Source organism: Mesorhizobium sp. Root157, assembly GCF_001427385.1.
In the GTDB taxonomy this organism is placed as follows: Bacteria; Pseudomonadota; Alphaproteobacteria; order Rhizobiales; family Rhizobiaceae; genus Mesorhizobium.
In genome coordinates, this window is sequence record NZ_LMGJ01000023.1 from 169,413 (window position 1) to 222,893 (window position 53,481).

Sequence of the window (53,481 nt, forward strand, 5' to 3'; positions counted from 1 at the left end):
GTGGGCGGCCGAGCCGCACCTGGAAGACCGCAAGAAGACCGGTTTCCGCGTCGTCGTCTTCCTGTTGCTGTTTGCCGGCTTGATGTACATGACCAAGCGCAAGGTCTGGGCCAACGTCCCTCACTAAGCTCGGCGATACGAGAAAAATGGGAAGGGCGCCGAACGGTGCCCTTTTCTTTTGGGCGGCTTTGCCGTCACTAAAGCATGATCCCGAAAAGTGGATGCCGGTTTTCGGGAAAGATCATGCTCAAACCTAAGGGCATGATCCGAAAAGTGGATGCTGGTTTTCGGAAAAGATCATGCTTTCAAGAAGAAAATGGAACGTGGTGACGGTTCAAAGAAAAGCCATCACGATCCATTGGACGGCAATTGGATAGTCCCGATGAACCCTTCTGTCGAAGAAACCCTGCTCGCCGCGATCCGCACAATTCCCGACTATCCCAAGCCGGGCATCCTGTTTCGCGACATCACCACGCTGCTCGGCAACGCGCGCGCGTTTCGCCGTGCCATCGACGAACTGGTACACCCTTTCGTCGGGGAGAAGATCGACAAGATCGCCGGCATCGAGGCACGCGGCTTCATCCTTGGTGGCGCGGTCGCGCATCAATTGTCCGCCGGCTTCGTGCCGATCCGCAAGAAGGGCAAGCTGCCGCACGAAACGGTTCGCGTCGCCTACAGCCTTGAATATGGGCTGGACGAGATGGAGATGCACAAGGACGGTGTCGCGCCGGGCGAGAAGGTCATCCTGATCGACGACCTCATTGCGACGGGCGGCACGGCGGAAGCGGCGGTCAAGCTGCTGCGGCAGATCGGTGCGGATATCGTCGCCGCCTGCTTCGTCATCGACCTGCCCGACCTTGGCGGCCGCCGCAAACTGGAAGCGCTGGGCGTTCCGGTGCGTACCCTCATCGGCTTCGAGGGGCATTGAGGCGCTACGCCATCCCGGAAGCCGGGGGCATCGCTGCAATTTGGTCAAGCCGGAAGCCGGAGCGTAGCGAAGGCTGTCCGGTAGCTATTCTGTGACAGTGCGGCAGCGTGCCAAGGGTCCAGAAGGGTTCATCTGCGGTCCAGAGTGGGGATCAAACGGCTTCCTTCACTCCGACAACCCATTGATCCCGCTCGCTTCGAGCAGAAGCCGCCGACATTCCTTTTCACACCATTCCAACCTCACCCATAATCCCCCCATCGCCCTTGCGGGAGACCTGGTGCGCACCGGGTATCAGGGAAGGGCGACGGTGCCGGGCTGGTCGTCCACGGTGGGCGGCTGGGTGATGAGCCCCCCGGTTGAGGGAAGCCACCGGACGGGCGGCCGCAAGGTCGCATTACTTACCTAAACGAGCGTCCGAACGGCCGCCCGTCTTCCCGACCTCTCAATCGAGGTCAGTTCTTTGACAATGGCCAGACGGCTTTCGCCGGGCGTGGCAATGATAAAGTGTGACCTTGGTCGGCCGTCCGGCCATTCGTCGGGGTCCCCGCCAGCGACGAGCGTAGCGAGAGAGCTTAAAGGCGGGGCAAAGACTCCCAGACGGCTTTCGCCGGGCGTGGCGATGACGAAGTGCAACCATCCCTTCGTCATCCTAGGGCGGAGCAGGCCGAAGGCCGTGGCGCAGACCCTGGGATCCATGCCGTGACCAAGCGGCAGCGCAATACGGTGCACAAGGCCCCATTCTGCACCGCCTTCTACCTTGCAGCCGCCGTCGCGACATGGATCCTCGGGTCGTGCCTTTCGCTGCGCTCAGGCTTGCCCGAGGATGACGAAGTCGAGAGGCGCGCGCTTCCCTTCTGCCGACAAGGGGAAGGGGCACAGGAAACGTACTCCCGCCAGCGACGAGCGCAACGAGCGAGCTTAAGAGCAATTCCAGGAAAAGTGGAAGCCGGTTTTCCGTTCGGAATTGCGAAACCAGAGAACCGGCAGGGCAAAGACACCAGACAGCAAATGCCGGGCGTGGCGATGATGAAGTTCGGCTTACCGCTCAGCCTGTCTTCACCAGCACCGAGTTCTCGAACTCGATGACCTTTGCGCCGGTGGAATCGAAGGCTTCAGCGAGGATCGTCAACACCTGCCAGCCCGGCCGCGATGCCATCGGCCGATATCCGATGCCGGTGCGCGTGAAGCTTATTGCTTCGCCGGCATAGACCGGCTTCAGCCATTTGAGGTTCTTGAAGCCGGGCGAAGGGCCGAATTCCGGTGCCGGCCCGACACCCGTCCACACGGCTTGCGCAGACGTGATCTGGGCCAGATTGTATTTCATCCACATCGCCGCCGTATGCCATCCGGACGCACACAATGCACCGAAGACACTGTTCTTCGCCGCTTCCTCGTCGAGGTGGAAAGGCTGGGGATCGAATTTGGCAGCAAAAGCCTTGATTTCGCCTGGCTGGAATTCGTGCGTGCCAAGCTGGACGGTGTTGCCGATGCCGAGATATTCGTCGAGCGTCATTGAGCGGCCTCGCGCGTCAGGAACATCACGGAGTTCTTGAGTTCGAACACCGTCTCGCGGCGCTGGTTGAACAGTTCGGTTTTTATCGACACCAGGCCGACAGTGGGCCTGGATTTGGACAAGCGCTTGGAGACGACGGTGCATCTGCCGGTCAGCGTGTCGTTGGCCAGCACCGGGGCCCGCCACCTGACCTCGTCGATACCGGGCGATCCTTGCGATGTCGAATCGATCAGGAAGGCGTCGCAGATCATGCGCATGAAAATGGCGCAGGTGTGCCAGCCGGAGGCGGCGAGCCCGCCCAGAATACTGGCCTTGCCGGCTTCCTCGTCCAGATGCATGGGCTGTGCATCGAATTCCGACGCGAATGCGATGATTTCCTCGGCCGTCACCAGCTTGCTGCCAAGATCCAGCGAGGCGCCTTCGGTGAAATCCTCATATGCCCATTTCTTGGCAGTCATACGTCCGATCCCGTTCAATCTTGTACTATCACCATGGACCCTCCAAGGCCGTCCGCACAAGCATGACAGCTCTCTTGGTACAGTCGTTTATGGGGTTGGCGCGAGCGGCGCAAAGCCACTCCCGCACCCGCAAGGCGCTTGGAATATCGGCCGCAAGCGGTTGGGCCGGTTCACTCGATCAGAATATGCGCTTCGCGGGCGGCCTCGACGAAGATTTCGCGCGCTGCCTTGACGGGCCTCGCGCCGCGCAGGGCGTCGAGACAAGCTCGACGGGCATCGCGATGCTTTGCCGAGCCTTCCACGGGCCAGTGAGTGCTCAGGAGGTCGACGGCCTGGCGCGCATTCGAAATATGCCGCATTTCACCGAAGATACCGACCGATACCGTGACCGGTTGCGAAAACCATCCATCATCCATGGTGCCAACCCCCAAAAGTCTGGATTGAGGAAAACGCACGACAGACCAAGAGGTTGCACCTCGAACGGCCGCGATGCAAGACCTTGTGAAGCCGAGGCTTGGATCAGGTGTTAAACTTGAACAGCATCACGTCGCCATCCTGGACGACGTATTCCTTGCCTTCGTCACGCGCCTTGCCGGCTTCCTTGGCTGCGACTTCACCGCCCAGCGCGACGAAGTCGTCATAGGCGATGGTCTGCGCCCTGATGAAGCCGCGTTCGAAGTCGGTATGGATGACGCCTGCCGCCTGGGGTGCCTTGGTGCCGCGCGAGATCGTCCAGGCGCGGGTCTCCTTGGGACCGGCGGTGAAATAGGTGATCAGGTGCAGCAATTCGTAGCCGGCGCGGATCAGCTTATCGAGGCCTGGCTCCTCCAGGCCCATCGAAGCCAGGAACTCGAGTTCCTCGTCGTCGGGAAGCTGGGCAACCTCGGCTTCGATTGCCGCCGAGATCACCACGGTGCGTGCGCCTTGGGCCTCGGCCATCGTCTCGACAGCGCGGGTGTGCTCGTTGCCGGCCGCTGCGTCAGCCTCCGAGACGTTGCAGACATAGAGGACGGGGTGCGAGGTGAGCAGGTTCAGCCCCTTTAGGATGGACAGGTCTTCGGAGTCGATGCCGGCGAGCAGCACGCGGGTCGGCTTGCCCTCCTGCAGCAGCGCCAGCGCCTTTTCCATCATAGGCAGGGCAGTCGTCGCCTCCTTGTCCTTGCCGGAGGCGCGCTTGCGGATCTGGACGATGCGGCGCTCGATGCTATCGAGGTCGGCCAGCATCAGTTCCGTCTCGACCGTCTCGGCGTCGGCAACTGGGTCAATGCGGCCCTCGACGTGGGTGATGTCGTCATCCTCGAAGCAGCGCAGCACGTGCACGATCGCGTCGACCTCGCGGATATTGGCGAGGAACTGGTTGCCTAAGCCCTCGCCCTTGGAAGCGCCGCGCACCAGGCCGGCGATATCGACGAAGGATATGCGTGTGGGGATGATTTCCTTGGATTTGGAGATGTCAGCAATCTTGCGCAGCCGGGGATCGGGGACAGCCACTTCGCCGGTGTTCGGCTCGATGGTGCAGAACGGATAGTTGGCGGCCTGGGCGGCAGCCGTTCTGGTCAGCGCGTTGAAAAGGGTCGACTTGCCGACATTCGGCAAGCCGACGATACCGCATTTGAAGCCCATGATTTATCAAGTCCTGTCGATATCGGAAGTTGCCCCGGCTATGAGCGAAAGGGCCAAGGCTCGTCAAGCCCCGCCCGTGCCATGCTATTTTTTCGTGCCGAACAACTTTTTGAGCATTGCCGCCATAGGCCCGGTCTCCGGGATTTTCACCGCCGGCGCCTGCTGGCGGGCCTGGCGGACATGGCTTTGGGCTTTCGGTTGCTTGGGTGGCGGCCGGTCGGCATCGCCAGTCGGCTGGAGTTTGTCGCGCAAGGTCAAGGTGATGTGGTTCATGAAGGAACTGTCGTCGCCCTTGGCGATCAGGCCGACTCCGCCCGCGACCGCCTCGATCAGCACGTCGAGCCATTCCTGGTCGGCTTTTGAAAAGTCGCCCAGCACATGACCATGGACCATTTCCCTGGCGCCTGGATGGCCGACGCCGATGCGAACGCGGCGATAGTCCTTGCCGATGTGCTGGTCGAGCGAGCGGATGCCGTTGTGGCCGCCGGAACCGCCGCCGACCTTGACCCGTACCTTGCCGGCGGCAAGGTCGATCTCGTCGTAGAAGACGGTCACCGCGGACGGTTCCAGCTTGTAGAAGCGCAAGGCCTCGCCTACCGACTGGCCAGAGAGGTTCATGAATGTTTGCGGCTTGATCAGCAGGACCTTCTCGCTGCCGAGCTTGCCTTCCGCGATCTCTGCCTGAAACTTGCGCGACCAGGGAGAAAACGAATGGCGGCGGGCTATCGCGTCCGCCGCCATGAAGCCGACATTATGCCGGTTGTTCGCATACTTCGCACCCGGATTGCCGAGGCCTGCAAAGAGCAGCATCGTTATCCTCCGGCCGTGAAGAGATTACTTCTCTTCGGGAGCAGCGGCCGGAGCAGCGGCTTCGGCTGTTTCATCGGCGTCAGACTTTGCTGCTGCGGTACCGGCGATGGTCGCGATGGTGAAGTCGCGATCGGAAATCACAGGCTTGACGCCAGCCGGAAGCTTGACCGCCGAAATGTGGATGGAAACACCGATCTCGGCTCCGTCGAGGTCGACGGTAATGAAGTCCGGGATGGCGTTGGCCGGGCATTGGAATTCAACTTCATGGCGCACCACGTTGAGCACGCCGCCGCGCTTGATGCCGGGCGACTTCTCTTCGTTGATGAAGCGGACGGGGACATTGACGTTGACCTGCGTGTCCTTGCTGACGCGGAGGAAGTCGACGTGCAGAGGGAAGTCCTTGACCGGGTCGAGTTGGTAGTCCTTGGGGAGGACCTGGATCTTCTTGCCGTCGACGTCGATCGTCGCGACAGTGGTCAGGAAGCCGCCGCCGTGAATCTTGTAGAACACTTCCTTGTAGGGCAGCGTGATCGCCAGGGGAGGCTGCTTGTCGCCGTAAATGACGGCCGGTACTTTACCGTTGCGGCGAACTTCACGGGCGGACCCCTTACCGACCTGTTCGCGTGCTTCGGCCTTGAGCTCGTATGTGTTGCTCATGGCATTTCCTTTCGCGTTGTTATGGAGCGTTTGCGTCAGGCAAAAAGCCTGGTCCGTAAACGTTGAAGGTGCCATGGTGTGCATGATGGTCTGAAAACCATCGGCCTTCGGGATCATGCAGGAAGGCAACCTTCCACCGCGTTGCCTCCAAGGGTGTCTACGCGGCTGGCGGCTCTATATCGGAACGGGATGCGCTGCGCAAGACTTGGCGATACAGCCAGGGCCGCGCCCGGACCCGAATTTCGATTGGTTCCGAAGCGTGTCGCATTCAAACGAATTATATGACGCGCTTCGACGTTTTCAGTCTTGCACATGTCGTGCTCCGGAAGCCGGTTTTCACTTTCGGGCGACATGCTTCAAGCGTTGATCTTGTTCGCCAGCTTCATGTTCGGCAGGAAAATGGTGAGCAGGCCGAGCAGCGGCAAATACGAGCATATCCGGTAGACGTAGTCGATACCTTTGACGTCAGCGACCACACCAAGAATCGCGGCAGCGATGCCGGCCATGCCGAAGGCGAAACCGAAAAAGATACCCGCAATCATGCCGACGCGACCTGGAACCAGTTCCTGGGCGAAAACGACGATGTTGGAGAAGGCAGACGACAGGATCAGGCCGATAATGATGGTCAGGCCGATGGTCCATTCCAGATTCGCGTAAGGCAGCGCCAGTGTGAACGGCAGTACGCCGACGATCGAGAACCAGATCATCGCCTTCTGGCCGAAACGATCTCCGAATGGCCCGCCGAGCAGAATCCCGAGCGCTGACGCGCCGAGGAACGCGAAGAGCAGAACCTGCGACATTTGCACTGAAACGTCGAACTTCTCGATGACGTAGAAGGTGTAATAGCTGGAAATGCTGGCGATGTAGGCGTTCTTGGTCAGCACCAGCAAGGTCAAGATCGCCAACGCCCAGACGATGCGGTTGTGCGAGAAGGGGGAGACGAAGGCCATCGCCTTGCGACTTTTCTGCATGGCGCGCAGGCGGCTGTACCAACCGCCGACCCGGTAGAGAACGGTGATGCCGATCAACGAGCCTGCCGTGAACCACGCGATGCTGGATTGTCCAAACGGCACAACGATGAATGCGGCGAGCAGAGGGCCGAGCGCTTGGCCGGTATTGCCGCCGACCTGAAACAGGGACTGCGCAAGGCCATGCCTGCCGCCGGAGGCGAGGCGGGCGATGCGCGAGGATTCGGGATGGAATACAGCCGAACCGACGCCGATCAGCGATGCTCCGATAAGCAGCAGCCAATAGTGGCCGGCATAAGCAAGCACGATCAAGCCAAAAAGCGATAACATCATGCCGAAAGGCAGCGAATATGGCATTGGCCGTTTGTCGGTGACCAGGCCCACGACCGGCTGCAGCAGAGATGCGGTAATCTGGAAGGTGAAGGTCAAAAGGCCGATTTGCCAGAAGTCGAGGCCGTAATTGGCCTTCAGCAACGGATAGATGGCCGACAGCAGCGACTGCATGATGTCGTTGATGCCGTGACAAAAGCTCACCGCAAGGATGACCGTGAATGCGGTCGCTGTTGCCGTCGTGGCTGTGCCTCCAGCAGTCGCTGTCGTGTCGGTCAAGGGAGGGCTCCGTGAAATTGCGGGCCGTCATGCGGCGCCGCGCGAGCTTATAGTATGGTTGCGGGGCAACTGCTTTCGTGCTTTGGTCCAAATCTTACGCGAGTGGGCCATCACATATGGTAATCAAGGTTTCTCATCTGGAAACCCCGGTCACGGATCTCTTTACCTTGCATCGCTCTCGCCTGGACTGGCTGGAGGGGACGAGCGGACCGATCATCGCCTTGCCGTCGGAGTACCCGGACGGTTATCGCGTGCCGGAGCATCACCATAGCCGCAGCCAATTGCTGCACGCCTTGACGGGTGTCGTGCTGGTGAAGACAGATTACGGGCGCTGGATGGTTCCGCCCGATCACGCGATGTGGATTCCCGCCGGCATCGAACATGCGGTAGAGATGCTGGGCGAAGTGAGCATGCGCTCGGTCTATGTCACGCCCGAGGCAATCGAGGGACTGCCCAGCGGTCTTCGCGTCGTGGCTGTCAGCGATCTTATGCGCAGCCTGATCATCGAAGCGGTGACGCTGCCGCCAGAACCGCAACTTAGCGGCCGTTCCGGACTGGTTCTGAATCTTCTGCTTCATGAAATTCCGAATCTTCCGGTGAAGCCTCTTGGTCTGCCATTTCCTGCCGACAGACGGATTTCCGCGCTTTGCCGCCGTTTCCTGGCGGCGCCATCGCCGCATGCGACCATCGACGACTGGGCGGAACTGGTGGGCATGAGCCGCCGGTCGTTCACGCGGACGTTTCATCGACAGACAGGGTTGTCGCTTTCGACCTGGCGCCAACAAGCGCTTTTGTTTGCGGCGTTGCCGCGATTGACAGACGGCGAGACCGTCACGCGGGTGGCGCTCGACCTCGGCTATGACAGCGTGCCGGCCTTCACAACCATGTTCAAGCGCATGCTGGGTATTTCACCGCGCGCCTATCTGCGTGGCTCGCGGGACATCGAACGGCCGGTCCGGCCAAGCGAAAACTAGAGCGCGTGGCTATCTTCCAGATTCGCTGGCGCGCTCTAAGTATTTGTTTTTGTGAATGTCGTTATCCCGAAACCGGTTCCCACTTTCGGGCGACATGCATTAGTCGAAGAGGCTGGAAACGGACTGCTCGGAAGCGGTGCGGGAAATGGCTTCCCCGAGCAGGTCGGCAACGGTGATGACGCGAATGTTGGGCGCGTCGAGCGCTGCCTGTGTCGGCTGGATCGAGTCGGTAATGACGAGTTCCTGCAAGTGCGAGCCGGCGATGCGGGCGGCGGCGCCGCCGGAAAGAACGCCGTGTGTGATATAGGCGGTAACGCTTGTCGCGCCTTTCTCCAGAAGCGCGTCAGCAGCGTTGCACAGCGTGCCGCCGGAATCGACGATGTCATCGATCAACAGGCAATCCTTGCCGTGTACGTCTCCGATAACGTTCATCACTTCCGATTCGCCAGGCCGTTCGCGACGTTTGTCGACGATGGCCAATTGGGCGTCGATGCGTTTTGCCAAGGCCCGCGCGCGTACGACGCCGCCGACGTCAGGCGATACCACCATGACGTTGGCCAATTGCTTGTACTTGGCCTTCACGTCGCGTGCCATTACCGGCACCGAGAACAGGTTGTCGGTGGGCATATCGAAGAAGCCCTGAATCTGGCCGGCGTGCAGGTCGAGCGTCAATACGCGGCTGGCGCCGGCGCGGGTGATCATGTTTGCGACCAACTTGGCCGAAATCGGCGTGCGGCCCGAAGCACGGCGATCCTGTCTGGCGTAGCCGAAATAGGGGATGACGGCGGTAATACGCCGTGCGGACGAACGCATGAAAGCGTCCATCATGATCAGTAGTTCCATCAAGTGGTCGTTCGTGGGGAAAGATGTCGACTGCAGGATGAAAACATCCTCACCGCGCACATTTTCCTGGATTTCGACGAAAATCTCCTGGTCGGCGAAGCGCCGGACGCTGGCCTTGCCAAGCGGGATGTTGAGGTAGCGGGCGACTGCTTCGGCCAGCACCCTGTTGGAATTGCCCGCGAAGAGTTTCATATGTCGTTCCTGGAGAGAATTTTATCGGCTTTTAGCCGCCTTGACCGGTATTGCAAGCGCTGAGAGCCGTAATCCTCCGGCAACCCCCATAAAAACGCGACCGAGACGGCTGAACGTCCAGTTAGCCGGTACGGCCTCCAAGCCACGATGAAAATTGGTCAATGGTCGTATTGGCAATAGCCTGCATCGTTGCCGGAGCTACGCCCGTCCAGCCTTCCGCGCCATTGACCGTCGCTGCCGTTTCCTGGCCATTGATGCGGTGAAGGCGATTGCCGGCGGGATCGTAGATGTCCCAGACATAGATCACGGTGGTGTTCTTGCCTTCCGTGAGCACCGAGAAATAGCCCTTCAGAATGTGCGTGGCAGACTGGTCCATGCTGCCGGCCAGCGTGATGCCGCGCTGCCGCGCCTGGGTTTGAAGTTGTTCTGTCAAAGGTATTGCGGCGTCGACTGAGGTGCCGACAATGGGGGCGATTTGGAGGCGCGTCCTGCCAACCACAGCGGTTTGTTGCGGCGCTACCTGTGTGCCGGGCGAAACTGGCGTGGTTGGTGCTGCGCTGGAGGCTGGCGGACGTGCAGGCGTTGTTTCTGTTCCCATCGTCGAGGGGACCTTCGATGCCAAATCACCCTGGGAAGCAGGCGTAGGGTCCGTTTGCCGGCCAAGGGCGGATGGGTCGAGCACGCCGGAACTGTTGCAAGCTGAAAGGCCGAGCGCAAGGAGCACTGATACGGCGGGAATGGGCGATCGCCTCATGTGCGCTAAACACTCCTTGACGGCCCGGACATGTCCGGCCACCGTGGTTTCACTGCACGATCAAGTCGAGATCATGGCGCGAAAGCGGCTTGGGCTGCGACTCGGTCGTCAGATATGTCCGCCCGAGCGTCATGGCCGTCTCCGTTTCCGAATCCATGATGATCATATGTGCAAACAGCGTCATGTTGGGCGCGATCGGCTCAGGATTGCCCTGGTAGAACATCGGCGTGTCCATCCATGAGGGTGCAAAGCGGGCGCCGACCGAATAGCCGCAGGCGTTGAGCCGGTGCTTGGTCAGGCCATAAGTTTCCAAGGTCCGGGCTTGCGCGTCGAATACGTCTCCGAACGTGTTGCCTGGCGCCAGGACCTTCTCGACGGCAAGAAGTGCGGCGTGTGAGGCGTCGAACAGTTCCTGATGGCGCTTGGAAACCTTGCCGGTCAGGATCGTACGCATCATGGGCGCGTGGTAGTGGTGGAAGACGCCCGCCCATTCCAGCGTCAATTGATCGTTCTTGTTGAGTTTGCGGCGGCCTGCCTTGTAGCGGCATAGCAGGGCGTCCGTTCCGGAGCCGATGATGAATTCGTTGGCCGGGTAGTCACCGCCGCCGGCGAAGATCGCGCCTTGCATGGCGGCCAGAATGGCCCCTTCGTCGCCGCCCTGCTTGATCAGCGGCAGTGCCGCGTCGAGTGCGTCGTCGGCGAGACCCGCTGCCTTTTCGACCTTGGCGACCTCGACGGGGCTCTTGAACAGCCGCAGCCTGCCGACAATCCCGGAGGCGTCAGCGATCTGGCCGAAGGTCTGGAGTTGCTCGTCAAGCCGGCGGCCATTATAGGCGGTGAGGCCATGGGTATCGTACTCGACACCGATGCGGGCACCGAGCAGATCGAGTTCGTTGAGCAGGTTGCGCAGGTCGATGGCCGGATTGGCGCCATCGCGGTCGGTCCACAAGACGATGTTGTCGATGATCGAAGTATGACGAGCCTGGCGCAAGTCGGCCGACCGCGTCAACAACGTCATCGAGCCATCGGCCTTGACGACGAGGCACTGGAAAAAGCAGAAGCCGAAGGTGTCGTAGCCTGTCAGCCAGTACATGCTTTCCTGCGCGAACAGCAGGACGGCATCGAGTTTCTTCTCTGCCAGTTCGATCATCAGCCTGTCGCGGCGGGCGTCAAACTCTGAACGTTCGAAATGCAACGCCATTATTCTCAATTCTCCAAAACGATCGCCGAAATCTGGCGGCCGTAATCCGGTTCCTTGCGGTGCGTCGTGCGACGGTAGGAATAGAACAGATCTTCCTCGGCATAGGTGCAGCGGCCAAGGCCTTCGGCAATGACACCGGCCTTGCGCAAACGCTCGACCGTATAGGCGTTGAGGTCGAACAGTGAATGGCCGGGGTTTGCCGAAGGTACGAAATAGCTGGCGTTCGTCGCGTCCGCCGACGTGAAGCGTTCGACGAATTCCGGTCCGACTTCGTAGTTCGCCGGGCCGATGGAAGGGCCGAGCACCGCGACGATGTTTTCTCGCCTCGCGCCAAGGCTTTCCATCGCCGTAATGGTATTTTCCAGCACCCCGGTGAAGGCACCTTTCCAGCCGGCGTGCGCGGCCCCTACGACGCGCGTTTTGGCATCGGCGAACAACACCGGGCCACAATCCGCGGTCGAGGCTCCTACGGCGATGCCCGGACGGTCGGTAACGATTGCGTCGGCTTTCGGTCTTTCCCCGACGAAGGGCTGCCGGGCCAAAATTACGTGCGGCGAATGGATCTGGTGTGCGGTTAGCAGATGACTTGCAGGCACGCCCATCCATTGGGCGACACGACGGCGATTTTCATGCACCAACTCTTGGTCGTCGGCCGAGCCGGTGCCAATGTTCAGGCCCTGATAGATGCCCTCGGAAATCCCGCCGACACGGGTAAAATAGCCGTGGCGGATGCCTTGCGCCTTTGCCTTTTCAAGCAAGGGTGACCGGAGCGGATCCGGGTTAAGCTGATTCAACATTGGCGCTTTGTTGTCTCCGCGAACCGTTTCGTCAAGCCGGCGTCTCGCAATGTGGACAATCCGGCATGAGACCCACTCACTGGGTCAGAGAGTGGCGCAGCACGTTGTCGAAAGTCAATTCTTTGCCGGAAAGGGCACATCCGCCGCATTTTTGGACAGGATTGCCAGCACTTTGAAAAGGTCTCCCATCTGGCTTGCACCGGCCAGCCTCTCGACTTCGCCGGAGATCTTTCCGCGAACTGCGTCGTCAGCGTTCGCGCCGAGACGGCCGGCCCTTTCGAGCAGGCCCATGGTGAGGAGAAAATCGCCCTGCGTCGCCAAGCGTGCGCTGAGGCCATGAGCGCGGGCGGTTTCGGCAAGTGCTGCAAAATCCACATGCGCGGTAAGATCGGCCTCGCCGGGGCTGGCGAGTACGTCTTGGTAGGCGTGGTCTTTCATCGCCTGCAGAGTGTCTCCTACGCCCGGCTCGAGATGGCCGTAGTCGATGAACAGGCCCGCGCCGCCGTCTGCTGCGACACGTGCCGCAACAAGATCCATAAGCGCGCTGCGGGCAGGAGCGATCTCGACGATTGTGCCTTCGGGCGCATCGTGCGCGTCTTCGGGAAGCAGGGACGGATCGAGCGATGCGACCCCCGAGAAGAATGCCAGATCGTCGTTGTCGCTGAGGCCAACCATGCGTTCGCGCCAGCCGACACCTTTGCGGACAAACTGGCGGATAGGCACCGCGTCGAACAATTCGTTGCCGACGATGAGGAGCGGGTTCGGAGGCAATGTTACAATGGATTCGTGCCACGAGACGTTTGCAGGCATTGAGGCCAGCGTCTGTTTTTGTGTTTCCGCGAGGCGCGGGCTGGCCTCAATCATGGCGAATGCCGCATTTCGGAAAAACGCCGGGTCGAGGCGCTCGAAGGTACGAAGCATGTCCTTCATCAAGGTGCCGCGCCCGGGGCCGATCTCGGCCAGTGTGACAGGCATGGGCCTGCCGATTGCCGACCACGCCTGATAAAGCCAGACTGCGATGAGTTCGCCGAACATCTGACTAACTTCGGGAGCGGTGATGAAATCGCCGGCTGCGCCAAATGGCTCTCGGGTCGTGTAATATCCTTCGCGCGGATCGAACAGGCAAAGCGCCATGTATTCGCTGACCGGGATAGGCCCTAGCGTCCCGATCAGTTCGGCTATGCGCTGTTTTAGTCGCGTCATGCGGCCTGCTGGCGCGCCAACGGTTTCGCCGTCGCCATTGCCCATATGCCAATCAGGACCATCGGCGTCGACAAGATCATGCCCATGGTCAGCCAACCGCCGAAGAGATAGCCGATCTGCTGGTCCGGTTCACGGAAGAACTCGACGAAAATCCGCGACAGGCCGTAACCGGCAACAAAGGCGCCGCAGACAAAGCGAGGCGTCTTCAGCTTCAGGCGCGAATGGGTGAGCAACCGCAGCACCAAGAACAATATGAGTCCTTCCAGCAATCCTTCATAGAGTTGGCTGGGATGGCGTGGGAACGGCCCGCCAGTGGGGAACTCCACTGCCCAAGGAACGTCGCTCACGCGTCCCCATAATTCGGAATTGATGAAATTGGCCAGCCTGCCGAGGCCGAGACCGATCGGTACGCCGGCGGCGACGACATCGAAGAGCGACCAGGGATGGATATTGCGCGAGCGTGCGAACAGCGTCATCGCCAGCAACGTGCCGAGAATGCCGCCATGAAAGGACATGCCGCCTTGCCAGACCGCGAAAATGTCGGTCGGATTGGCGATGTAGCGAGGCAGGTCGTAGAAAAGCACGTAGCCGATGCGCCCTCCGAGCACGACGCCAACCGCCGCCCACACGACGAAATCGTCGATGTCCTGGGGCTTCATCGGCAGGGTTCCGTCAGGCCAAAGCTTTGCGTTGGTCACCAGGCGCTTGGCATACCACCATGCAAAGACGATGCCGACGACATAGGCCAGTCCGTACCAATGGATGGCGAGCGGACCCAACTGGAGGATGACAGGATCGATGTCGGGGAAGGGCAATGCGGCCGGCAAGAGCAAGGGGTGGGCGCTCAACGAGGTTACCTCGGGTTGTTTGCGATCGGCGCGGACCATGCGGCAGCGTTTTGGCAGGGTCAAGCGACGGGGCAAAGCAAGCGCACTTGCATTCGCGGCAGATGGCCACTACGTCAAATCCCAGCAAGCGAGGTATTGCCATGTCGACCGGCCCGAATCGCATTCTGGACGAACTTGCCAAATTGGTGACGGATGCCGCTGGCGCTGCTCAGGGCGTACGGCGTGAGGTCGAGACCGCCTTTCGCGGCCAGGCCGAACGAATCCTCAATTCCATGGAAGTGGTGCAGCGCGAAGAGTTCGAAGCGGCGCGCGACATGGCGCTAAAGGCCCGTGAAGAGAATGCCAGGCTTTCAGCTCGTATTGATGCACTGGAAGCGAGATTGGCCGAGCTTGCCGGGCCGGCGGGCAAATCCACAGCTTCAGCAGCCCCTCGCGCGAAAAAATAATCAATAAACTTGTCCACAAAGCATAATCCCAAAAAGCGCTTTGTCATGAATCGCTTACCGCCGTTGCGTGAATCATCCTCGCAGCGGCTTTCCACATGGGAATGATGCAACGCGCAAAATTGGGCTGGTCACGCGACTCCCGATCAATAGACTGAATTTGTTGCATGATTCGCAGAAGCGATGATGCGCCGGGCGGTGGGGTCCGGTCATGGGGTGTAGCGTCGAGCAGTCCAGGCCGTCCGAGTTCTAGAACAAGAATGTTCGTTGTGTGTGCCTCTTCACGGAGCGTGTGGTGGTGCTCCCAAACGACAGGAAGCATTTAATGGAACTCCTCGAACTCGAAGTCTCGCGCGAAATCCACCCCGTGGATGTCATCGAGCAAGTTGCGCATAATAATGACTGGTCTTTCGAACGGGCCGGCGACGACGAGATATCGATCACCGTTGCCGGGAACTGGACGGAATACCAGGTTTCATTCTCCTGGATGGAGGACTTCGAAGCGCTGCATCTTGCATGCGCCTTCGATATCAAGGTGCCTGAAAATCGCGCGCTGGAGGTGATGCGGCTGTTGTCGCTGATCAACGAGCAGATGCTGTTCGGCCATTTCGACCTGTGGGAACAGGAAGGCGCCATCATGTTTCGTCAGTCCCTGCTGCTTGCCGGCGGTGTCGAGCCATCGAGCCAGCAAGTCGAAGTCCTGTTGTCTTCGGCGCTCGAAGCGTGTGAATGCTATTTTCAGGCATTCCAGTTCGTCGTCTGGTCGGGGACTTCGGCGAAGGATGCGCTGGCGGGCGTGCTGTTCGAGACCTACGGCAACGCATAGGCCCTGCTCAAGATGAGCCCGGGCAATGCGCGCAAGGCGGAAATAAGCTTCGCCGATTTCGACAAGATCGATATCAGAGCCGGCACGATCATCGAGGCCGAGCCGTTTCCAGAGGCTCGCAAGCCGGCGCTCAAACTGAAGATCGATTTCGGCCCGATGATCGGCGTGAAGAAGTCGTCGGCGCAGATCACCAAATACTATCGACCGGAAATGCTGATCGGGCGACAGGTATTCGCGGTGGTCAATTTTCCACCGCGCCAGATCGGCCCGTTCATGTCTGAGGTTCTGACGTTGGGCTTTCCAGACGAAGAAGGCGCCGTGGTTCTCGGCGCCATCGAGCGCCAAGTTCCCGATGGCGGGAGGCTTTTCTAAGGCCGGACAGGCTTTCGTCAGGCCGGAACTTTTATGATCGCCCGCAGGCCGCCAAGCGGACTTTCATCCAGCGTGATGTCGCCGCCATGGCTACGCGCTATGTCGCGGGCGATCGGCAGACCGAGACCGGTGCCGCTGGCGTCGAGGTTTCGGGCATCATCCAGTCGTACAAATGGCTTGAATACCTCCTCGCGTTTCTCTTGCGTGATGCCTGGACCGTCATCGTCGATGGTGATGGTCAGGGAACCGTTGCCATGTACGGCGGCGATCTCGACATTCTTGGCGTAGCGAAAAGCGTTGCCAACGATATTTGCCATCAAGCGGGCGAAAGCGTTGGGGCGAACCTGAATGTCGGGGCCTCCAACGATGGAGGCAGTCAGCTTGCGCTTGCGCAACTTCGCTTCCTCCCCGAGTTTCTGGAAATAGGCATCGAGATCGAAATGGCCGGCATCTTCGGCCGCATCGCCGCGCGCAAAGGCCAAGTATCCTTCCAGCATCGACTGCATGTCGTCGATATCCTTGCCCAAGGCTTCGATGTCGGCCTTGGAGCGGGTCAGCGCCAGTTGCAGCTTGAAGCGGGTGAGGATGGTTCTGAGGTCGTGGCTGACGCCGGTCAGCATTGCCGTGCGCTGCTCGATCTGCCGCTCAATCCGCTCGCGCATCTGGATGAAGGCGAAGCCTGCCCGGCGCACCTCTTCGGCGCCGCGCGGCCGGAAATCGGGGGGCATCGGCCGGCCCTTGCCGAAGCTTTCAGCTGCCGCAGCCAGAGCAAGGATCGGCCTGATCTGGTTTCGCAGGAAGGGGATGGCGATGGTCAAGAGGACAAGGGAAGTGCCCACCATCCAAATGAGAAAGATGTGGGTGTTCGACGCGTATGCCTGGCTGCGGCGCACGAAGACGCGCAGAACCTTGTCTTCCAACTGGACGCGTACCTCCACTATGTTCGAATTGCCGACCGTGTCGATCCAGAACGGACGGTTGATCTGGCGTGTGATCTCCGTCGACAGGATCTGGTCGAGGATCGAGAAGAATGGCTTCGGACCGGGCGGCGGCAAAGGATCGGGCGGCAGCAGGTCGACCTTCAACTGCATGCGGTCCTGCGCTATGCGGATGATTTTCGCGTAGTCCGGGTCGTTCGGATAGGTTTCGATGAGATCGATGACCGCCGCGATGTCGCGCGTGACTGCCTGCGACAGGCGTTGTGTAACTGTCTGCCAGTGCCGTTCCATGAAAACGAAGGCGATGACCGACTGCAGCAGGATCATCGGCGCGATAATGATGATGAGCGAGCGAGCATAAAGCCGTTTCGGCATATAGAGCGATACGAGGCGCCAGAACCGCCGCCACATATTGCGCAATGTCGCCATCGCACGCGAGATACGCGCAATGAAGCCGTCTGGCTGAGGGCCTTGCAATTCTGTTGTCGCCATTCCCTACCGGCCTGCGAATACGGGCAGACGGCAGCGCGACTGCCGTCTGTGGCACTCTATTCCACACTGAGCCGATACCCAATACCGCGCACGGTCTGTAACCATACCGGGTTTGACGGATCGCGTTCGATCTTGCGGCGCAACCGGTTTATCTGCACGTCGATGGTACGTTCGCCGACGTCCGAATCGTCGCCGACCAACTCGTGACGAGGGATCGTTTCGCCGGCGCGCTCGGCAAAAATGGTCAGGATTTCCTGCTCGCGATCGGTCAACTTCAACACCTCGCCACCCCGTTTGAGTTCGCGCCGGGCAATCTGGAATGTATAGGGGCCGAACACCAACTGCTCCATTTTCGGCGTCGAGGCGGGACCTCCACGTCGCAGGATGTTGTTGATGCGCAGGATCAACTCGCGCGGATCAAATGGTTTCGGCAGATAGTCGTCGGCGCCGGCAGCGAGCCCGGTGATACGATTGTCGGTTTCAGACAGTGCCGTCAGCATCAGGATGGGAACGTCCTTGTCGGCCCTGAGTGCCTTGGTCAAATCGACCCCGCTTTCGCCGGGCATCATCACGTCCAGCACGAGGAGGTCAAAGTCGAGGCCCACGAGTTTGCGCCGTGCCTCGGCCGAGGTGCCCGCAACGGTGACGCGAAAGCCGTTTTCGGTCAGATACTGCTTCAGCAGGTTGCGGATGCGCGTGTCGTCGTCGACGACCAGGAGGTGAGGGGCGTCATCCTCCGGCACCATCGGCTGATCCAGCCTTTCCGAGCTTTCCATGGCTGCCTCCAAAAGTCTTCGCTTCATTCCTGGGCCTTGGGCAGAGCATCAATTTGCGCCCTGAGTTCCGGATTGACCATAGCCTTCAGGAAGCCCTCTATGAATGCCCGGCCTTCGGCTCCGGTATCTTGCAATGCGGCATGGATGCGGCGCGACTGTGGCCTTGCCAATGCCAAAGCCAAAGCGCGTCCCTTTGCCGTTGGATAAAGCTCGCGCTGGCGGCGGTCGCGGGGCCCTTGCAATTGAACGATGTGACCGGCATCGATCAATTGTTTGAGCACCCTTGCCAGGGACTGCTTGGTTATCTTCAAGACATCAAGCAGTTCGGCTACCGTCAGGCCCGGTCCTCGGTTGACGAAATGCAACACGCGGTGATGGGCGCGCCCGAAACCATAGTGTGCGAGCATCTGGTCCGGATCGGAGGTAAAATCGCGATACGCGAAGAAGAAGAGCTCGATGAGGACAAAGTCGATTCCGTCCTCATTGGCGACCGCTGTTCTTATTGGCGTTTCTGACGTGTTTTTCCGGTCCGGCATGGCTATCCTGTGAAGGGACTCAAAATATGTCAGTACTGTTGACATATTTTTATTGCGATGGTAATTTTTGGCAAGCTTTAGGGCCGATTGCGACCGAAAAGGCAAGACGGGGTCTGAATTCCGGAACTTCCTGAGTTTGCCAGAGTCACGATATGGGCCTACGCTTTACGGAAAGCGGCTGCCTCACGGCTGCCTGCTCGATACGCAACACTCAGTTTTATGCGGATTTGGTGTCCGTGGGAGGTTATTATGGCATCCGTTCCCTTTGATCAGCTCGACGGTTTTATCTGGATGAACGGCGAATTCGTCAAATGGGAGGACGCGAAAGTCCACGTGCTGACGCACGGTCTTCACTATGCCAGCGCAGTATTCGAGGGTGAGCGCGCTTATGGCGGCGAGATTTTCAAACTGACCGAGCATAACGAGCGCCTCCATGAATCGGCTCGCATCCTTGGTTTCAAAATCCCCTATTCGGTAGCGGAAATCGATGACGCCTGCACCACTCTGTTGAAGAAGCAGGGTTTCAAGGACGCCTATGTGCGCCCGATTGCATGGCGTGGCAGCGAGCAGATGGGCGTGTCGGCCCAGAACAGCCGTATCAACTGCGCCATCGCCATCTGGCAGTGGCCGAGCTATTTCGATCCGGCGCAGAAGCTGAAGGGAATTCGGCTCGATATGGCAGAGTATCGCCGCCCCGATCCTCGCACTGCGCCGTCGAAGTCGAAGGCGGCGGGCCTTTACATGATCTGCACGATCTCCAAGCATGCGGCAGAAGCTAAGGGTTATGCCGATGCCATGATGCTGGATTGGCGTGGTCAGGTGGCGGAGGCGACCGGAGCCAATATTTTCTTTGTGCAGGACGGCAAGATCCATACTCCAAAGCCCGACTGCTTCCTTGACGGCATTACCCGCCGCACCGTCATCGGCTTGGCTCGGGATCGCGGGCTGGAAGTCGTTGAGCGCACCATCATGCCGGAAGAACTGGAGAGGTTCGAGCAGTGCTTCCTCACGGGTACGGCTGCGGAAGTAACGCCGGTTTCGGAGATCGGCCCGTACCGCTTCGAAGTTGGCGACATCGCCAAGACCCTGATGCATGACTATGCGGCGGCCGTTCAGCCAAAGCATGCCATCGCGGCAGAATAACACTCCACACCACGGGGTTTGCCAAAGGGGTGGCTTCATGTCACCCCTTTTTCGTTTGTTTTTCAATATTTGACTTTCGTTGAATTCAGCGTCTCATGATGCAATCGGCTCAGGCGAGTCGGTTTTTACACTTGGAGGGATGTCAGTATGGAAACGCTTCTTCCGATTATTGTTCAGGTGGTTACTGGTATTATCGGCGGCCAGGCGGTAGGTGCGGCAGTCAAGCAGGCGGCGATGAGCCAGCTTCCCAAGATTCTCAGCGGCGCGATCGGCGGCGTTGGCGGCGCAGCGATCCTTGGGAGTCTCCTTGGTGGCGGTGCCATCGACCCAGCCGCAGCGACAGCGGCAGCGGGTGGGATCGGGGATGTGCTCAACCTCAACAACATCGTCGGCGGCGCAGGAGGCGGTGCCATCCTGACAGCGGTCGTCGGCGCAGTCATGAACGCGATGAAAAAGTAAGCTCGGCTTCGGCTTGCGTCCATGGGGCGGCTTTGGCCGCCCCTTTTTCGTTCCGGTTCAATGACTGTGCTGTGGACGATGACAGAGGATGGACCTACATCAACGGCGATAAAACAAGGAGCCATCATGGGGCAACTCAACGCTGGTATCATTCCGGTCACGCCGTTTCAGCAGAATTGCACGATCCTTTTCGATCAGGACGACAAGATCGGTGTCGTTGTTGATCCGGGCGGCGATGTCGAGCGGATACTGGCCATGCTCAAGGACAATGCCATCACCGCCACTGCCATCTGGATCACGCATGGTCATATCGATCATGCCGGCGGCGCCATGGAATTGAAGGAAGCGCTCGGCGTCGACATCATTGGACCGCGTGAAGACGATCGGCCGTTACTCGCCAACCTTGAAAACCAGGCGAAGCGCTTCGGCATCAACGATCACGTTCGCAACTGTTTGCCGGACCGCTTTCTGGTGGAAGGTGAAACGGTCTCTTTCGGCGAACACCTGTTCGAGGTCTTGCATTGCCCCGGTCATGCACCCGGCCATGTGGTCTTTTACCATCGTGCCGCCAAGTTCGCTCATGTCGGCGACGTGTTGTTTCGCGGCTCGATCGGGCGAACCGATTTGCCGGGCGGGGACCATGCCGCGCTGATCCGTTCGATCAAGGAAAAGCTATTGCCGCTTGGCGACGATATCGGTTTCCTGTGCGGCCATGGGCCTGGCGGAGGTTTCGGCGAAGAACGGCGGACCAATCCCTTCCTTGTTTGAGCGTTAAAAAAGGCGCGACGTGGAGCCGCGCCTTTTCCAATGCGGTTAGCCTTCGGGTCTTAGTTGGCTTGGCAGAAGTGGCTCAGGCCATCATAGCCGACGAAAGTGCCGGTGCGTGGGTTGAAGCTACGATAGCGGTCCGAACAATACTGGTACCATTCCGGGCTCCACGGCTCGTATGTGCCATAGTCGCCACGATAGTAACGGCGGACCGGAGCGGGGCGAGGCTCGCGGATGATATAGGTCGGTTCCGGCTCGTAGTAGCGCGGCTGTGAGGCGAGCGCTCCGCCGATCAATGCACCGGCGGCGAGACCGACAATACCAGCGGCTATGGCATCGTCGTTATGACGATGATGACGACGCCAACGCCAGTCGTCGGCGTGGGCGGCGGGAAGCATGGACAACGTCGTCGCGGTGACTGCGGCGGACAAAACTGCGGCCTTGAGAATTCTGTTCATGACGGTCTCCTTGTTGCCGGCCTGCCGATGCAGGGGCGCAGCCCGGTGTTGCCCGAACCAGTAGATGACCGTGGCTGAACGGCGGCTGAACGAACGGCAGTTCGTGCGCTTAACGCAGCCGAATCTCGAATGTTCCCTCGCGGCGCTCAGCCGACGGTGAGGTTAACCGCTTTCGGACCCTTGCCACGCTTGTCCGGCTCGGTCTCGAACGTCACTTTCTGCCCATCTTCGAGGCCGGGCAGGCCTGATGCTTGCACTGCGGAAATATGCACGAAGACGTCCTTGGCTCCATCATCCGGCGTGATGAAGCCGAAGCCTTTGGCATGATTGAAGAATTTTACGGTGCCGGTCTGCGGCATGGGAAACTCCCTTATGATCCCATAGGTCTGCTTTCGGGCTGGCAACGCCCGAACGGCAATTTGTCGTTTATTTTGCCGCTATCGGCAAGAAAAACTTTTTTTGCTAGCTGATATTCAAATTTCGGTCTTGTCGACCGCGCCGCCCATAAAAAAGAAAGGGCGCGGCCAGGATTGCCGCGCCCTTTGTCTAAATTTTCAGGCCTGGAATTAAGGCAGATCAGGCAGCGTTAAGGTTGACCGCCTTCGGGCCCTTGCCCATGCGGTCGGGCTCGACGTCGAAGGTGACCTTCTGGCCGTCGACGAGGGTACGCAAGCCGGAAGCCTCGATGGCGGAGATGTGAACGAACACATCCTTGGCGCCGTCGTCAGGCGTGATGAAGCCGAAGCCTTTGGTGGTATTGAAGAATTTTACGGTGCCGGTCTGGGCCATTTGGGAGAACTCCTTCACCCGATCAGTTTCATTGGTCCTGCCGCCTGGGTCGGATGCAAGTCCGGTGGTTGTTTCGGCGGTCATGCATTTGCGCACAATAAAACCCCCCGCCAAAAAACGGGGCTGTCAGAGATTTACGATATCGGGGATAGGGTCGTACAAACGTTCCACTCTCCGGGTGGCAAATGCCCGAACGGTGGATTTATTGCACGGAATTGTGAGTGTGACAAGATACCACTCGCAGGTTGCGTCATCAGCGGCAAGCCCTACGTTGGTAGTGGGTTACGCCGCAGGAGAGGCCGCGTCATCGGCCAAATCCGCGCAAGGATAGGCACAGATGCCACCTTGGCGATTGCCTTCGCTTTTCAGTTGTATTTTCACGGCGAACTGCGACGATTGCATGGCGGTATGCCCCCTGCCGCGTAAAAATTGCCAGGGAGACATGTCATGCAGTTTCGAGGCCCGCTTTTTTCCGGTGCGGCGGCCGTGCTTTTTTCCGGCATCCTTGCCGCCTGTACGGTGGTTGTGGACGAAGGGCCGGGATACCGGCCGCCACCGCCGGCCAGGCCTGGGCCGCAATTCTGCACGCGCGAATACGCGCCGGTGTGCGCCAGGCAGGGGCCGCGCCTGAAAACCTTCCCCAACAGCTGCGAGGCGGGCCGTTCCGGCTATCGGATCGTCAGCGGCGGCCAATGCCAGAGCGGTGGAAACTGGGGGCCGGGACCCGGCCCGGTGCCGCCGCAACGCGCCTGCACGCGCGAATATGCGCCGGTATGCGCGACGCGGCGGGGCGCGGTGCGCACCTTCCCGAACGCCTGCGAGGCGCGCTCGGCCGACTGGCGTATCGTGGACACCAACGGTCCCTGCTAGACCGCCGCGCATCCCGACGGATGCAGAGTGGCGGTCCACCTCCATGTTTGAGCAGCGGATTTTCCGAAAACCGGATTCCGTTTTTCGGTCCGACGCTCTGGACTGGTCATTGGCGCGGCTTCCGTTTGAACGTGTCACGGTCTTTCAGATCTGCTGGATTGCTCTAAGTATTTGTTTTCATGCATGTCTTCATCCCGATTCCCGTTTTCGGGCGACATGCACTAGCGGATTTCCTGCCCGGCCTGCCTCTGGCTAACGCTGGGGCAGGCTGGAGGCCGGCCTCGGCCAGGAGTTCGCAGACATAGGCGTGGGAGGCGGCGCGGTGCTGCTCGTCGACAAGCGCGGACAGTTCAATGCCGGCGGCCATGTCGAAAAACCGCCCGGTCAGATCGTCCGGCCACAGAGGCGCGCAGGAGGGGGCGCAGACATCCAGCGCCTGGCAGGAGCCGTTGCGGCGGCAGCTGCGCTCGGGACAGCGACGGTCAAGGCCAGCCATGGTGGCCAGAACGCGCCGCGCCAGCAGCACCTCCGGGCGCGGCCGCAGGCCCGGTGCATAAAGCCCGGCCAGCGCTGCGGCGCTTTCCGGCACGTAGGCGCGGATCAATTCAAGCTGGCGGCGCAGCGCGCGGGTTTCTTCCTGCAAATCCATGACGGGTCCTTTCGACAAGCGGTTATCGGGCAATCAACGGGTTTTTGCGCAAGCTTCGCCGCCCCGGCCGGCAAAACCGGTCGGGTGGGATCGGGAAGCGGGGCGCATGGCCGTGCCTTCCTAAAGTGATACGTGGCGCGACTTCCGCACCCCGCCGGTGGCTGTCATCCCGTCGACCGGTCCCAAGACCGTCCGGTGGTTACCCTGCCGTGACGATCAGGCGATATACGCCTCTTGCACCTGACACGGGTTGTTCTTTCCTATGGAAAGCCCGCCGCAAGACGCCGGCCTGTCGGATGCCCTCAAGGCCATGGGCGCCGAACCCATGAGGAGAGGTCACCGCCGCTCTAACCGTTGCCCGGTGCGCAGCCGGTTCCCGCAAGAGCGATGGGCTGGATTATAAGAGAAGGAAGAGGGGAAGTGGATGGAATTGAGGGAAAGAAATATATAAGTGATTGATACAATAATATTATTTAAGGGACGGTGTATTTTTTTATATCGAGTAAATTGCTGTTTCTAGCTCACCGTGGACACGATAGTTCGAAACTATTGGCAGCTGACACGCCGCCAGTTTTGGGTCTGAATCATGGCGTTTAATCGGGCGGAAGTTACCCCTTCAAATAAGGCGGTTATTTTCAGCGGACTGACGAGCACGGCGACGTGTGCCGTCCGTGTCGGACTTACGATATCTCTCCGCCATTGCCTTGCGGGCGTCGTCCAAACCGTCGGGCTTGGCCTCTTCGGACAATGGCTGTGGATTTGGCTTTTTCACAAATGAAATCATCTGTGTTGCTCCTGTTGGTTGCGAAAGGGCTCGTTGCGAGAGTTTTTACGAAAGATGTCAGCTTGAAAGCGTGGTCGCGCAACCGGCTGCGGCACGCCTTTCCGAAGTCTTCTGTCCAGGCATCGTTGCCCAGCCGCCATCCGTTATGAACTGCTGCCGTTTATAGCTATCGGTGATGGCTTTCAGTTCGACGAGCTTGGCCGCCGAGTCGGGTGCGGAATTGAAACGTTCCACGCAGATGGTCGACGCCAGTTCTCCGCGTGCTGTGTCGCCCGCCTCGGTGGCTGCCACCTGCGATGTGCCACCCGTAACCCAACCTCCCCAACTGAAGCCTACCACCATCGTGGCTACTGCGGTCATCAGGCAGGCCCACACGAGTGTCGATTTAGTCGGCTGATAGTCTTCCCAACGCTGGGCGAGAGATGTCTTGCCGCCTGATTGCATGGCCATTTTAATTCTCCACGTTGGTTGCTGTTTAGATGTCGAGCTACGTCGGCCGAATGATTCTGGCACCGCCGTCAGTATCCATATCGCCCATGCCGGTCGCTGGGACTGAACTCTTGCGTGCAAATGTCTGCAATAGAGGCCTCGGTGGTCATCAAAGGAGCCGCGACCGAGCGACAGGCCTGTAAAGTGACCACGGCACCCTTGTACACGGCTTGGCGCCCTGTAGATAGGAGTGCGAAGAATTTATTCTTGATCCATCAAAATAATCAAGTTTCCTGAATTTATTTTCGCGGATCAAGTACAAGGAGATTTAGAGACATTCGAGTATCTTTTTTGCCTTCTACCGGCTTTTTTTTGAAATCGACGCTTCATTCAATAAAACACAATTTAGATTCCTCTTGTTTTAACTTGAAAATACGCTTATATGTGTAATTCGTTGATTTGGCCGAGTTGGCTTTCGCGGTGTCAGAGACCTTCGACCCGCCATTCACCACCGAATTGTCGATAGTCGATATGCCGCGCCGTTCCGGCGAGTATGTCACTCCTTTCGAATCCCGAATGATACCCGGCGCTGACCACGGATGTACTGGCAGCCTGGGGAGCATTCGGTTCGAATTGGAACCGTGCAGAAGGCGCCTTTGCGTGCTCCTGCGGAGACCCGGCAATATGACCAACCGCACCACACAGACCGTCGTCAGTTTCTCATCCGCTTTTGTGCTTCCGGGGCTTGGTGAACAGCCAGCCGGAGACTACCGCATCGACCACGACGAAGTAACGATCGAGGGTTTGTCGCGCCTTGCATGGCAGCGAGTCGGAACCTTCATTCGCCTACCGTCGATCGGCACGGACAGTCCAATACAGCAAATGGTGCCGGTCGATCCGGCAGCCCTCAATGCCGCACTCGAACAGGATCAAAACCCGTCATGACCGCTACCACCCTACAGTACCGCAGCCCTCGCCCGCACCGGCGCGAGGCCGAAACCCATCTGTTTGCCGTCGGTCTACTCGTCAGGCTTAAAAGCGGCTTCGGACAAGCGCTCAATGCTTCCGACATCTACCGCATTACCGGCACATTGCCGCCGAGGGGAAATTCTTTCCAGTACCGCATCCGCAACGATGAGGAACGCTATGAGCGGGTGGTAACGCAAGACAGCCTCGAACAGGCCGCCGTGACCCTGCCGGAAGAAAACTCAGCTCTTATTGAAAGGACATTCAACAATGGCCAAGGGACAGAAGCGCAGCAGTCGCGAGATCAGAAAACCGAAGCAGGAGAAAGCGCCGCCCAAGCCTGACAATTCATCCAGCAACCAGATGCCGGTCGCTGCGAATGCCAACACCCAGCGCGGCAAGGGCAAGGGAAAAGGCTGACAGGCGTGACCGTTCAGGGAGGAGAGGTGAGACGGTGCAGGTGGTGATCGAGTTCTATCGCACCCGCAACGAAGACGACGCGCACGCCGTCGTCGGGCGCGAAACGAAGGAGGCGGTCGACCTCGCTGGCGCGGATCAATTCAAGCTGGCGGCGCAGCGCGCGGGTTTCTTCCTCGAGAAGGGTGTGGATAAAATTGGGGAGAGAAAAAGAGGAAGCGTTTGAAGAGAAAGAGGAAAATTCAGGGAGGTGGAGTCAGCTTTCAACCCAGCATCGACCCAAGTCAACCGAGCCTGAACCACCGCTTTGCGCCCCATCTCAGCCGTCAGGGCATGCCTGTCGCATTTCCGATAGCTGCTGGTTGGTCAACCTGCCACCTACGGCCGACTGGGGGTGGGAAGGGGACGGACAGGTTTCGGGCGGCTACTTCAGGAAAGCTGCCCTTCACCGGATCGACGACCTTCGGAAGTTTTGCTCCCGCAATCTCGCCAGTAGAACTCGGCGCTGCCACTTTCTTAAAGCAACATTTCCTCGCGACCTCATTAGCAAGGAGGCGGATCATTCGGGTTCCCCTTGGTAAACCGGTTTGGTTGGGGCGTTTTCATCCAGCGGGCTATCCGTTACTCTTGCGCTGGGGAACGGCGGAGAATTCCGCTATTTGTGGGGGGCGGCCAGAACGGCCGTTAAAAGGGGATGGGACACAGACATGTCACCGCATACGATGAGGAGCGTGTAGCCTCAGTCAGCGGCGAATTGGCAGCTGTAATCGACGCAGCCACATTCGGGATTCACTCATGGGAAGAGGTGCCAGCCGCTTTCAGTAGGTACTTTCCGGGCTCATGGGTCGGACTGCACAACATCAATTTCTCTGAAATCAGCCTGAATTTTTTATCGGCCCACAATATTGAGCCGCAATTTTTTCGGTCGTTCCAAGAGCACTTCGTCTACGTGAACCCATGGAATCCACACTGGAGCACGGTAAAAAGCGGAGTGATCTCACTCTCGGAACGTGTCGCTCCGGCGCGCATGTTCGCTCACACCGAATTTTTCAACGATTGGCTGCTTCCGCAAAAGAATGTCGAGGCGGCTATGGGACTCAAGATTGATGGCGACCACGGCGAATCCATCCAGTTCATGATGCACTATCCGCTTTCACATTCGGACAAATATGATGATGCCGGAGCCGAAGTCCTGAGGCGAACGCGCGGAAACCTCCTGCGCTCCATCGAATTCGGGCGGCTCATGCGGAGTCGGGCCGAAAGTGCGGCCGCAGGTGCCGCGCTCGTAGAGCGGGGGCTTCGTGCGACATTTGTCGTTGATGGCGATCGCACCGTGCGCGAGGCGAACCAACAGGCCGTGGATCTGTTTTCATCGGCTACGGCCCTATCTGTCCGGTTCGACCGCATTTATCTGTCAAACAAGGAGGCCGACAGCAAGTTTGGAAACGTGTTGGCAGCGCTGGCGGCCGGAATTCCTACGGATGGATCTCGTATCTCGTTCCGGACTGCTGATGGCGCGTGGCAAGTAGCGCTTGCGGCTCTTCCTGGAGTAACTGCTCAAGGCGGAACTATCCTGTCGCTGATACCACCTCGGCGGATGGTGCTAGTGCTCGTTACCGATCTGAGTTCAGAACGCCTGAAATCGACGAATCTATCGGCTCTTTCGGCAGCATTCAGGTTAACACCTTCGGAAGTCGCATTTTGCAGGCGTTTACTTCTCGGCGAGTCTGTGGCCGAAGCAGCCGGCCAACTCGGCATTACTATCATGACTGCTAGATCGCGCTTGAAAGCGATTTTTCACAAGACAGACACTTCCAGACAGGGCCAGCTAATGCTTCTGCTGACGCGTCTCACCTAGCAATACAAGGCCCGGTTCGTCTGGCGTTTACCTGACCGACTGGAAACGCCATGGACGCCCGTAGTGTGTAAACCGAACCGGTGTTCGGTGTTGGCGACCCCGCCATTTGCGGCTCCGATCCTCATCAATAATGCCTTCTGATGACAGTCCACTGGAACGATGCACCGACATTAATAAATCCGGGGCAATTAGATGAAAATATTCGTGATGTTACCGGTGGCGCTGCTCCTGGCCGCACCACTGATGATGCCGTGGGAATTGCTGCAGCAGGCTTGGGCGTTGCGACTGCTGTCGCAGGTGCATCCAGCGGCGGGGGTACAGTTCTAGCGGGGCGTCGGTCGGGGCTGGAGGAACGGGGAATGTAGCGCCAACTTCGGGATACAGCCAGCGGCAATCCTTCGAGGACTGCCGAGCAATGTACCAAGCTGGCGTGTACGATCTTGCCCGAAAATGTGCGAATAACGCCACGAACATGAACTCACTGAACTAAACACGTGAGAGGTTTGGTAAGTGATGAGACAATGGCGCTCCGACTGGCGATTTCTCATGATGTTATCCTCTTGTCTTCTCAGCGCTTCGCTTGCTTGCCCGCGGCTTTCTCCGCATTCAGCGCTACGGCTGCCTTGATGAGCGCCGTGAAGGCCGCTTCGTCGAGCTCTTCACCCTCGCGGATGTCGATGGCGCGGCGGGCGTTGCCTTCGAGGCTGGAGTTGAACAGGCCTGACGGGTCTTCCAGCGACGCGCCCTTGTGGAAGGTGAGTTTGACGACGCTCTTGTAGGTCTCGCCGGTGCAGATGATGCCGTTGTGCTCCCACACCGGCACGCCGCGCCATTTCCACGCCTCGACCACGTCCGGGTCTGCCTTGTGGATGAGCTTGCGCATGCGGGCCAGCGTCTCGCCGCGCCAATCCGCCAGTTCCTTGATGCGCGCATCGATCAGCCGGGGGGAGGTTGCGGGTTCTTCGTCCGTGTTCCTGTTCGCGTTCATGGCCGGTTTTGCCCTGTTTGGTTGCAAGATGCCGCCGCTCACATGGCTCGCCTGGAAGCCGGCTCGCCTGCTTCACCCAGTCGGTGAAGCGGGCTTCGTCGAACGGGTCGTGCTCGCGGATGTCGAGGTAGCGCACGTCCTTTTGCTTCGATGTTCCGGGCGGGACGGGTTCGAGCGACACGCCGCGAAAGAAGGCGACTTTTACGTATTTTTCAAAGCAATGAAAGCTGAGGAACCAGCCCTCTTCACCGGCGCCATAGAAGGGCGAGTTCCATTTTACCGCCTTGCGCACGTTCGGGACGGCGCGGGTGACGAGGGCGTCGAGGCGGCGGCCGATGTCGCTTTTCCAGCCTGGCATGGCGGCGATATAGGCCTGCACGGGCGCTTCGCCGTAAGCCTTGGCGATCTGCGGGTTGCCGCCCGAAAGCAGCCGGGGCGGTCCGGCCGCCGCTAGATGTTTCGGTGTCTTGCCAGCCATCGTTGCCTCTTCGGTGCGGGACGGGAGGGAACCAACAATAGGGCGATTCCGGCCGATGTCGACCAAGCGGGGCGTGGGCTTGAGGGGCGGGGCGTGGATCCGGGAAGCGGCCCGGAGCAGGGGGCCGGGCCGCTTCTTGCTGGCGGATCAGGCCTTTTTGAGTTCGATGAAGGATTCGAAGCCGCCATAGATCATGCGCTTGCCGTCGAAGGGCATGGTCTGCATGTCGGGCTGCATGCGCGGGTCGGCCATGACCTTGGCGAGGATTTCGTCGCGATCCTTGCGCGACTTGTAGACGACCCATGCGAAGACGACGATCTCGTCGTCCTTGGCCTGCACGGAGCGCGGAAACGAGGTCAGTTCGCCGTAGGGCACGTCGTCGCCGGTGCACTCGACATAGGCGAGCGCGCCATATCCCATCCAGACATCGCCGGCCTTGCGGGCCATGTCCTTGTAGGCATCCAGATTGGCCTTTGGCACGGCCAGCACGAAACCATCGACATAAGACATCTGCTTCCTCCTCAAGCGTTGTGTTTGACTGGGGCGTTCATGGCCCATTCGACGCCGAACGGGTCGCGCAACTGACCCCAGCGGTCGCCCCAGAACATCACCTGCAGCGGCATGCCGACCTCGCAACCGGCATCGACGGCGCGCTGCCACCATCTGTCGATGTCGCCGTCGTCGAGGTGAAGCTGCATGGTGCAGCCCTGCGGCTTTTGCACGGCCTGGCCATGCTCCGGGTAGAAGTCGGAGATCATCAGGCTGGAGCCGTTGACGTAGAGATGGACATGCATGGTGCGGCCCTGCTCGTCGGGCGGCACGGCGAAGGCCTGTTCGGCACCGAATGCCTTCTGGTAGAATTCGGCCGCCTTGAGCGCGCCGTCGATCTGCAGATAGGGGGTGAGGCCGCCGAGCGGCTTCGGCATGGGCGGGAAGGGCGGCTGTTGACCGTCATCGGACATGGTTTTCTCCTGTCTTCGGCGTTTTTGCCCTCACAGGACGTATGGCGGCGGCTCCATCCGACAAGCGCTGTGAAACTATTTGGGCGCCGTGAAATTATTCAGGCGTCGCGGCAGCGCCGGTGTTCGGCACGCGGCGTTGACAGGGCAGGGATCAACTGCCCGGGCGGCCGGTCTTCGACGGACGTCGATTGCGGCGTGCCGTTTCTGCAGGGTCCTCGTAGGAGCCGATGCCGGCGCGCTCACGGACAATCGGTTTATCGCTCACGCTGTCGCCGCTGCGCGGCTCGCTCCGCCCACTTCTTTCTGGCGCGCCTGCGGCGTCGCGGAGAGCCTCGCCATCAGGCGCGACGGCCGGTCGGCCTTGCGGCTTTCCCGGTATTTTTCCCTCGACCGGTTTTTCAGTGCGGCGCACGGTCATCTCGTCCAGCGAATTCTTGCGGAACAGGGAGTGTTTGTCCTGCCCGGGGATGCCGAAGTCGGAGCCGTGCGCCTCGCTTGCCGACTGCTTCTTGAACAGCGAGCGCGAGACGGCATTCGCCGGGGTCGGCATGTCGGTGCCAGGACCCATGTCGTCGAGCGATGGCTTGGCGAACAGCGACCGGCCGGAGGCAGCACGCTGCTTCGTTCGCTCTTCCTGGGGCGAGAGGGCATTGTCATCGACAGCCTTGTGGATGGCACGGCCCTTGTTGTGCTTGCCTTTCTCGCGGCCGGAAACCGGGCTTTCCATGTCGGCGTATTTGGCCAGCGGGTCGTCGGAGATGGCGAGTTCCATCTCGCGCAGCCGCTTGATCTCGTCGCGGATGCGAGCGGCCTTCTCGAAATCGAGATTGGCGGCGGTGTCGCGCATCTGCTTGTCGAGCGCTTCCAGATGGGCCTTCAGATTGTTGCCCATCATGGCGCCGGCACCGTCGGTGAACTGCGAGATGTCGGCGCGCACGTGGTCCTTCTCGTAGACCGAATCGAGGATGTCGGAGATGCGCGACTTGACGCTTTCCGGGGTGATGCCATTGGCTTCGTTGTATTCGATCTGCTTTTCGCGGCGGCGGTTGGTTTCGGCCATGGCGCGCTCCATCGAGCCGGTGATCTGGTCGGCATAGAGGATGACCTTGCCGTCGACGTTGCGCGCCGCTCGCCCTATCGTCTGGATCAGTGAGGTTTCCGAACGCAGGAAACCTTCCTTGTCGGCGTCGAGGATGGCGACGAAGCCGCATTCGGGAATGTCGAGGCCTTCGCGCAGCAGGTTGATGCCGACCAGCACGTCGAAAGCGCCGAGACGCAGGTCGCGCAGGATCTCGATGCGCTCCAGCGTGTCGATGTCGGAGTGCATGTAGCGCACGCGAATGCCCTGCTCGTGCAGGTATTCGGTGAGGTCCTCGGCCATGCGCTTGGTGAGTACGGTGACCAATGTGCGGTAGCCGGCGGCGGTGGTCTCGCGGATTTCGCCGCCGACGTCGTCGACCTGGCTCTTGGCAGGGCGCACCTCCACCGGCGGGTCGATGAGGCCGGTGGGACGGATGACCTGTTCGGCGAAGACGCCGCCGGCCTGTTCCATCTCCCAACCGCCGGGGGTTGCCGAAACCGCGACCGACAGGGGGCGCATGGCGTCCCATTCCTCGAAGCGCAGGGGCCTGTTGTCCATGCAGGACGGCAAGCGGAAGCCGTATTCGGCCAGCGTCGCCTTGCGGCGGAAGTCGCCCCGATACATGCCGCCGATCTGCGGAATGGTGACGTGGCTTTCATCGATGAAGATGAGCGCATTGTCGGGCACATATTCGAATAGTGTCGGCGGCGGATCGCCGGGCTGGCGGCCGGTCAGGTAGCGCGAATAGTTCTCGATGCCGGCGCAGGAACCGGTCGCTTCCAGCATTTCGAGGTCGAAACGGGTGCGCTGTTCCAGCCGCTGCGCCTCCAGCAGGCGTCCGGCCTTCTCAAGTTCAGCCAGACGGTGCTTCAACTCCTCCTTGATCGACTTGATGGCCTGATTCAAGGTCGGGCGCGGCGTGACATAGTGCGAGTTGGCGTAGATCTTGACCGACTTCAGGTCGCCGGTCTTCTGGCCGGTGAGCGGGTCGAACTCCGTTATGGATTCGATCTCGTCGCCAAACAGCGAAATGCGCCAGGCGCGGTCTTCCAAGTGGGCAGGGAAGATTTCGATGGTGTCGCCGCGGACGCGGAAGGAGCCGCGGACGAAATTGATGTCCTGGCGCTTGTATTGCTGGGCGACGAGGTCGGCGAGCAATTGGCGTTGGTCGAGGCGGTCGCCGATCGCCATCTGGAAGGTCATCGCCGTGTAAGTCTCGACCGAGCCGATACCGTAGATGCACGACACGGAAGCGACGATGATGACGTCGTCGCGCTCAAGCAGCGAGCGCGTCGCCGAGTGGCGCATGCGGTCGATCTGCTCGTTGATCGAGGATTCCTTCTCGATATAGGTGTCGGTGCGCGGGACGTAGGCCTCCGGCTGGTAATAGTCGTAGTAGGAGACGAAGTATTCGACCGCGTTCTCCGGGAAGAACTTCTTGAACTCGGAATAGAGCTGGGCGGCTAGCGTCTTGTTGGGGGCGAGGATGAGGGCAGGGCGCTGCGTCTCCTCGATCACCTTGGCCATGGTGAAGGTCTTGCCGGAGCCGGTGACGCCGAGCAGGACCTGGGTGCGGTCGGTGTTGTTGACGCCCTCGACGAGATCCTTGATGGCGGTCGGCTGGTCGCCGGCCGGCTGGAAGTCCGACTCCATCTTGATGGCGATGCCGCCTTCGGATTTTTCCGGGCGGGCGGGCCGGTGCGGCGTCCACAGCACGCCGTCCTTGTGCAGCGGGTTGCCGGATTCGATGAGCGCCGACAGTGCCGCCACCGTTGCGGTAACGCCGGAGTTGGACAGCGTCTCGGCATCTTCGAGGCTGATGTCGATGCCGGCGACGGGGTTCAGGCCGACGGCGACGCGTTCCTTCGCTGAGGCAGCGCCGCCCATCGAGGTGCCGCGTGCGGTTCGCGTGGGAGAGGCGGAGCGTTCCGGGATTTTTTTCTTCTTTGCGCTCACGCTGTCGCCGCGATGCGGCTCGCTCCGCCCGCTTCTTTCTGGCGCGCCTGCGGCGTCGCGGGGATGCGCACCGTCAGGCGCGACGGCCGCTCGGCCTTGCCGAGCTATGCTCGGTTCTGAGGCCTCTCGCTCGATCTGCTCGGCCCAATCCGAGATCGAACCGGAGAGCGGTGCGCCGGTGAATTCGGCCTGGGGCGCTTCGGCAAAGCCCTTGCGTTCGAGCGGCTCCGAGGCGTCCAGATAGTCGGTCACGGCGTTGCCGCGCTTGCGCGGCAAGCGGCTGTCCTCGGCCGGTGACGGCGATTTCTTTTCGGGGGATTTGGCCATCGCCGGAATATGGGAGGAGTCCGACTAAATGGGAAGAGCAGAACGGCATTCGGGTGATGTTTGGATTTGTAATGCTGACAGCAGGCTGTCAGGATAACGCAATGAGGATTGCGGCGGCGATCCGTGCATGCCGACAGGAGGGAAGATGACGGCTTACGTGGTGGCGACGATGGCAATCCACGACCCGCAGACCTATCGGAAATATACCGACCTGACGCCGCCTTTGGTGAAACGACATGGCGGCAAGTTCCTGACGCGCGGTGATGTGGTGACGACAGCCGAGGGAGAGCCGTTCAAGGAGCGCATGGTGCTGCTCGAGTTTCCGAGCAAGGCGCATGCCGAGGCATGGCTGTCCGATCCCGATTATGTCGAAGCGTGCAAATTCAGGCACGCTTCATCAGTCGGCCGCCTGCTGATCCAGGAAAGCGGCGGCAATACGGAAAATCCCGACCCCAAACTCTAACATCGCTTAAGACAGCGCGATGGTGTCGAACTATCCGCTTTCCTACAAGCTCTCATGGCTGCCGCGCTTCCTGAAGCCGTCGCTTCGGGGCGATGTGAGTGGCTTCGCGCCGGCGGCACAGGCCCTGATGCAGCCAATGCCGGCGAGCACGGTACGGCTGGCCTTTGTCGGCGATATTTCGGCGGTGGCAAATCATGATGTGCCCGTCATCGATCCGGCCCTTGCCGCTGTTCTGTCGGCCGCTGACCTGGTCGTCGGCAATTGCGAGAGCCCGGTGATCGAGCGGCCACGGGCGAGGTTTGGAACATGGCTTGGAACACGTCACGCCATGACGCCGGCCTTTCTCGCAGCAGCACTGGAGGCGGCGGGTGTCAGGCCGACGAAACTGGTGCTTTCTGTCGCCAACAACCATATGCTGGACCAGGGCGCCGGCGGGTTCGATGAAACCTTGGCGACGTTGCGTGGCTTGGGTATCCGCCCCATCGGGACGGCGGTAGATGGGCCGGTTGCGCGTGTTGCGGCGGGGCCGATCACATTGGGATTTGCCGCTTTCACGCAATGGCGCAATGCCGGACAGGCGGCGTTTGCGGGTCGTGTGGCCATGGCCGGCGAACAGGTGCGCACCGGCGACGGGATAGACTTTCTGTGCGCGGCGCCGCATTGGGATTGGGAGTTCAGGCATTTTCCGCGGGCCGAGACGCGGCTGTGGGCGCAGAGGCTGGCGGGGCAGGGCTTTGGCCTGATCGCCGGACACCATGCCCATGTCGTGCAGCCGGTCGAGCGCATCGGCAAGACAGTGGTGGCGTATGGGCTTGGCGATTTCCTCGGTACGGTACTGCCGCGCCAGCCCTGGCCCGGCCGCATCGGCGCGATGCTGCTTGCCGAAGTCAGCACCGACCTTGCAACGCGCGGCTCCGTGGCGGCGTACCAGATGCGGTTCTTTTATCGGCAGCGCGAGGGGGTGCGGGAGCGGCTGGTGCCGATCGAAGCGCTGGAGGGACCGGCGCGAAGCAGGGTCGAGGCGCGGCTGGCGGCGATCTACGGCAAGCCGCGAGGCGGTTGAGATCAGCCGAAACGCAGTTTCATGCCGACAATGGCGATGATGAACAGAAAGGTCAGGCCATTGGCGATGATAACCGGCCATGAGCCGATGAGCAGGCCGTACAGCGTCCACAGGAAGACGCCGAACGCCAATGCCGCTGTGGTGGCCAGAGAGATGTCCCTTGCCTGCCGCTCGCGCATGATCTTCAGGATCTGCGGCAGCCACGCGAAGGTCGTGATGACGGCGGCGACCGCGCCAATGAGCTCGAACCAGGGATGCAAGGTGTCAGCTTTCGAAAAGAGCCGCGTCGTAGAGCGATATCCGATTTCTTCCGGTAGGACGGTTCAAACCGATCGGATATTGCTCTGGCCGCTATGCCAGATTTGCGGAGTGTTGGGAAGCTGGCTGCACGGCTGGACCAATGAAACAAAATGTGTCGCGCGCAAGATTATGGGCCGGCTCCCGTGATCGCCAGCGGGGCCAAATGCGGCGCCGCCGTGAACGTTGCCAATGATCGCCATGATCGGCCCGAACGACTCGTTTTGCAGGGCGCGGCGCTGTCATAAATGTGCCCGTGCCAAGGCCGTCTCCACGGCTCAATTGTCAATGTGTCGGAAATAAGTCTCTGAATCCATTTAGGAAAGTCACCCTTCGTGATTTGAAGAAGGTGCCGGCCCGCCATAGGTGTGGGGCGTCCGGCGGCCACCAAATCCAAGCCGGCCGGAAGGAAGAAACCGCTCAACACGGGAGTACGATCAATGAAGAAGACCCTCGCTACCGCCGGTGCCTTGCTTGCCCTGCTCAGCACTGCCTATGCAGCGACAGTGGAAGGCACCATCCAAGCGGTCGATCCGCAGACCAAGTCGATCACGCTTGACGATGGCAAGATCTATCAGTTGCCTGCCGAAGCTTCGGTCGATCAACTGGCGGTCGGCGCCAAGGTTGTCGTCACCGTGGACGACACGACGGGCACGGTGACATCGATCCAGAAGGCATCGTAACCCCGCCTTACAGTTTGCTCAGGCTTCAGGCCGGTCCCTTTGGGGCCGGCCTTTTTCGTGTGTTTAAGGCTCAGGCCAAAAACCGGATTCCACTTTCCTGCCCGATGCTTTATTCCGTAGGCTTGGAGCGCGACGCGATCTTTCAGATCCGCTGGCGCGCTCCAAGTATTTGCTTTTATGCATGTCGTTATCCCGAAACCGGTTCCCACTTTCGGGCGACATGCATTAGGGTCCGGACCCTGGGAGGCATTGCGGGGAGGCGTGCGCTTGAAGGTTGGTGTCATCCTCAATCCTGTGGCGGGCGGCGGCAGGCTCAGGCGCGACTGGCCGCGGGTGGCGGGCCTGCTCGGCAAGCATTTCGGCGAGTTCGAACTGCGCGAGACGCAAGCCGAGGGCGATGCCGAACGGCTGGCGATCGACCTCGCCATGCATGGCTGCGGGCTTGTGATCGCCGCCGGGGGCGATGGCACCGCCAGCGAAGTGGCCGATGGGTTGCTGCAGGCTCATGAAGTCAGGCGCGTGACGGAACTGGCGCTGCTGCCCTGCGGCACCGGAATAGACTTCGCGCGCGGGCTTGGCCTGCCGCGCAATGTCGATGCGCTGCTTGCGCATATCGCCCAGGCCAAGGGCCGCAAGGTCGACGCCGGGCGCATCTCCTACATCGACGATCATGGCGCGCTGGCCAGCCGCCATTTCATCAATATTGCCAGCCTCGGCCTGTCGGGGGTAACCGACCGGGCGGTCAATGCCGACAAGCGCAAGGGGCGCGTCTCGGCCAAGGCGCTGTTTTACTGGCGCACCGTGGCGGCGTTCGCACGCTACCGTTTCCAGACGGTGCGCATCACGGTCGATGACGGCAAGCCGGTGGAAGCCAGCATCGCGCTGGTGGCGGTCGCCAATGGCCGCTTCTTCGGCGGCGGCATGATGATCGCGCCGGACGCGGAGCTGAACGACGGGCAGTTCGACATCGTCATCCTGAAAGCGGCCGGCAAGCTGCAACTGATGTGGGACCTGCGGCTGGTCTATGGCGGCCGGCACCGCAACCATCCGGCCATCACCATTCTGCGCGGCCGCAAGGTGCTGGTCGAGCCGGTCGGCAGTGCTGCGGTCAACGGGGCTCTGGTCGATATCGATGGCGAGTCGCCGGGGAGGGTGCCGGCGACCTTCGAGATTCTGCCGGGCGCGCTGACGCTGCGGTATTGATTCCGAAGGGTAACGTAAAGTGTTGAAATTGTGATGGTTCTGTAGGACGTCAGGCTTCAAGCCTGGCCGGAAAGCCGGGCGCGCGCAATTGGGTGCCGACGGCGTCCTCGATCAGTTTGACGATGCTCGTCGACCAGGCGTCGCCGCCATAGGCGGCCCTTCCCTGCTCGAAAATCGCATTGACCCGCCCTGCAAGATCGAGCGGCACGCCGGTCTGTCTGGCCATGCGCATGGCGAAGCCGAGATCCTTGAGCGCGAGGTCCATGGTGAAGCCGATGTCGTAGGAGCCGTTGAGCACCAACTGGCTTTCGGTCTCGTGGACGAAGCTGTTGCCGGAGGAGGCGACGATGGCGTGGTAAGCCTGCGCGAGATCGAGCCCGCCGGTCTTGGCCAGCATCAGCGCCTCGCCGGCGGCGACGAGATGGATGAAGGCCAGCATGTTGGTGATGACCTTGATGATCGCGCCGGAGCCGATCGGACCCATGTGGAAGGAACGGGAGCACATCGCTTCAATGGCCTTGCGGTGCCGCTCGTAGAGTGCCGCATCGCCGCCGACCAGCGCCGTGATCTGGCCCGTCGCCGCCAGATGCACGCCGCCGGTGACCGGGCACTCGAGCGTCTGGATGCCGCGTGCGGCAGCGAGCCCGGCGAGATGGACGATCTCGTCGCGGCCGTTGGTGGACATCTCGATCCACGTGCCGCCTTCAGGCAAGCCCTCCAGCAGGCCGCCGGGACCGGAGAGGACGGCTTCGCTGATCTTTGGCGAGGGCAGGCAAGTGATGGCATTGCCGGCCTTGGCGGCCGCGACGGCAGGGCTTGCTGCTGGCTTGGCGCCGAGCGCCATGAGCTTTTCGACCGCGCTTGGCGATGGGTCGTAGACGATCAGGGAAAAACCGCTGCGCAGCAGGCTGGCGGCGAGGTTGCTGCCGAGATTACCGAGGCCGATGAAAGCGTATTTCTGTCGTGCGCTCATGGAAACAAGGGATCCTGGGTCATCTGCAGATGCAAATCCTTGCCGGTGTAAGGATGCGCCTCGCAGACGGTTTCGTCCAGTTCCACGCCGATGCCCGGTTCGCTCGACGGAATGACGTTGCCGTCCTGCCACGCGATCTTCGTCTTCAGGAGCTTCGCGTGGAAGCCGTCCCACTGCTTCAGCGATTCCAGGATGAGGAAATTGGGCAGCGTCACGGCAAGCTGGATGTTGGCCGCGCCGACGATCGGGCCGCAATAGCAGTGGGGGGCGATCTGGATGTGGTAGGCCTCGGCCATGGCCGCGATCTTCTTCGTTTCAAGGATGCCGCCGGAGCGGCCGAGATCGGGCTGGAGGATCGACGCGGCGCGGTTTTCGATGATGCGGGCGAACTCGAATTTCGTGGTCAACCGCTCGCCGGTGGCGATGGGGATGCGCGTGCCGCGCGCGACTTCGGCCATGACTTCGGGCATGTCGGGCGGCACCGGCTCCTCGAACCAGAGCGGGTCGTATGGCTCGATGGCTGCGGCCATGCGCAGCGCGCCGGAGGCCGTGAACTGGCCGTGCGTGCCGAAGAGAATGTCGGCCTTCATGCCGACCGCCTCGCGGATCGCCTTCATCATGCGGGCCGACAGGTCAATGTCGGCGAGGCGCGGCTGGTGGCCGTCGAAGGCGGTGTAGGGGCCGGCGGGGTCGAGTTTCACCGCGTTGAAGCCCTGCTCGACGTAGAGGGCCGCGCATTCGGCGGCGAGGTCGGGGTCGTTGTAGACGTTCTTGCCGTGCGCATCCTCGGAATGCACCGAGCCGCTGTGCGGGTAGAGGTAGGTGTAGGTGCGCAGCTTCTCGTGCACCCGCCCGCCCAGCAATTGATAGACCGGCTTGCCGGCTTCCTTGCCGATAATGTCCCAGCAGGCGATTTCGAGCGCCGAGAAACAGCCCATTCCGGAAACGTCCGGTCGCTGGGTGAAACCGGAGGAATAACAGCGGCGGAAGAAGCTTTCGATGTCGTGCGGGTCGCGGCCGACCAGATAACGTTCCGCCATGTCCTCGATCATGCGGGCGGTCACATGGGCGGAAAAGGTGGCGTTGTAGGCTTCGCCATAGCCGACGACGCCGCTGTCGGTGGTGAGCTTGACGAAGATGAAATACTTGCCGCCGATACCGGGCGGCGGGTTGCCGACCACGAAGGTTTTGACGTCGGTGATTTTCATGGGTTGTCCTCCAGAACCATGGTGGCGCCTTTCCAGCCGGTCATAATGGATGCGGCATTGGTGTTGCCGGTGACGTTGTCGGGAAAGATCGAGGCGTCGATGACGCGAAGACCTGAAAGGCCGTGGACGCGCAGCCTCGGATCGACGACGGAGCGTGAGGGGTCGGGACCCATGCGGCAGGTCGCAACCGGATGGTAGACAGTACCCGAACGCTTCCTGAAATCCTGAATCAGGTCTGCATCGGAAGTGATTGAAGGGCCTGGCAAAACCTCTTCCTCGACGATCTCGGCAATGGCCGGCATGGACGCCAGTTTGCGCAGGAATTTCACCGCGTCCAGCATCTCCGAAACATCCTCGTTGGTCGAGAAGGCATTCGGCATGATCTTCGGATGGTCGAGCGGATCGGCCGAGCGGATCATGATCTCGCCACGGCTGGAGGGACGGCAGTTGGACAGGCCGATGGAAAAGCCCGGCCATGGATCGGGCGACAGGATCGGACGCTCGCCGCTCCTTGGAATGACAGTCGAGAAGGCCTGGAAATAGAGCTGCATGTTGACGCGGCGATGGCCGGGATCGGTGCGGAAGAAGCCGCCGCCCTGGTTCATCGACATCGACAGTGGTCCGGTGTGCATGAGTAGATACTGCATGCCGACCAGCGCCTTACCCCACCATGGGCGCAGGATCTGGTTCAGCGTCGGCAGCCTGCCTTTCCAGGTGTAGTTGATGCCCTGATGGTCTTGCAGATTGCGGCCGACATTTTCCGAGGCATGGACGATGGGAATGCCGAGACGGGACAGCAGCGCGGCGGGGCCGACGCCGGACAGTTGCAGCAATTGCGGCGTGTTGACCGAACCGCCGCTGAGGATGATTTCGCGACTGGCGCGGGCGGTCTTGCGTTCGCCGTCTTGAAAATATTCGACGCCGATGGCGCGCTTGCCTTCGAACAGGATGCGGGTCGCCAGCGCGCGCATCTCGACGCGGACGTTGCCGCGCTTCATGGCCGGGCGCAGGAAGGCGCGCGAAGCGGACATGCGCCGGCCGCCTTTGGTGGTGATCTGGTAGACGCCGACACCTTCCTGTGAAGCGCCGTTGAAATCCTGGTTGAGGGCAAGGCCGGCCTGCTGGCCGGCTTGCAGGAAGCGTTCGGTCAGCGGATGAGCATTGCTGCGATTGTCGGTGACATGGACAGGGCCGCCGCGTGCGCGCCATTGGTCGGTGCCGGCCTCGTTATCCTCGATGGCCTTGAAGACCGGCAACAGGTCGCTGTAGCTCCAGCCGGGATTGCCCGCCTCGGCCCAGGCGTCGAAATCCTCACGCGCGCCCCTGATCCAGACCATGGCGTTGATCGAACTCGATCCGCCGAGCAGCCTGCCGCGCGGCCAGTGGTCGGTGTTGCCGGCAAGGCCGGGGTCGGGCTCGGTCCAGTAGTTCCAGTTGACGGCCGGGTCGAAGAAGGTCTTGCCGTAGCCGAGCGGCATCTGGACGTAGAAGCGGCGGTCGCTGCCACCGGCTTCCAGCACCAGGACGGAGAAGCGGCCGCCGGCCGACAGTTTCTCGGCAACGACGGAGCCTGCGGAGCCGGAGCCGACGACAATGAAATCATAGGTGGTCATGATGGATGAGGCGGCTCCGAAAGTTTCGCCGCTAGCCTAGACCGGTGCCAGGCCGGCCGTCATTGCGCCTTCCGTCATGGCTTGTGAAAAAAGCGACTGTAGCGTCTGAAACCCGACTGTCGATTGATCCTGGATCGCCGTGCATCCTGCCGGACGCGTAGCGGCGATCTACCATTTTTGAACATCGGATTTTCCGAAAACCGGATTTCGCCTTTCGGTCCGATGCTCTGGCAGCGTTGACGCATCGGTTGGGCGGGACTAGGGACGAAAGGCATTGAAAGGGAAGGGCGACGGCATGGTGCGATACGCGGACGGCAAACCGCGCGGCGAACTGACATTGCGCACGCTGGCCATGCCCTCGGACGCCAATGCCGCCGGCGACATATTCGGCGGCTGGGTGATGGCGCAGATGGACCTTGCCTGCGGCATAAGGGCCGCCGAACGGGCGCGCGGGCGCGTGGTGACCGCAGCCGTCAACGAGATGGCCTTCGCCAAGGCGATGAAGGTGGGCGATACGCTGTGCATTTACACCCATGTCGAACGCGTCGGGCGCACGTCGATGACGCTCAAGGTGGAAGCCTGGGCGCAGCGCTATCTGTCCGACCTGATGGAAAAGGTCACTCACGCCGATTTTGTCATGGTGGCGCTGGACGGCGATGGCAAACCCAAGGTTGTGCCGGCCGAGTAAAAACCGGTGCTGGCGGCGCTGACCTGAATTCCGACACAGCTTGACGATCAGGCCGCCGCGGCAGTGTCGAACTGTGCGCGGGCGCTGTTGATGCGTTCCATGTTGGAGCGCGCCCAATCTCCGAGCGCAGTGACCGGGCCCAGCAGTTCGCGGCCAAGATCGGTCAGTTCGTAATCGACACGCGGCGGGATGGTCGGGAAGACGGTGCGCGTGACGAAGCCGTCACGCTCCAGGCTGCGCAGCGTCGTGGTCAGCATCTTTTGCGAAATACCGCCGACGGCGTGGCGCAACTCGTTGAAACGCATCGGGCCGGACCCGAGCGTGGACACGACAAGGACCGTCCATTTGTCGCCGACGCGCTGCAATACGGCGCTGACGGCGCGGCAATCCTCGGTGTGATGAAGGTGCCTCGGTTTCAAAAAAGTGCCTCCTTGCGGCCTGTTTGACAGTCACTCATATAGCGCGGGTATCCAAAAGATACCACTCGACAGGAGAACTTCAATGACCAAACCCAGAATTGGCATCGTCGTCGGATCGACCCGTCCCAATCGATTCGCCGACAAGCCGACGCAATGGATCTCGGCAATTGCCCAGCAGCACACCGATCTCGAGTTCGAGGTTCTCGACCTGCGGGATTATCCGATGCCGTTCTTCGACGAACAGGCGTCGCTTGCCTGGGCGCCGGCGCAAAACGAAGTGGCGCTGCGCTGGCAAAAGAAGGTGGAGGAACTGGACGGTTTCATCTTCATCACCGCGGAATACAATCACGGGCCGACGGCGGTGCTGAAGAACGCCATCGACTACGCCTTCAGCGAATGGAACAACAAGCCGGTGGCCTTTGTCGGCTATGGTGGGGCCGGTGCCGTGCGTGCGGTCGAACAGCTTCGCCAGGTGGCAATCGAAGTCCAGATGGCCCCGATTCGCAACGCCGTTCATATCCTGCTGCCAGACTTCGTGGCCGTGTTGCAGCAGGGCAAGAAGCTCGCGGATTTCGAGCACCTGAACCAGGGCGCCGAACAGTTGCTCAAACAGCTTTCATGGTGGGCCTATGCCTTGAAAAGGGCGCGCGACGCGGACGCCCAGACGGCGCAGGCAGCCTGAGCCGCAAGTTTTCGATATCCTCCCAAGGATGGGCGGCGCATGCGCCGCCCTTTTTCGTGGGGAGCTGACCCTAGCGAACGATTTCGCGGTGGCCGGTCGGCAACTTGGTTGCCATCACCTTGTCGATGCGGCGGCCGTCGAGATCGACGACCTCGAAGCGCCAGCCTTGCGCATCGACGGTTTCGCCGACTGCCGGCAGGTGGTGCATGTGGGACAGCACGTAACCGGCGACGGTTTCGTAGTCGCGGTTTTCGGGCAGGTCGATGCCGATCACGTCAGCCATTTCGTCGGCCTGCATATAGCCTTCAAGCAGCCATGAGCCGTCCTCGCGCTGCACGGCGGTTTCGTCGGCATCGTCCTCGTCCAGATCGGATTTGAACACGCCGGTGATGGCTTCGAGAATGTCGGCAGGCGTGACGACGCCCTCGAAGTGGCCGTACTCGTCGTGGACGAGAGCCATCGGCATGTCGGCTTCCTTCAACTTGGCCAGGACGTCGAGCGCATCGGCCTGGTCATGCACGATGGGCGCCTCACGCACATGCTTGCGGGCGTCGAGCGTCTTGCCGGCGAGAAGCGTCGCCAGTATGTCGCGGGTGTGGACGACGCCGATCATGGCATCGACGGCGCCATCGGCAGCCGGCAGGCGCGAATGCTGCGTCTCCATCAAAAGCTTGCGGATGGCCGTTTCGTCGGCCTGCACGTTGATCCAGTCGATATCGGTGCGCGGCGTCATCACAGCCCGCACCGCGCGATCGCCAAGGCGCATGACGCCGGCGATCATGCGGCGCTCGTCGGACTCGATGGTGCCGTGGTGCTCGGCCTCGGCGACGAGCATCTTGATTTCCTCGTCAGTGACCTTTTCCTCGCTCTCGCCGCGCTGGCCAAGCAGCCACAAAACGGCGCGGCCGGAGATGTCGAGCAGCCACACAAGCGGGGCCGCAACCTTGGCGAGGACGGCCATGGCCGGGGCGACCCTTGAGGCGACGCGCTCGGGATCGCGCAGGGCGATCTGCTTGGGCACCAGTTCACCGACGATGAGCGAGCCATAGGTGATCAAAGCAACGACGATGCCGACGCCCAGCGGATCGGCTACGTTCTGCCGGATGCCGGAGGCGGCCAGAACCTGCGCCAGCCTGTCGCCCAGCGTCGCGCCGGAGAAGGCACCGGACAAGACACCGACCAGCGTGATGCCGATCTGCACCGACGACAGGAATTTTCCGGGGTTGGCGCCAAGTTCCAGGGCGCGGGCGGCACCCTTGACGCCACGGTCCGTCATCGCCTTGAGCCTAGCAGGGCGGGACGAGACGATTGCCAACTCGGACATGGCCAAAAGGCCGTTCACGCACACGAGTACGACCACGATGGCAATTTCGATGTAAAGCATGGACGCTCATTAGCATCAGAGAAGGTGTGCAGCAAAGACGTCAAATGAAGGTCGAAGTATGAAAACGAAGGAATTGCAGAAAGGGCAAAATCAGGGTTTCAAAACGCCGATCACGACTTTGCCGTCGGTGAAATAGGGATCGCCGCCGCCGTTTCTGCCGGTTTTGGTTGCGCCGATGCCTTCCATCTCGCGGGTGGACGCAAGCGCGGATGCTTCGGTCAGGTCACGCATGAGCAAATCGCGTTCCGCGTCGATGTCGGGGCCGATGCGATGGGTGATCGCACCTGTGTCGTGGCTGAGGCCGACGCCGCGATCGAAGCTGGCGGAGCCGAGCCACAGAGATCTGCCGTCTTCCTGAAGCCGGGTCGTTTGCCACAGGCGCACATGATGGCGCTGGTCGGCACTATCGCCAACCGGCTTTTCGAAGGCGAGGTCCTGGACCCGGCCTTCAAAAAGGAGTCCGCTCACCGGCGCGTCGGGGTAGGGCCGATCGAACAGGACGCTTTCGCCGATTTCGACAGCCGTCTTCAGCGTCACGGCATCGGCCGTATCCCAATGGGCAAGGGCGAAGGCATGCACGATGTCGTCGCGGGAACCGGCAAGGCCGACATTGATGGGATCGCCGGCGATACCTTGCGGCGTGCGCGTGACCATTTCGATGGTCGTGGGGCCGGTTTGCCGGTCGCGCAATGTCCAGAATTCGGGCGCGGCGAAATAAGCGAGGCCGAGATAGGCACCGCAGGCAAGGGCAAACCAGTTTGCCGCGCGCCGCAATAGCCGCTTGCGTTTCATTGAGCCTCGATCCAGCCAAAATCCAACATGGTCGAAGCTGCCAGACTAGCGGCAGGCGCGATAGCCATTCCTGCGGTTCTTGATGTCGAAGTGGAAGTGGTTGCGGTGGTCGTAATTGTAGCCGGGGCCAAGCACGGTGGTGAAATAAGAGCAGCCGTCGGCGCGGACCGTGTTGAGCAGGCTGCGCTCGCGGAAGGCGAACAGTCCGGGCTTGCGCACGTCGATGTCCTTGCCGTTGTTGAGCTCGATGCTCATGACGTCGAGCGCGTTGCCCTTGCCGTGCTCGGACAACACGCCTTCGCCGCGGATACGGCGGCAGGAATAGCTGGAACCCTGATGGATCGCCTTGACGCCGGAGAAATAGCGCAGGCGGGCGGCCGGCACGAGTTCGCTCTTGGTCCAGGTGGCGAAGCTGGCGGCCATGGCGCACGTCAGCGTCGCGGCGGGCTTCATCTGGACACTGCCGATGGCAGAGACCTTGACCGGATAGTCGATGCCGCACTGGCCGCCGTTCTGGATATGGGCGATGTCGGTGTAGATGACGCCGAGCCGCCTGAGGTCGTTGCGGCAATCGATTTCCTCGGCTGGAAGCTGATTGCCCTGTGCAAGCGGCTCGTCCATGCGCGGATAAGCAGCGGTCATGTAGGGGTTGGACGGGACAAGCGTCTGCATGCCGGAATATTGCGGTACGGCCGGGGCCCAGGCGTCCACATATTGCGGTACCCCTGAAGTCTGCGTACCCACATCCACGGCCGGTTGAAGGTTGAATACGTCGCCGGTGGTGCAGGCTGAAATGCCAGCAGCCGAGGCCAAGGCGGCCAAACCAAAGGCGAGCCGCCGCGCACGTCCGCTTTTTGCCATGCCAGCCTTTGCGGCGCGAGAGTTTCCGACCATCGAACAATCCCTGTCCCTTGAGCAAACAGAGATTAACCACGAAGGGTAAAGGAAAAATCAGTGGCGAAATTCACCACTGTAGCAGGATTGCGGCATAAAGTCCTGAACGCAGGTCCTGTCTGGGGCGAAGGGACGGCTACTGGCAGAAGGTGCCGCCATTGCGGCGCGTTTCGAGATCGAAATGCAGGTGACGGGCATGGTCGGCGTCGCTGCCCGGTCCAAGCACGGTCTTGAACGGACCGCAGGCCGCCTTGCGAACGGCAACAAGGAATTCGGCCTGTTTTTGCGGGAGCGCCGCGCCGACCTCAACGACCGTGCCGTTTGCCAAGGTGAAACTGGCGATGTCCAGTGCGTTGCCGAAGGCGTGTTCCGACATCTTCCGGCCGTTGTGGCGCGGGCGGCAGACATAGGCCGATGCCTGGGCAATCGACTTCAAGGGCGAGCCGAGTTGGGCTCTTGCGGCGGGTGAGATGACAGCCTTGGTGAAGCGTGCCGCCGCCTCGGCCATCGGGCAGCTCATCAAGGCTTCCGGCGCGAGGTCGATGGATGTGCCGAGAGACTTGATAGCAAGCGGGTAGGGCAGCGAGCAGCCGGCGACCGCATTCTGCTCGGCCTTGCGGTCTTCGAACCTCACGCCAAGGGCGTTGAGGCGCTTGCGGCATTCGAGTTCCTCCTCCGGCATCTTTTCGGCGGCGATGACGGTCGAGCGCGGGTCGGCCAAGGGTCTTGCCGGCTTTGGCTCGTCCTGTCGCGTTGCACCGGCAGGCGGCTTTGCCAGTGGATGGGGAGCATCGACAGGGGGCGCTGGCTGGCTGGACTCTTCGCCATTGGGCCGAGGCTGCGGCAACGGCGGCGTTTGGGGTTCTGGTTGCGGCTTTTCACCGGCGTTTCCGTCAGGACGGTTGCCCGTCTCAGGAATGGGTGCCGAATGCGGAAGGACCACAGGCCCGGCCATCGCCGCCGTCATGTCCGGCAGCGGCAGGAGTGGAGCAAACAGCAGGATAGGGAGGAGCCTGACACGTGAAAAAGCCATCGCCCCTGCAACGGCTTTGCATGGGCGAGGTTGCACCGGCAGCCATCACGTTCGGTGACCGGTTGTCGCCATAGGCTATAACGGCCTTGATGAGGGTTTGATTCCGGATGCCCTGCCAGCGCCTTGATTTGGAACCGTTTTTGCCAACCGTTCTATCTATTGCCGATGTGAATCACGAAGGCGGCGATCCCAATCCTCGACGGTGCGGGTGGCAATGCGGCGGGCGGCCAGTTCGCGCCATGACAGAGCGAGTTGAGGCAAGTCGACCAGGCTCTGCAAGGCGTCCATGTCCAGCGTGCGGGTGTAGAGCAGATCGATGACGCGCGACAGCGGCCACTGTGGTGCAGGGCGCTGTTCAAGGCGCAGGCAGTCGCCGGCCTCGCTGCTGCCTTCCTCAAGCACGCGGTAATACCAGCCGGTGCGTCCACTCTTCTGGACCAGATAGGCCATGTCCTGCCGTTCGAAGCGGGCATTGAGCCGCCAGCACGGCTGGCGGCCCTGGCTTACCTGCAGCACGGCGGTGCCGAGGCGGTAGATATCGCCGATGCAGATGTCGGCTTCGGTCATGCCCTGGGTGGAGATGTTTTCTCCGAAGGCGGGCGCACTGGCTTTGATTCCATCCGCCAGCCAGGCCGGGTAGTGGTCGCGCGGATAGTGGTGCAGCGCCTTTTCCGGCCCGCCATGATGGCGCGTGTCGCCCTGGTGGTCGCCCTGCAGGCCGATGCGGGTGATGCGCTGCGGCCCATCCGCTTTCGTCTTGCCGATGCCGCTCGGCACGTTGCGCGGCCCAAGAGGCGCCAGCTTGCCGATGAACAAGGCGTCGACGACGATTTTTGCCGGACTGGCCTTGATTGAAACGCTATTCTGCAACTGCTTCCAATCCCTGTTCCAGCCAATCGGCAAGCTGCGGCATGCCCAAAAGATACTTTGCCGTCTGCCGCCGCGGACGCTGGCGTGCGGCACCGAGCGCCTCGCTCCACTCGCTGGCGTCGTAGTCGCCGCGCCCCACCCAGGCCAGTGCGATCAGTTCGGCCGCCTCGTCGACATTCAGGTCGCCGATCAGTTCACGCAATTCCCGCTCGGTCAGGTCTTCCGACTCTTCCTCCGCCAGGCCGTCGTGCTGGTGGAGGTCGTGGCCGTCGCCGTCGAACTCGATCTCGTGTTCGTTACCGTCGGCAAAATCGTCGCTGACACCGGCGCTCAGCGCTTTCGCCTTGAGGATGAACAGGCGCACCGTGTCCGGCCCGATCGACAGCTCCCATTCCTTGTCCGCGCGATGCTGCACTGGATGTCTCCGTGCCAGGGCCAGCCGGCCTGCCCGCTGGCGGCCCGATGATAGCGCATTTGCAGATTGCGTCATCCTTTGATGGTTGCCGCATCTCGACCTGATTGACAGGACCAGCACTTGAAATGAAATGGCGCAATTCTCTCCAACCGATCGGAAACCTGACGTGGCGCTGTTCTTGTCTCCCAAAGTCCTGCCCATCCTGATGCTCATCGCCTCGAACGTCTTCATGACGTTTGCGTGGTACGGGCATCTGAAGTTCAAGGGTACGGCGATCTACATTGCCGTCATGGCGAGTTGGTCGATCGCCTTCTTCGAGTACTGGCTGGCGGTGCCGGCCAACCGCATCGGCAGCCAAGCCTACTCGACGGCGGAACTCAAGACGATGCAGGAAGTGATCACGCTCACCGTGTTCGCGGTCTTTTCCGTCGTCTATCTCAAGGAGGCGCTGACACTGAACCACGTCATGGGGTTTGCGCTCATTGCCGGCGGTGCCGCCCTGATCTTCAGGGGATGAAAAGCCGGGCCGGAGGCGTTAGCTTTCCGACGCCAATTCGTCACTACGACCTGGAAACAAGGAGGCTTCGATGCGCATGAAATTGCTGATGCAGGTTGCGGCACTTACCGCTCTGCCGCTGGTTGCAACGCCGGTTTTTTCCGCCGGCGGTGACAGCGGCGGCGGCGGCAACGACACCGTGACCCAATGCAAGACCGGCCAGGTCTTCGACAAGAAGCTGAAAAAGTGCGTCGAACCGAAGCAGGGGATGCTGGACGACGACAACATCTACGAAGCCGGGCACACGCTGGCCATGGCGGGGCGCTACGACGAGGCGATCGCGGTGCTGAGCCTGGCTGAAGACAAGACCGATCCGCGCATCCTCAATTATCTCGGCTATTCCCACCGCAAGGCGGGGCGAATCACCGTTGGCCTCGGCTATTATCAGGAAGCGTTGCACAACGACCCCGACTACACGCTGGTGCGCGAATATCTCGGCGAAGCCCATCTGCAGCTTGGCGATGTCGCAGCCGCGCGCGAACAGCTTTCAGAGATCGAGAAGCGCGTCGGCAAGGGCGCGCGTGAATATGGCATGCTGGCCGAACAGATCGATCATTTCCTGAGGAGTTGATCGGCCTCAAGGTTTATCTGCGATCGGTAACGCGGCCGAAGAATCGGCATTTCCACGGCGTCGGCGGTCTTTGGACGGGCAGGAAAAGCCTTTTGGCGGGTGGGCTGTAAAGCTTATTGTCCGGCTACGATTTTTGAGCGTGAAAAACCTGCGGCAATCGCTATATTGATCAAATCCGAGATGTGACGGTCCCGTCGGGTAGTTCCGCCGGACCGTTTTCTTTTTGTGCGACAGAGCCCACCCGTGGAATGGGGAGGCGGCAGGAAAGGACTGGCTATGAACAAGGTGCCGATGACCGGCAAGGGCTTCGATTCGCTGAAGGAGGAGTTGCGCTGGCGCCAACAGGAAGAGAGGCCACGCATCATCGAGGCGATCGCCGAGGCTCGCTCGCACGGCGACTTGTCCGAAAATGCCGAATACCACGCCGCCAAGGAGGCGCAGAGCCTGAACGAGGGGCGGGTCGGCGAGCTTGAGGACCTGATCGCGCGCGCCGAAGTCATCGACATCAGCAAGCTCAGCGGTGAAAAGGTCAAATTCGGCGCCACTGTCGTTTTGATCGACGAGGATTCCGAAGAAAAGAAGACCTACCAGATCGTCGGCGACCAGGAAGCGGACGTGAAGGCGGGGCGAATCTCGATTTCCTCGCCTATCGCGCGGGCGCTGATCGGCAAGGAAGTCGGCGACGCCATCGAGGTCAACGCGCCGGGCGGCGCGCGCGGCTACGAGATCGTCGACCTGCGCTGGCTCTAGAACCAGTCGACATTCAGGATTTGAGGCGTGGTATGAGCAAAAATCGCTCAGTTCGAGGAGCGGAGCCGAAGGCGGTGTGGACCACCGTCGAGGATTCGCGACGGGGAAACGGGCGACTTTTGCCATATCCCAGTGGGACGCGGCGTATTTCGGCCCTGAATGCGTCGAAAATGCTCGCCGGTGGTCCACACCGCCTTGCGCTTTTCTCCTTTTCAGGACCGAAATCCGGCTCGCGCCACGCACGAAACCTGAATGTCGATTGGTCCTAGGTCGAACGGGGTGGCGCCGGCCCGCATGGTTCTGTCGCGGGTCGAGGTGATCGTGCCCAATTTCAAGCAGCGCCTGTCCGGCGTCACGAGCACCATCATCCAGCTCGTGCCGCTGCAAGCGGCTGAAATCGGCATTGCGACACTTGGGCCTGGACTGCCCGACCATCTGCCGAAAATGCGCTGGTGGCAGATTGCCGGGCTGTTGCGGCGGCCTGAGGCCGCGCCGGTGCGCGTGTGGCACGCGCGCCGCAACCCGGAAATGCTCGCCGGTGCGATCCTCAAATATGTGCTGCGCGCGCCGCTGAAACTGGTGTTCACGTCTGCTTCGCAGCGCAAGCACACGCGCTGGACACGCTTCCTCATCCGCCGCATGGACACCGTCATCGCCACCAGCCGCAAGACGGCCGCCTATCTGGAGGTGCCGAACACCGTCGTCATGCACGGCATCGACATCGAGCGCTTCCACCAGCCGGCGGACAAGGCGGAGGCGGTGCGGGCCGTCGGCCTCGACCCTTCGCAATTTTATGCCGGCTGCTTCGGCCGCGTTCGGCACCAGAAGGGCACAGACCTGTTCGTGGACGCCATGATCGAGCTTCTGCCGCGCCATCCAGGGTGGTCGGCTGTGGTGGCTGGGCGCGCGACGGCCGAACACAAGGATTTCGAGGCCGGGCTGCGGGAGCGGGTGGAAAAGGCCGGGCTTGGCCAGCGCATCCTGTTCGTGGGCGAGCACCGCGACATCGAGCGCTGGTACCGGGCGCTGTCGCTCTATATCGCGCCGCAGCGCTGGGAGGGTTTCGGGCTGACGCCGCTGGAGGCCATGGCCAGCGGGGTTCCGGTGGTCGCGACCGATGTCGGGGCTTTCTCCGAACTGATCGAGGACGGCGTGACCGGCACTCTGATCGCTCGAGACGATCTGGGCGCGATGGTCGATGCGGCGGACAGGCTGATGGGGGACGACGCTGTGCGGGAAGAGGCCGCCGCAGCCTCTTTGCAAAGGGCGCACGCCCTGTTTCCATTGCAACGCGAGGCGGCGCGGCTGATCGAGATTTATCGGGAAATAGCGACCGCAGGCTGACGCCTTTCTGGGTCGCCAATAAAAGGCTATGGAATCCTCATGCAGATAGAGGCGTTCATCATCCATCTTGCCCGTGCCACGCAGCGGCGCACGCAGGTCGAGCGTCTTCGCGAGTCACTGCCGATGCCTTCCCATGTCGTCGATGCTGTCGACGGCCAGACGCTGGGCGATGACGAAATCGCGGCTGTTTACAGGCGCCACCTTCACCGCCCTCGCTACCCGTTCGAACTGCGCACCGGCGAGATCGGCTGCTTTCTCAGCCACCGAAAGGCCTGGCGCGAGATTGTCGAGCGCGGCCTCGATGCGGGATTGATCATCGAAGACGACGTGGAGGTGGATATTGCCACTGTACGACGCCTGATCGACGCCGCTTCCGGACGTTTCCACGCAGGCGACTATATTCGGTTTCCGCAAAAGTTGAACGAAACTGGCCGCGTCGTTGCCTCTGGCGACGGTGTATCGATCATAGAACCGAAACAGGTTGGACTCGGAATGGTGATGCAGCTTGTGGGCCGCGATGCCGCTGCAATGCTGCTTGAAATCACCGAACGGTTCGACCGCCCCGTCGATACGACGATTCAACTCAGGCCATCGCCACGGATGAGGATATTGTCGTCAACGCCCGTTTGCGTGCGCGAAATCAGCGCTGCGATGGGAGGTTCTACAATACAGAAGAAAGCGAAGCCGCTGACCGAAATCGTGTCGCGTGAAGTCAAGCGGGCCTGCTATCGGCTGAAACTCAAAGCCCGGTCACAAGCATCAGGATTGTGATTTGTCGCCGCGCGCCTTGGCGTGCATCTGGTAGAGCTTCGCTTCGGTCAGGAACGAGTAGATCGCGCCGGTCCCGGCATGAATGAATCCTGCCCACCCGCACAGGTAGAAGCGGCGGAATATAAAAATTCGGATGAAGTATATAAATGGGTTAAATATGAGCCGAAAAAGGCGGGGATTTTTCCCGCTGTTAAATAGTTGTGTGGATTTTAGGCCGGAATATTGGTTTAATTTCGAAATGTGCTCTTCTATGGATATGGGTCGAGCATGGAGGATCTTTCCTTTGTTGTTGGTGCCGATCTCGCCCTCCACATCAACTCCCTCATGTACCAATTGATTGAGCCTGTAGTGAACTCGTCCTTTGCGCACCAAACGTACCAAATGGCCAAGTCGTACTCGGTCGGGTGTGTAGCCATATCCTAGTAGAAAGAGACGGAAATCCAGTTCCCAAGCGGCAACCGTTTGATCAGTGGATATCAGTTCCGGTAGATTTAGCTTTAAGGCGTCGTCAAGACGCTCGTCACAGTCTAAGTTCAGGCACCAGGTTTCGGTGCATTGATCCAAGGCGAATTGCTTTTGCTTTGCGTACCCGGGCCAGTCGCGCTGGAATAGACGGATGGGGTATCCCTTGTCGCGATAGGTTTCGATGAGCTCGATGGTGCCATC

64 protein-coding genes and 1 pseudogene (2 of these 65 running past the window's edge) are annotated in these 53,481 nt (G+C 60.8%); 26 read left to right on the top strand and 39 right to left on the bottom strand.

From position 1 onward, the window contains the following. Positions 1-127 carry the 3' portion of a cytochrome c1 gene (locus tag ASD64_RS13065; protein ID WP_056105629.1) on the top strand. 731 nt of this gene lie to the left of the window's left edge, so only the last 127 of its 858 coding nucleotides appear in the window; its start codon lies beyond the left edge, outside the window; the stop codon is at positions 125-127. Between the two features lie 255 nt (positions 128-382). Next, positions 383-928, top strand: a complete 546-nt coding sequence (locus ASD64_RS13070) for an adenine phosphoribosyltransferase (protein ID WP_056105968.1) — start codon at positions 383-385, stop codon at positions 926-928. Positions 929-1,973: 1,045 nt separating this feature from the next. Here ASD64_RS13070 and ASD64_RS13080 read toward each other — a convergent pair. From ASD64_RS13080 to ASD64_RS13110, 7 genes are all read right to left on the bottom strand, one after another. Continuing rightward, positions 1,974-2,441 carry a MaoC family dehydratase gene (locus tag ASD64_RS13080; RefSeq protein ID WP_056105631.1) on the bottom strand — a complete coding sequence of 156 codons (468 nt, stop codon included), beginning with the start codon at positions 2,439-2,441 and terminating at the stop codon, positions 1,974-1,976. Then, positions 2,438-2,899: a MaoC family dehydratase gene (locus ASD64_RS13085; RefSeq protein ID WP_056105632.1), complete on the bottom strand. Its 462-nt coding sequence runs from the start codon at positions 2,897-2,899 to the stop codon at positions 2,438-2,440. The genes ASD64_RS13080 and ASD64_RS13085 overlap by 4 nt, the downstream gene beginning before the upstream one ends. 170 nt (positions 2,900-3,069) lie before the next feature. Then, complete coding sequence (locus ASD64_RS13090) at positions 3,070-3,315, bottom strand: DUF982 domain-containing protein (RefSeq protein ID WP_056105633.1); 246 nt, start codon at positions 3,313-3,315, stop codon at positions 3,070-3,072. 103 nt (positions 3,316-3,418) lie between these two features. Further along, positions 3,419-4,522 carry a redox-regulated ATPase YchF gene (gene ychF, locus ASD64_RS13095; RefSeq protein ID WP_056105634.1) on the bottom strand — a complete coding sequence of 368 codons (1,104 nt, stop codon included), beginning with the start codon at positions 4,520-4,522 and terminating at the stop codon, positions 3,419-3,421. 84 nt (positions 4,523-4,606) lie between these two features. Continuing rightward, positions 4,607-5,332: an aminoacyl-tRNA hydrolase gene (gene pth, locus ASD64_RS13100; protein WP_056105635.1), complete on the bottom strand. Its 726-nt coding sequence runs from the start codon at positions 5,330-5,332 to the stop codon at positions 4,607-4,609. Between the two features lie 24 nt (positions 5,333-5,356). Beyond that, positions 5,357-5,989: a 50S ribosomal protein L25/general stress protein Ctc gene (locus tag ASD64_RS13105; RefSeq protein ID WP_056105970.1), complete on the bottom strand. Its 633-nt coding sequence runs from the start codon at positions 5,987-5,989 to the stop codon at positions 5,357-5,359. Positions 5,990-6,345: 356 nt separating this feature from the next. Continuing rightward, a complete protein-coding gene (locus tag ASD64_RS13110) occupies positions 6,346-7,566 on the bottom strand; it encodes an MFS transporter (protein WP_056105636.1) in 1,221 nt (406 codons plus the stop codon). Positions 7,567-7,682: 116 nt separating this feature from the next. Here ASD64_RS13110 and ASD64_RS13115 point away from each other — a divergent pair, with 116 nt between their 5' ends. Beyond that, on the top strand, positions 7,683-8,540 hold the full coding sequence (locus ASD64_RS13115) for an AraC family transcriptional regulator (protein ID WP_056105637.1): 858 nt from the start codon (positions 7,683-7,685) through the stop codon (positions 8,538-8,540). Positions 8,541-8,639: 99 nt separating this feature from the next. Here the strand turns inward: ASD64_RS13115 and ASD64_RS13120 are convergent, their stop codons facing one another. The 6 genes from ASD64_RS13120 to lgt form a co-directional block, all read right to left on the bottom strand. Beyond that, a complete protein-coding gene (locus ASD64_RS13120; RefSeq protein WP_056105638.1) occupies positions 8,640-9,575 on the bottom strand; it encodes a ribose-phosphate pyrophosphokinase in 936 nt (311 codons plus the stop codon). A gap of 121 nt (positions 9,576-9,696) precedes the next feature. Beyond that, positions 9,697-10,008: a hypothetical protein gene (locus tag ASD64_RS21915; protein ID WP_320410199.1), complete on the bottom strand. Its 312-nt coding sequence runs from the start codon at positions 10,006-10,008 to the stop codon at positions 9,697-9,699. Positions 10,009-10,378: 370 nt separating this feature from the next. Next, on the bottom strand, positions 10,379-11,530 hold the full coding sequence (locus ASD64_RS13130; RefSeq protein WP_056105640.1) for a M24 family metallopeptidase: 1,152 nt from the start codon (positions 11,528-11,530) through the stop codon (positions 10,379-10,381). 5 nt (positions 11,531-11,535) lie between these two features. Further along, positions 11,536-12,327, bottom strand: coding sequence for a peptidoglycan editing factor PgeF (pgeF, locus tag ASD64_RS13135; RefSeq protein ID WP_056105641.1), 792 nt, complete (start codon positions 12,325-12,327; stop codon positions 11,536-11,538). A gap of 114 nt (positions 12,328-12,441) precedes the next feature. Continuing rightward, the gene (locus ASD64_RS13140) at positions 12,442-13,530 is read right to left on the bottom strand and encodes a class I SAM-dependent methyltransferase (RefSeq protein ID WP_056105972.1); all 1,089 of its coding nucleotides are present in this window, start codon (positions 13,528-13,530) and stop codon (positions 12,442-12,444) included. Next, positions 13,527-14,378 (bottom strand): prolipoprotein diacylglyceryl transferase, encoded by an 852-nt coding sequence (gene lgt / locus ASD64_RS13145; RefSeq protein ID WP_156460134.1) that lies wholly within the window; start codon positions 14,376-14,378, stop codon positions 13,527-13,529. The genes ASD64_RS13140 and lgt overlap by 4 nt, the downstream gene beginning before the upstream one ends. A 140-nt stretch (positions 14,379-14,518) precedes the next feature. Here lgt and ASD64_RS13150 point away from each other — a divergent pair, with 140 nt between their 5' ends. The 3 genes from ASD64_RS13150 (at position 14,519) to ASD64_RS13160 (ending at position 16,019) form a co-directional block, all read left to right on the top strand. Continuing rightward, entirely contained in the window at positions 14,519-14,824 is a 306-nt protein-coding gene (locus tag ASD64_RS13150; protein ID WP_056105643.1) for an accessory factor UbiK family protein, read from the top strand. A 322-nt stretch (positions 14,825-15,146) separates the two neighbouring features. Beyond that, the gene (locus ASD64_RS13155) at positions 15,147-15,647 is read left to right on the top strand and encodes a YbjN domain-containing protein (RefSeq protein ID WP_056105645.1); all 501 of its coding nucleotides are present in this window, start codon (positions 15,147-15,149) and stop codon (positions 15,645-15,647) included. 12 nt (positions 15,648-15,659) lie between these two features. Continuing rightward, a complete protein-coding gene (locus tag ASD64_RS13160) occupies positions 15,660-16,019 on the top strand; it encodes a tRNA-binding protein (protein WP_056105647.1) in 360 nt (119 codons plus the stop codon). A 17-nt stretch (positions 16,020-16,036) separates the two neighbouring features. Here the strand turns inward: ASD64_RS13160 and ASD64_RS13165 are convergent, their stop codons facing one another. Genes ASD64_RS13165 through ASD64_RS13175 form a run of 3 tightly spaced genes read right to left on the bottom strand, consistent with a single transcriptional unit; the run spans position 16,037 to position 18,761 of the window. Further along, positions 16,037-17,449, bottom strand: coding sequence for an ATP-binding protein (locus tag ASD64_RS13165; RefSeq protein ID WP_082549980.1), 1,413 nt, complete (start codon positions 17,447-17,449; stop codon positions 16,037-16,039). A gap of 56 nt (positions 17,450-17,505) precedes the next feature. Next, entirely contained in the window at positions 17,506-18,225 is a 720-nt protein-coding gene (locus ASD64_RS13170) for a response regulator (RefSeq protein WP_056105975.1), read from the bottom strand. A gap of 23 nt (positions 18,226-18,248) precedes the next feature. Continuing rightward, a complete protein-coding gene (locus ASD64_RS13175) occupies positions 18,249-18,761 on the bottom strand; it encodes a MarR family winged helix-turn-helix transcriptional regulator (protein ID WP_056105649.1) in 513 nt (170 codons plus the stop codon). A 249-nt stretch (positions 18,762-19,010) separates the two neighbouring features. On the opposite strand from ASD64_RS13175, the gene ASD64_RS13180 reads away from it, so the two are divergent. The 3 genes from ASD64_RS13180 (at position 19,011) to ASD64_RS13190 (ending at position 21,131) form a co-directional block, all read left to right on the top strand. After that, positions 19,011-19,904 carry a branched-chain amino acid aminotransferase gene (locus tag ASD64_RS13180; RefSeq protein WP_056105651.1) on the top strand — a complete coding sequence of 298 codons (894 nt, stop codon included), beginning with the start codon at positions 19,011-19,013 and terminating at the stop codon, positions 19,902-19,904. Positions 19,905-20,051: 147 nt separating this feature from the next. Beyond that, complete coding sequence (locus ASD64_RS13185; protein WP_056105652.1) at positions 20,052-20,363, top strand: hypothetical protein; 312 nt, start codon at positions 20,052-20,054, stop codon at positions 20,361-20,363. Positions 20,364-20,489: 126 nt separating this feature from the next. Then, positions 20,490-21,131: an MBL fold metallo-hydrolase gene (locus ASD64_RS13190; RefSeq protein ID WP_056105654.1), complete on the top strand. Its 642-nt coding sequence runs from the start codon at positions 20,490-20,492 to the stop codon at positions 21,129-21,131. A 59-nt stretch (positions 21,132-21,190) separates the two neighbouring features. Here ASD64_RS13190 and ASD64_RS13195 read toward each other — a convergent pair whose 3' ends face one another. The 3 genes from ASD64_RS13195 to ASD64_RS13205 all read right to left on the bottom strand — a co-directional run bounded on the left by ASD64_RS13195 (position 21,191) and on the right by ASD64_RS13205 (position 22,378). Then, positions 21,191-21,589, bottom strand: a complete 399-nt coding sequence (locus ASD64_RS13195; RefSeq protein WP_056105656.1) for a BA14K family protein — start codon at positions 21,587-21,589, stop codon at positions 21,191-21,193. 146 nt (positions 21,590-21,735) lie between these two features. After that, complete coding sequence (locus ASD64_RS13200; protein WP_056105658.1) at positions 21,736-21,948, bottom strand: cold-shock protein; 213 nt, start codon at positions 21,946-21,948, stop codon at positions 21,736-21,738. Between the two features lie 217 nt (positions 21,949-22,165). After that, the gene (locus ASD64_RS13205) at positions 22,166-22,378 is read right to left on the bottom strand and encodes a cold-shock protein (protein WP_056105977.1); all 213 of its coding nucleotides are present in this window, start codon (positions 22,376-22,378) and stop codon (positions 22,166-22,168) included. Positions 22,379-22,825: 447 nt separating this feature from the next. Here ASD64_RS13205 and ASD64_RS13210 point away from each other — a divergent pair, with 447 nt between their 5' ends. Next, complete coding sequence (locus ASD64_RS13210) at positions 22,826-23,248, top strand: Kazal-type serine protease inhibitor family protein (protein ID WP_056105660.1); 423 nt, start codon at positions 22,826-22,828, stop codon at positions 23,246-23,248. Between the two features lie 163 nt (positions 23,249-23,411). Here the strand turns inward: ASD64_RS13210 and ASD64_RS13215 are convergent, their stop codons facing one another. The 3 genes from ASD64_RS13215 to ASD64_RS13220 form a co-directional block, all read right to left on the bottom strand. Continuing rightward, positions 23,412-23,897: a hypothetical protein gene (locus ASD64_RS13215; protein ID WP_056105662.1), complete on the bottom strand. Its 486-nt coding sequence runs from the start codon at positions 23,895-23,897 to the stop codon at positions 23,412-23,414. Between the two features lie 616 nt (positions 23,898-24,513). Continuing rightward, complete coding sequence (locus ASD64_RS21395) at positions 24,514-24,681, bottom strand: hypothetical protein (RefSeq protein WP_200957832.1); 168 nt, start codon at positions 24,679-24,681, stop codon at positions 24,514-24,516. Positions 24,682-24,738: 57 nt separating this feature from the next. Next, entirely contained in the window at positions 24,739-25,131 is a 393-nt protein-coding gene (locus ASD64_RS13220) for a hypothetical protein (RefSeq protein ID WP_056105664.1), read from the bottom strand. 663 nt (positions 25,132-25,794) lie between these two features. On the opposite strand from ASD64_RS13220, the gene ASD64_RS13225 reads away from it, so the two are divergent. From ASD64_RS13225 to ASD64_RS21835, 5 genes are all read left to right on the top strand, one after another. Then, a complete protein-coding gene (locus ASD64_RS13225; RefSeq protein WP_056105666.1) occupies positions 25,795-26,055 on the top strand; it encodes a hypothetical protein in 261 nt (86 codons plus the stop codon). Further along, the gene (locus tag ASD64_RS20670) at positions 26,052-26,420 is read left to right on the top strand and encodes a hypothetical protein (protein WP_082549981.1); all 369 of its coding nucleotides are present in this window, start codon (positions 26,052-26,054) and stop codon (positions 26,418-26,420) included. The genes ASD64_RS13225 and ASD64_RS20670 overlap by 4 nt, the downstream gene beginning before the upstream one ends. A 110-nt stretch (positions 26,421-26,530) precedes the next feature. Beyond that, positions 26,531-26,719 carry a hypothetical protein gene (locus tag ASD64_RS13230; RefSeq protein WP_056105667.1) on the top strand — a complete coding sequence of 63 codons (189 nt, stop codon included), beginning with the start codon at positions 26,531-26,533 and terminating at the stop codon, positions 26,717-26,719. A gap of 528 nt (positions 26,720-27,247) precedes the next feature. After that, the gene (locus tag ASD64_RS13235) at positions 27,248-28,351 is read left to right on the top strand and encodes a helix-turn-helix transcriptional regulator (RefSeq protein ID WP_156460136.1); all 1,104 of its coding nucleotides are present in this window, start codon (positions 27,248-27,250) and stop codon (positions 28,349-28,351) included. A gap of 192 nt (positions 28,352-28,543) precedes the next feature. Beyond that, positions 28,544-28,678: a hypothetical protein gene (locus tag ASD64_RS21835; RefSeq protein WP_274533362.1), complete on the top strand. Its 135-nt coding sequence runs from the start codon at positions 28,544-28,546 to the stop codon at positions 28,676-28,678. 241 nt (positions 28,679-28,919) lie between these two features. Here ASD64_RS21835 and ASD64_RS13240 read toward each other — a convergent pair whose 3' ends face one another. From ASD64_RS13240 to uvrB, 5 genes and pseudogenes are all read right to left on the bottom strand, one after another. After that, positions 28,920-29,339 carry a DUF1801 domain-containing protein gene (locus ASD64_RS13240; protein WP_056105672.1) on the bottom strand — a complete coding sequence of 140 codons (420 nt, stop codon included), beginning with the start codon at positions 29,337-29,339 and terminating at the stop codon, positions 28,920-28,922. A 46-nt stretch (positions 29,340-29,385) separates the two neighbouring features. Beyond that, positions 29,386-29,817: pseudogene (locus tag ASD64_RS20675) on the bottom strand (DUF1801 domain-containing protein); the annotation flags it as partial. Between the two features lie 147 nt (positions 29,818-29,964). Continuing rightward, positions 29,965-30,327 carry a DUF1428 domain-containing protein gene (locus ASD64_RS13250; RefSeq protein WP_056105675.1) on the bottom strand — a complete coding sequence of 121 codons (363 nt, stop codon included), beginning with the start codon at positions 30,325-30,327 and terminating at the stop codon, positions 29,965-29,967. Positions 30,328-30,338: 11 nt separating this feature from the next. Continuing rightward, positions 30,339-30,779 carry a VOC family protein gene (locus ASD64_RS13255; protein WP_056105677.1) on the bottom strand — a complete coding sequence of 147 codons (441 nt, stop codon included), beginning with the start codon at positions 30,777-30,779 and terminating at the stop codon, positions 30,339-30,341. 151 nt (positions 30,780-30,930) lie between these two features. Continuing rightward, entirely contained in the window at positions 30,931-34,143 is a 3,213-nt protein-coding gene (gene uvrB / locus ASD64_RS13260) for an excinuclease ABC subunit UvrB (protein WP_056105679.1), read from the bottom strand. Between the two features lie 145 nt (positions 34,144-34,288). Between uvrB and ASD64_RS13265 the strand changes: the two genes are divergently transcribed. Continuing rightward, entirely contained in the window at positions 34,289-34,606 is a 318-nt protein-coding gene (locus ASD64_RS13265; protein ID WP_056105680.1) for a DUF1330 domain-containing protein, read from the top strand. A gap of 22 nt (positions 34,607-34,628) precedes the next feature. Next, complete coding sequence (locus ASD64_RS13270; protein ID WP_056105980.1) at positions 34,629-35,669, top strand: CapA family protein; 1,041 nt, start codon at positions 34,629-34,631, stop codon at positions 35,667-35,669. 2 nt (positions 35,670-35,671) lie between these two features. Here ASD64_RS13270 and ASD64_RS13275 read toward each other — a convergent pair whose 3' ends face one another. Further along, positions 35,672-35,929: a SemiSWEET family sugar transporter gene (locus ASD64_RS13275; protein ID WP_056105682.1), complete on the bottom strand. Its 258-nt coding sequence runs from the start codon at positions 35,927-35,929 to the stop codon at positions 35,672-35,674. A gap of 477 nt (positions 35,930-36,406) precedes the next feature. On the opposite strand from ASD64_RS13275, the gene ASD64_RS13280 reads away from it, so the two are divergent. After that, a complete protein-coding gene (locus ASD64_RS13280; RefSeq protein WP_056105684.1) occupies positions 36,407-36,649 on the top strand; it encodes a DUF1344 domain-containing protein in 243 nt (80 codons plus the stop codon). Positions 36,650-36,910: 261 nt separating this feature from the next. Next, positions 36,911-37,852: a diacylglycerol/lipid kinase family protein gene (locus ASD64_RS13285; RefSeq protein ID WP_244480790.1), complete on the top strand. Its 942-nt coding sequence runs from the start codon at positions 36,911-36,913 to the stop codon at positions 37,850-37,852. A 49-nt stretch (positions 37,853-37,901) separates the two neighbouring features. On the opposite strand, the gene ASD64_RS13290 is transcribed toward ASD64_RS13285, so the two are convergent. The 3 genes from ASD64_RS13290 to ASD64_RS13300 are packed head-to-tail and all read right to left on the bottom strand — an operon-like array spanning position 37,902 to position 41,646. Then, entirely contained in the window at positions 37,902-38,825 is a 924-nt protein-coding gene (locus tag ASD64_RS13290; protein WP_056105687.1) for an NAD(P)-dependent oxidoreductase, read from the bottom strand. Next, entirely contained in the window at positions 38,822-40,033 is a 1,212-nt protein-coding gene (locus tag ASD64_RS13295; protein WP_056105690.1) for a mandelate racemase/muconate lactonizing enzyme family protein, read from the bottom strand. Before ASD64_RS13295 ends, ASD64_RS13290 begins: the two co-directional genes overlap by 4 nt. Then, the gene (locus ASD64_RS13300) at positions 40,030-41,646 is read right to left on the bottom strand and encodes a GMC family oxidoreductase (protein WP_056105692.1); all 1,617 of its coding nucleotides are present in this window, start codon (positions 41,644-41,646) and stop codon (positions 40,030-40,032) included. Before ASD64_RS13300 ends, ASD64_RS13295 begins: the two co-directional genes overlap by 4 nt. Before the next feature lie 295 nt (positions 41,647-41,941). Between ASD64_RS13300 and ASD64_RS13305 the strand changes: the two genes are divergently transcribed. Continuing rightward, complete coding sequence (locus tag ASD64_RS13305; RefSeq protein ID WP_056105694.1) at positions 41,942-42,334, top strand: acyl-CoA thioesterase; 393 nt, start codon at positions 41,942-41,944, stop codon at positions 42,332-42,334. Between the two features lie 47 nt (positions 42,335-42,381). Here ASD64_RS13305 and ASD64_RS13310 read toward each other — a convergent pair whose 3' ends face one another. Beyond that, positions 42,382-42,753, bottom strand: coding sequence for a winged helix-turn-helix transcriptional regulator (locus tag ASD64_RS13310; RefSeq protein ID WP_056105696.1), 372 nt, complete (start codon positions 42,751-42,753; stop codon positions 42,382-42,384). A gap of 82 nt (positions 42,754-42,835) precedes the next feature. Between ASD64_RS13310 and ASD64_RS13315 the strand changes: the two genes are divergently transcribed. Next, entirely contained in the window at positions 42,836-43,435 is a 600-nt protein-coding gene (locus tag ASD64_RS13315) for an NADPH-dependent FMN reductase (protein ID WP_056105698.1), read from the top strand. Positions 43,436-43,505: 70 nt separating this feature from the next. On the opposite strand, the gene ASD64_RS13320 is transcribed toward ASD64_RS13315, so the two are convergent. The 6 genes from ASD64_RS13320 to ASD64_RS13345 all read right to left on the bottom strand — a co-directional run bounded on the left by ASD64_RS13320 (position 43,506) and on the right by ASD64_RS13345 (position 48,823). Beyond that, positions 43,506-44,819 carry a hemolysin family protein gene (locus ASD64_RS13320; protein ID WP_056105700.1) on the bottom strand — a complete coding sequence of 438 codons (1,314 nt, stop codon included), beginning with the start codon at positions 44,817-44,819 and terminating at the stop codon, positions 43,506-43,508. A gap of 90 nt (positions 44,820-44,909) precedes the next feature. Continuing rightward, positions 44,910-45,611, bottom strand: a complete 702-nt coding sequence (locus tag ASD64_RS13325) for an LssY C-terminal domain-containing protein (protein ID WP_056105702.1) — start codon at positions 45,609-45,611, stop codon at positions 44,910-44,912. 45 nt (positions 45,612-45,656) lie between these two features. Then, on the bottom strand, positions 45,657-46,505 hold the full coding sequence (locus ASD64_RS13330) for an extensin family protein (RefSeq protein WP_056105705.1): 849 nt from the start codon (positions 46,503-46,505) through the stop codon (positions 45,657-45,659). A gap of 136 nt (positions 46,506-46,641) precedes the next feature. Further along, positions 46,642-47,538: an extensin family protein gene (locus tag ASD64_RS13335; RefSeq protein ID WP_056105706.1), complete on the bottom strand. Its 897-nt coding sequence runs from the start codon at positions 47,536-47,538 to the stop codon at positions 46,642-46,644. Between the two features lie 156 nt (positions 47,539-47,694). Beyond that, on the bottom strand, positions 47,695-48,408 hold the full coding sequence (locus ASD64_RS13340) for an MOSC domain-containing protein (RefSeq protein ID WP_056105708.1): 714 nt from the start codon (positions 48,406-48,408) through the stop codon (positions 47,695-47,697). Further along, positions 48,398-48,823 carry a DUF3775 domain-containing protein gene (locus tag ASD64_RS13345; RefSeq protein WP_056105712.1) on the bottom strand — a complete coding sequence of 142 codons (426 nt, stop codon included), beginning with the start codon at positions 48,821-48,823 and terminating at the stop codon, positions 48,398-48,400. Before ASD64_RS13345 ends, ASD64_RS13340 begins: the two co-directional genes overlap by 11 nt. Before the next feature lie 166 nt (positions 48,824-48,989). On the opposite strand from ASD64_RS13345, the gene ASD64_RS13350 reads away from it, so the two are divergent. The 5 genes from ASD64_RS13350 (at position 48,990) to ASD64_RS13370 (ending at position 52,815) form a co-directional block, all read left to right on the top strand. Beyond that, positions 48,990-49,340, top strand: a complete 351-nt coding sequence (locus tag ASD64_RS13350) for a DMT family protein (RefSeq protein WP_156460137.1) — start codon at positions 48,990-48,992, stop codon at positions 49,338-49,340. 70 nt (positions 49,341-49,410) lie between these two features. Further along, a complete protein-coding gene (locus tag ASD64_RS13355; RefSeq protein WP_056105716.1) occupies positions 49,411-49,950 on the top strand; it encodes a tetratricopeptide repeat protein in 540 nt (179 codons plus the stop codon). A 276-nt stretch (positions 49,951-50,226) separates the two neighbouring features. After that, positions 50,227-50,700, top strand: a complete 474-nt coding sequence (greA, locus tag ASD64_RS13360) for a transcription elongation factor GreA (protein ID WP_056105718.1) — start codon at positions 50,227-50,229, stop codon at positions 50,698-50,700. A gap of 252 nt (positions 50,701-50,952) precedes the next feature. Next, on the top strand, positions 50,953-52,044 hold the full coding sequence (locus tag ASD64_RS13365; RefSeq protein WP_413813602.1) for a glycosyltransferase family 4 protein: 1,092 nt from the start codon (positions 50,953-50,955) through the stop codon (positions 52,042-52,044). Positions 52,045-52,083: 39 nt separating this feature from the next. Then, the gene (locus ASD64_RS13370; RefSeq protein WP_056105721.1) at positions 52,084-52,815 is read left to right on the top strand and encodes a glycosyltransferase family 25 protein; all 732 of its coding nucleotides are present in this window, start codon (positions 52,084-52,086) and stop codon (positions 52,813-52,815) included. On the opposite strand, the gene ASD64_RS13375 is transcribed toward ASD64_RS13370, so the two are convergent. Then, a protein-coding gene (locus ASD64_RS13375) for a glycosyltransferase family 2 protein (protein WP_056105723.1) crosses the window boundary here: on the bottom strand, positions 52,804-53,481 show its 3' portion. Its footprint extends 129 nt past the window's final position; only the last 678 of its 807 coding nucleotides appear in the window; its start codon lies beyond the right edge, outside the window; it ends in the stop codon at positions 52,804-52,806. The two genes, ASD64_RS13370 and ASD64_RS13375, sit on opposite strands and share 12 nt — an antisense overlap.

Coding starts and splice junctions, on each gene's coding strand:
- ASD64_RS13070 (WP_056105968.1), top strand. CDS start 383: ATGAACCCTTCTGTCGAAGAAACCCTGCTCGCCGCGATCCGCACAATT.
- ASD64_RS13080 (WP_056105631.1), bottom strand. CDS start 2,441: ATGACGCTCGACGAATATCTCGGCATCGGCAACACCGTCCAGCTTGGC.
- ASD64_RS13085 (WP_056105632.1), bottom strand. CDS start 2,899: ATGACTGCCAAGAAATGGGCATATGAGGATTTCACCGAAGGCGCCTCG.
- ASD64_RS13090 (WP_056105633.1), bottom strand. CDS start 3,315: ATGGATGATGGATGGTTTTCGCAACCGGTCACGGTATCGGTCGGTATC.
- ychF (WP_056105634.1), bottom strand. CDS start 4,522: ATGGGCTTCAAATGCGGTATCGTCGGCTTGCCGAATGTCGGCAAGTCG.
- pth (WP_056105635.1), bottom strand. CDS start 5,332: ATGCTGCTCTTTGCAGGCCTCGGCAATCCGGGTGCGAAGTATGCGAAC.
- ASD64_RS13105 (WP_056105970.1), bottom strand. CDS start 5,989: ATGAGCAACACATACGAGCTCAAGGCCGAAGCACGCGAACAGGTCGGT.
- ASD64_RS13115 (WP_056105637.1), top strand. CDS start 7,683: ATGGTAATCAAGGTTTCTCATCTGGAAACCCCGGTCACGGATCTCTTT.
- ASD64_RS13120 (WP_056105638.1), bottom strand. CDS start 9,575: ATGAAACTCTTCGCGGGCAATTCCAACAGGGTGCTGGCCGAAGCAGTC.
- ASD64_RS13130 (WP_056105640.1), bottom strand. CDS start 11,530: ATGGCGTTGCATTTCGAACGTTCAGAGTTTGACGCCCGCCGCGACAGG.
- pgeF (WP_056105641.1), bottom strand. CDS start 12,327: ATGTTGAATCAGCTTAACCCGGATCCGCTCCGGTCACCCTTGCTTGAA.
- ASD64_RS13140 (WP_056105972.1), bottom strand. CDS start 13,530: ATGACGCGACTAAAACAGCGCATAGCCGAACTGATCGGGACGCTAGGG.
- ASD64_RS13150 (WP_056105643.1), top strand. CDS start 14,519: ATGTCGACCGGCCCGAATCGCATTCTGGACGAACTTGCCAAATTGGTG.
- ASD64_RS13155 (WP_056105645.1), top strand. CDS start 15,147: ATGGAACTCCTCGAACTCGAAGTCTCGCGCGAAATCCACCCCGTGGAT.
- ASD64_RS13160 (WP_056105647.1), top strand. CDS start 15,660: ATGAGCCCGGGCAATGCGCGCAAGGCGGAAATAAGCTTCGCCGATTTC.
- ASD64_RS13165 (WP_082549980.1), bottom strand. CDS start 17,449: ATGGCGACAACAGAATTGCAAGGCCCTCAGCCAGACGGCTTCATTGCG.
- ASD64_RS13170 (WP_056105975.1), bottom strand. CDS start 18,225: ATGGAAAGCTCGGAAAGGCTGGATCAGCCGATGGTGCCGGAGGATGAC.
- ASD64_RS13175 (WP_056105649.1), bottom strand. CDS start 18,761: ATGCCGGACCGGAAAAACACGTCAGAAACGCCAATAAGAACAGCGGTC.
- ASD64_RS13180 (WP_056105651.1), top strand. CDS start 19,011: ATGGCATCCGTTCCCTTTGATCAGCTCGACGGTTTTATCTGGATGAAC.
- ASD64_RS13185 (WP_056105652.1), top strand. CDS start 20,052: ATGGAAACGCTTCTTCCGATTATTGTTCAGGTGGTTACTGGTATTATC.
- ASD64_RS13190 (WP_056105654.1), top strand. CDS start 20,490: ATGGGGCAACTCAACGCTGGTATCATTCCGGTCACGCCGTTTCAGCAG.
- ASD64_RS13195 (WP_056105656.1), bottom strand. CDS start 21,589: ATGAACAGAATTCTCAAGGCCGCAGTTTTGTCCGCCGCAGTCACCGCG.
- ASD64_RS13200 (WP_056105658.1), bottom strand. CDS start 21,948: ATGCCGCAGACCGGCACCGTAAAATTCTTCAATCATGCCAAAGGCTTC.
- ASD64_RS13205 (WP_056105977.1), bottom strand. CDS start 22,378: ATGGCCCAGACCGGCACCGTAAAATTCTTCAATACCACCAAAGGCTTC.
- ASD64_RS13210 (WP_056105660.1), top strand. CDS start 22,826: ATGCAGTTTCGAGGCCCGCTTTTTTCCGGTGCGGCGGCCGTGCTTTTT.
- ASD64_RS13215 (WP_056105662.1), bottom strand. CDS start 23,897: ATGGATTTGCAGGAAGAAACCCGCGCGCTGCGCCGCCAGCTTGAATTG.
- ASD64_RS21395 (WP_200957832.1), bottom strand. CDS start 24,681: ATGATTTCATTTGTGAAAAAGCCAAATCCACAGCCATTGTCCGAAGAG.
- ASD64_RS13220 (WP_056105664.1), bottom strand. CDS start 25,131: ATGGCCATGCAATCAGGCGGCAAGACATCTCTCGCCCAGCGTTGGGAA.
- ASD64_RS13225 (WP_056105666.1), top strand. CDS start 25,795: ATGACCAACCGCACCACACAGACCGTCGTCAGTTTCTCATCCGCTTTT.
- ASD64_RS20670 (WP_082549981.1), top strand. CDS start 26,052: ATGACCGCTACCACCCTACAGTACCGCAGCCCTCGCCCGCACCGGCGC.
- ASD64_RS21835 (WP_274533362.1), top strand. CDS start 28,544: ATGAAAATATTCGTGATGTTACCGGTGGCGCTGCTCCTGGCCGCACCA.
- ASD64_RS13240 (WP_056105672.1), bottom strand. CDS start 29,339: ATGAACGCGAACAGGAACACGGACGAAGAACCCGCAACCTCCCCCCGG.
- ASD64_RS13250 (WP_056105675.1), bottom strand. CDS start 30,327: ATGTCTTATGTCGATGGTTTCGTGCTGGCCGTGCCAAAGGCCAATCTG.
- ASD64_RS13255 (WP_056105677.1), bottom strand. CDS start 30,779: ATGTCCGATGACGGTCAACAGCCGCCCTTCCCGCCCATGCCGAAGCCG.
- uvrB (WP_056105679.1), bottom strand. CDS start 34,143: ATGGCCAAATCCCCCGAAAAGAAATCGCCGTCACCGGCCGAGGACAGC.
- ASD64_RS13265 (WP_056105680.1), top strand. CDS start 34,289: ATGACGGCTTACGTGGTGGCGACGATGGCAATCCACGACCCGCAGACC.
- ASD64_RS13280 (WP_056105684.1), top strand. CDS start 36,407: ATGAAGAAGACCCTCGCTACCGCCGGTGCCTTGCTTGCCCTGCTCAGC.
- ASD64_RS13290 (WP_056105687.1), bottom strand. CDS start 38,825: ATGAGCGCACGACAGAAATACGCTTTCATCGGCCTCGGTAATCTCGGC.
- ASD64_RS13295 (WP_056105690.1), bottom strand. CDS start 40,033: ATGAAAATCACCGACGTCAAAACCTTCGTGGTCGGCAACCCGCCGCCC.
- ASD64_RS13300 (WP_056105692.1), bottom strand. CDS start 41,646: ATGACCACCTATGATTTCATTGTCGTCGGCTCCGGCTCCGCAGGCTCC.
- ASD64_RS13305 (WP_056105694.1), top strand. CDS start 41,942: ATGGTGCGATACGCGGACGGCAAACCGCGCGGCGAACTGACATTGCGC.
- ASD64_RS13315 (WP_056105698.1), top strand. CDS start 42,836: ATGACCAAACCCAGAATTGGCATCGTCGTCGGATCGACCCGTCCCAAT.
- ASD64_RS13320 (WP_056105700.1), bottom strand. CDS start 44,819: ATGCTTTACATCGAAATTGCCATCGTGGTCGTACTCGTGTGCGTGAAC.
- ASD64_RS13325 (WP_056105702.1), bottom strand. CDS start 45,611: ATGAAACGCAAGCGGCTATTGCGGCGCGCGGCAAACTGGTTTGCCCTT.
- ASD64_RS13330 (WP_056105705.1), bottom strand. CDS start 46,505: ATGGTCGGAAACTCTCGCGCCGCAAAGGCTGGCATGGCAAAAAGCGGA.
- ASD64_RS13335 (WP_056105706.1), bottom strand. CDS start 47,538: ATGGCTTTTTCACGTGTCAGGCTCCTCCCTATCCTGCTGTTTGCTCCA.
- ASD64_RS13355 (WP_056105716.1), top strand. CDS start 49,411: ATGCGCATGAAATTGCTGATGCAGGTTGCGGCACTTACCGCTCTGCCG.
- greA (WP_056105718.1), top strand. CDS start 50,227: ATGAACAAGGTGCCGATGACCGGCAAGGGCTTCGATTCGCTGAAGGAG.
- ASD64_RS13365 (WP_413813602.1), top strand. CDS start 50,953: ATGTCGATTGGTCCTAGGTCGAACGGGGTGGCGCCGGCCCGCATGGTT.
- ASD64_RS13370 (WP_056105721.1), top strand. CDS start 52,084: ATGCAGATAGAGGCGTTCATCATCCATCTTGCCCGTGCCACGCAGCGG.